This is a genomic window from Bradyrhizobium sp. 31Argb (assembly GCF_043638955.1).
Taxonomy (GTDB): domain Bacteria; phylum Pseudomonadota; class Alphaproteobacteria; order Rhizobiales; family Xanthobacteraceae; genus Bradyrhizobium.
The window spans coordinates 1-42707 of sequence record NZ_JBEGDB010000045.1 but is presented as its reverse complement, the minus strand read 5'-3'; the positions used below and the strand labels follow the sequence as shown (position 1 = coordinate 42707).

At 61.5% G+C, this 42707-nt stretch carries 41 protein-coding genes and 3 pseudogenes; 25 read left to right on the top strand and 19 right to left on the bottom strand.

What is annotated here, in order from left to right; genetic code table 11:
• Positions 1–70: 70 nt before the first annotated feature.
• The 4 genes and pseudogenes from AAFX91_RS12005 to AAFX91_RS11990 form a co-directional block, all read left to right on the top strand.
• A pseudogene (locus AAFX91_RS12005) lies at positions 71–736 on the top strand (hypothetical protein); the annotation flags it as partial.
• A 59-nt stretch (positions 737–795) separates the two neighbouring features.
• Positions 796–1548 carry an alpha/beta fold hydrolase gene (locus AAFX91_RS12000; protein WP_394566575.1) on the top strand — a complete coding sequence of 251 codons (753 nt, stop codon included), beginning with the start codon at positions 796–798 and terminating at the stop codon, positions 1546–1548.
• Between the two features lie 251 nt (positions 1549–1799).
• A complete protein-coding gene (gene cysE / locus AAFX91_RS11995; protein WP_394566574.1) occupies positions 1800–2627 on the top strand; it encodes a serine O-acetyltransferase in 828 nt (275 codons plus the stop codon).
• 131 nt (positions 2628–2758) lie between these two features.
• Positions 2759–2971 (top strand): DUF3126 family protein, encoded by a 213-nt coding sequence (locus AAFX91_RS11990; protein WP_027583509.1) that lies wholly within the window; start codon positions 2759–2761, stop codon positions 2969–2971.
• Between the two features lie 213 nt (positions 2972–3184).
• Here AAFX91_RS11990 and AAFX91_RS11985 read toward each other — a convergent pair whose 3' ends face one another.
• On the bottom strand, positions 3185–3892 hold the full coding sequence (locus AAFX91_RS11985) for a hypothetical protein (protein ID WP_165421502.1): 708 nt from the start codon (positions 3890–3892) through the stop codon (positions 3185–3187).
• A gap of 220 nt (positions 3893–4112) precedes the next feature.
• On the opposite strand from AAFX91_RS11985, the gene AAFX91_RS11980 reads away from it, so the two are divergent.
• Both AAFX91_RS11980 and AAFX91_RS11975 read left to right on the top strand, forming a co-directional pair.
• The gene (locus AAFX91_RS11980; protein WP_130583542.1) at positions 4113–4442 is read left to right on the top strand and encodes a DUF6949 family protein; all 330 of its coding nucleotides are present in this window, start codon (positions 4113–4115) and stop codon (positions 4440–4442) included.
• Positions 4443–4598: 156 nt separating this feature from the next.
• Positions 4599–5129: a gamma carbonic anhydrase family protein gene (locus tag AAFX91_RS11975; protein WP_130583541.1), complete on the top strand. Its 531-nt coding sequence runs from the start codon at positions 4599–4601 to the stop codon at positions 5127–5129.
• Positions 5130–5145: 16 nt separating this feature from the next.
• Here AAFX91_RS11975 and AAFX91_RS11970 read toward each other — a convergent pair whose 3' ends face one another.
• The gene (locus AAFX91_RS11970; protein ID WP_165421501.1) at positions 5146–5313 is read right to left on the bottom strand and encodes a hypothetical protein; all 168 of its coding nucleotides are present in this window, start codon (positions 5311–5313) and stop codon (positions 5146–5148) included.
• Positions 5310–5552, bottom strand: coding sequence for a hypothetical protein (locus tag AAFX91_RS11965; RefSeq protein WP_130583540.1), 243 nt, complete (start codon positions 5550–5552; stop codon positions 5310–5312). Before AAFX91_RS11965 ends, AAFX91_RS11970 begins: the two co-directional genes overlap by 4 nt.
• Positions 5553–5820: 268 nt before the next feature.
• Between AAFX91_RS11965 and AAFX91_RS11960 the strand changes: the two genes are divergently transcribed.
• Positions 5821–6354 carry a hypothetical protein gene (locus tag AAFX91_RS11960; RefSeq protein ID WP_394566573.1) on the top strand — a complete coding sequence of 178 codons (534 nt, stop codon included), beginning with the start codon at positions 5821–5823 and terminating at the stop codon, positions 6352–6354.
• Positions 6355–6491: 137 nt separating this feature from the next.
• The gene (locus AAFX91_RS11955) at positions 6492–6635 is read left to right on the top strand and encodes a hypothetical protein (RefSeq protein WP_165421210.1); all 144 of its coding nucleotides are present in this window, start codon (positions 6492–6494) and stop codon (positions 6633–6635) included.
• Between the two features lie 100 nt (positions 6636–6735).
• Here AAFX91_RS11955 and AAFX91_RS11950 read toward each other — a convergent pair whose 3' ends face one another.
• Positions 6736–7137, bottom strand: coding sequence for a helix-turn-helix domain-containing protein (locus AAFX91_RS11950; protein ID WP_130580054.1), 402 nt, complete (start codon positions 7135–7137; stop codon positions 6736–6738).
• 66 nt (positions 7138–7203) lie between these two features.
• On the opposite strand from AAFX91_RS11950, the gene AAFX91_RS11945 reads away from it, so the two are divergent.
• Positions 7204–9369 carry a heavy metal translocating P-type ATPase gene (locus tag AAFX91_RS11945; RefSeq protein ID WP_394566572.1) on the top strand — a complete coding sequence of 722 codons (2166 nt, stop codon included), beginning with the start codon at positions 7204–7206 and terminating at the stop codon, positions 9367–9369.
• Here AAFX91_RS11945 and AAFX91_RS11940 read toward each other — a convergent pair.
• From AAFX91_RS11940 to AAFX91_RS11930, 3 genes are all read right to left on the bottom strand, one after another.
• Positions 9344–10153 carry a dienelactone hydrolase family protein gene (locus AAFX91_RS11940; protein WP_394566578.1) on the bottom strand — a complete coding sequence of 270 codons (810 nt, stop codon included), beginning with the start codon at positions 10151–10153 and terminating at the stop codon, positions 9344–9346. The genes AAFX91_RS11945 and AAFX91_RS11940 overlap by 26 nt on opposite strands.
• 468 nt (positions 10154–10621) lie before the next feature.
• Positions 10622–11104: a hypothetical protein gene (locus tag AAFX91_RS11935; protein WP_130580051.1), complete on the bottom strand. Its 483-nt coding sequence runs from the start codon at positions 11102–11104 to the stop codon at positions 10622–10624.
• Positions 11105–11251: 147 nt separating this feature from the next.
• Positions 11252–12139, bottom strand: coding sequence for an alpha/beta hydrolase (locus tag AAFX91_RS11930; RefSeq protein ID WP_130580050.1), 888 nt, complete (start codon positions 12137–12139; stop codon positions 11252–11254).
• Positions 12140–12528: 389 nt separating this feature from the next.
• On the opposite strand from AAFX91_RS11930, the gene AAFX91_RS11925 reads away from it, so the two are divergent.
• The 5 genes from AAFX91_RS11925 (at position 12529) to AAFX91_RS11905 (ending at position 19740) form a co-directional block, all read left to right on the top strand.
• Positions 12529–13131: a hypothetical protein gene (locus AAFX91_RS11925; RefSeq protein ID WP_130580049.1), complete on the top strand. Its 603-nt coding sequence runs from the start codon at positions 12529–12531 to the stop codon at positions 13129–13131.
• A gap of 26 nt (positions 13132–13157) precedes the next feature.
• Positions 13158–13751, top strand: a complete 594-nt coding sequence (locus AAFX91_RS11920) for a hypothetical protein (protein ID WP_130580048.1) — start codon at positions 13158–13160, stop codon at positions 13749–13751.
• A gap of 30 nt (positions 13752–13781) precedes the next feature.
• Positions 13782–15203: a Dyp-type peroxidase gene (locus tag AAFX91_RS11915; protein WP_394566571.1), complete on the top strand. Its 1422-nt coding sequence runs from the start codon at positions 13782–13784 to the stop codon at positions 15201–15203.
• A complete protein-coding gene (locus AAFX91_RS11910) occupies positions 15200–16519 on the top strand; it encodes a catalase (protein ID WP_394566570.1) in 1320 nt (439 codons plus the stop codon). The genes AAFX91_RS11915 and AAFX91_RS11910 overlap by 4 nt, the downstream gene beginning before the upstream one ends.
• Positions 16520–16584: 65 nt before the next feature.
• Complete coding sequence (locus tag AAFX91_RS11905) at positions 16585–19740, top strand: AAA family ATPase (protein ID WP_394566569.1); 3156 nt, start codon at positions 16585–16587, stop codon at positions 19738–19740.
• A gap of 248 nt (positions 19741–19988) precedes the next feature.
• On the opposite strand, the gene AAFX91_RS11900 is transcribed toward AAFX91_RS11905, so the two are convergent.
• Positions 19989–21812, bottom strand: coding sequence for an ATP-binding protein (locus AAFX91_RS11900; protein WP_394566568.1), 1824 nt, complete (start codon positions 21810–21812; stop codon positions 19989–19991).
• 102 nt (positions 21813–21914) lie between these two features.
• Here AAFX91_RS11900 and AAFX91_RS11895 point away from each other — a divergent pair.
• The 8 genes and pseudogenes from AAFX91_RS11895 to AAFX91_RS11860 form a co-directional block, all read left to right on the top strand.
• A pseudogene (locus AAFX91_RS11895) lies at positions 21915–22133 on the top strand (IS5/IS1182 family transposase); the annotation flags it as partial.
• A gap of 161 nt (positions 22134–22294) precedes the next feature.
• Positions 22295–22766 (top strand): annotated as a pseudogene (locus AAFX91_RS11890) (autotransporter domain-containing protein); the annotation flags it as partial.
• A 234-nt stretch (positions 22767–23000) separates the two neighbouring features.
• Positions 23001–23210, top strand: a complete 210-nt coding sequence (locus AAFX91_RS11885) for a cold-shock protein (protein WP_130580042.1) — start codon at positions 23001–23003, stop codon at positions 23208–23210.
• A 309-nt stretch (positions 23211–23519) separates the two neighbouring features.
• Positions 23520–23807, top strand: a complete 288-nt coding sequence (rpsU, locus tag AAFX91_RS11880; RefSeq protein WP_130580041.1) for a 30S ribosomal protein S21 — start codon at positions 23520–23522, stop codon at positions 23805–23807.
• A 141-nt stretch (positions 23808–23948) separates the two neighbouring features.
• Positions 23949–24242 (top strand): hypothetical protein, encoded by a 294-nt coding sequence (locus AAFX91_RS11875; protein ID WP_130580040.1) that lies wholly within the window; start codon positions 23949–23951, stop codon positions 24240–24242.
• Positions 24243–24401: 159 nt separating this feature from the next.
• Positions 24402–24635, top strand: coding sequence for a hypothetical protein (locus tag AAFX91_RS11870; RefSeq protein WP_394566567.1), 234 nt, complete (start codon positions 24402–24404; stop codon positions 24633–24635).
• Positions 24636–24789: 154 nt separating this feature from the next.
• Positions 24790–25047, top strand: a complete 258-nt coding sequence (locus tag AAFX91_RS11865; RefSeq protein ID WP_394566566.1) for a hypothetical protein — start codon at positions 24790–24792, stop codon at positions 25045–25047.
• A gap of 75 nt (positions 25048–25122) precedes the next feature.
• Positions 25123–25383 carry a hypothetical protein gene (locus AAFX91_RS11860; RefSeq protein WP_245476353.1) on the top strand — a complete coding sequence of 87 codons (261 nt, stop codon included), beginning with the start codon at positions 25123–25125 and terminating at the stop codon, positions 25381–25383.
• A 540-nt stretch (positions 25384–25923) separates the two neighbouring features.
• Here the strand turns inward: AAFX91_RS11860 and AAFX91_RS11855 are convergent.
• From AAFX91_RS11855 to AAFX91_RS11830, 6 genes are all read right to left on the bottom strand, one after another.
• Positions 25924–26529 (bottom strand): hypothetical protein, encoded by a 606-nt coding sequence (locus tag AAFX91_RS11855; RefSeq protein WP_245476352.1) that lies wholly within the window; start codon positions 26527–26529, stop codon positions 25924–25926.
• A gap of 25 nt (positions 26530–26554) precedes the next feature.
• On the bottom strand, positions 26555–27184 hold the full coding sequence (locus AAFX91_RS11850) for a hypothetical protein (RefSeq protein WP_394566565.1): 630 nt from the start codon (positions 27182–27184) through the stop codon (positions 26555–26557).
• On the bottom strand, positions 27181–28224 hold the full coding sequence (locus AAFX91_RS11845; protein ID WP_394566564.1) for a TAXI family TRAP transporter solute-binding subunit: 1044 nt from the start codon (positions 28222–28224) through the stop codon (positions 27181–27183). The genes AAFX91_RS11850 and AAFX91_RS11845 overlap by 4 nt, the downstream gene beginning before the upstream one ends.
• 70 nt (positions 28225–28294) lie before the next feature.
• Positions 28295–29848: a hypothetical protein gene (locus AAFX91_RS11840; RefSeq protein ID WP_394566563.1), complete on the bottom strand. Its 1554-nt coding sequence runs from the start codon at positions 29846–29848 to the stop codon at positions 28295–28297.
• 970 nt (positions 29849–30818) lie between these two features.
• Positions 30819–31445, bottom strand: a complete 627-nt coding sequence (locus tag AAFX91_RS11835) for a transglutaminase-like cysteine peptidase (protein ID WP_394566562.1) — start codon at positions 31443–31445, stop codon at positions 30819–30821.
• A 334-nt stretch (positions 31446–31779) separates the two neighbouring features.
• The gene (locus tag AAFX91_RS11830) at positions 31780–32397 is read right to left on the bottom strand and encodes a PilZ domain-containing protein (protein WP_130580033.1); all 618 of its coding nucleotides are present in this window, start codon (positions 32395–32397) and stop codon (positions 31780–31782) included.
• 338 nt (positions 32398–32735) lie between these two features.
• Here AAFX91_RS11830 and AAFX91_RS11825 point away from each other — a divergent pair, with 338 nt between their 5' ends.
• Genes AAFX91_RS11825 through AAFX91_RS11815 form a run of 3 tightly spaced genes read left to right on the top strand, consistent with a single transcriptional unit; the run spans position 32736 to position 36337 of the window.
• Positions 32736–33596 (top strand): FAD binding domain-containing protein, encoded by an 861-nt coding sequence (locus AAFX91_RS11825; RefSeq protein ID WP_394566576.1) that lies wholly within the window; start codon positions 32736–32738, stop codon positions 33594–33596.
• A gap of 3 nt (positions 33597–33599) precedes the next feature.
• Entirely contained in the window at positions 33600–34082 is a 483-nt protein-coding gene (locus tag AAFX91_RS11820) for a (2Fe-2S)-binding protein (RefSeq protein ID WP_394566561.1), read from the top strand.
• Positions 34079–36337, top strand: a complete 2259-nt coding sequence (locus tag AAFX91_RS11815; RefSeq protein ID WP_394566560.1) for a xanthine dehydrogenase family protein molybdopterin-binding subunit — start codon at positions 34079–34081, stop codon at positions 36335–36337. The genes AAFX91_RS11820 and AAFX91_RS11815 overlap by 4 nt, the downstream gene beginning before the upstream one ends.
• A gap of 128 nt (positions 36338–36465) precedes the next feature.
• Here the strand turns inward: AAFX91_RS11815 and AAFX91_RS11810 are convergent, their stop codons facing one another.
• The 5 genes from AAFX91_RS11810 to AAFX91_RS11790 all read right to left on the bottom strand — a co-directional run bounded on the left by AAFX91_RS11810 (position 36466) and on the right by AAFX91_RS11790 (position 42625).
• Positions 36466–36843: a VOC family protein gene (locus tag AAFX91_RS11810; protein ID WP_394566559.1), complete on the bottom strand. Its 378-nt coding sequence runs from the start codon at positions 36841–36843 to the stop codon at positions 36466–36468.
• Between the two features lie 1586 nt (positions 36844–38429).
• Positions 38430–38882: a hypothetical protein gene (locus AAFX91_RS11805; RefSeq protein ID WP_130583524.1), complete on the bottom strand. Its 453-nt coding sequence runs from the start codon at positions 38880–38882 to the stop codon at positions 38430–38432.
• Between the two features lie 209 nt (positions 38883–39091).
• Positions 39092–40579, bottom strand: coding sequence for a hypothetical protein (locus AAFX91_RS11800; RefSeq protein ID WP_282527184.1), 1488 nt, complete (start codon positions 40577–40579; stop codon positions 39092–39094).
• A gap of 7 nt (positions 40580–40586) precedes the next feature.
• Positions 40587–41720: a UvrD-helicase domain-containing protein gene (locus tag AAFX91_RS11795; RefSeq protein ID WP_394566558.1), complete on the bottom strand. Its 1134-nt coding sequence runs from the start codon at positions 41718–41720 to the stop codon at positions 40587–40589.
• Positions 41717–42625 (bottom strand): protein kinase, encoded by a 909-nt coding sequence (locus AAFX91_RS11790; protein ID WP_394566557.1) that lies wholly within the window; start codon positions 42623–42625, stop codon positions 41717–41719. The genes AAFX91_RS11795 and AAFX91_RS11790 overlap by 4 nt, the downstream gene beginning before the upstream one ends.
• Between the last annotated feature and the right edge of the window lie 82 nt (positions 42626–42707).

Genomic DNA, 42707 nt, shown 5'->3' with positions numbered 1-42707 from the left:
CCGCCTCAACGCCAAAGCACGCGAGGCGCGTGCCGCTTACGCCAATGCAACTTGACAATCCAGATAGTCGCTCATCCTTGGCCTCGCCGCCGCCGGTCTTGCGGTGACGGCTGCGACCTATGTCTCCGTCGGCGGTGTCGCGCCGGTGCGCGCCGGGCTGTCGCTGGTCAAGGATGCGCGCAAGGTCGGCCGGATCAGCGAGGGGCTAACGGCCTGGGCCGGCCGCTCGGCGCGCCAAGTCGTGGATGCGCCGATGCTGCAGGAGGCTGTCGCCTCGGCTTCCGCGCTCCGTCCGGGCCAGACGATGACCGCGATCAAGGCCGCGTTCCGCGTGGAAAAGGCCGGGGCGCTGGTCCGCCTTGCCAAGGATGTCGGGCGCATTGGCGAGAAGGCCGGCACCCGCGGCGCGCTGGAGACGCTCAAGATAGCGGAGGGGCCGAAGGACGTCGCGCGTGCCGCGCGGCTGGCGGAAGCGAAGGGCAGCCAGACCCGCGCGATCCTGAAATTGCTCGGCCGCGGCGCGCTGCTGCTCGCTGCCGGCACGTTCAACCTCACGATGTGGTTGTTCGGCGCGCTGCTGACGCTGTTCGGCTTCCTGTCCTCAATCAAGGCGACCACCGAGCGCCTGACGCTGGCATGGCTGCGGCGGAGCAAGGCGCGGCGCCTGCGGAAACAACTCGCGATGGCGGGAGCGCCATCCGAGGTTGCGGTGGCGGGCCCTACCGCCTGCGGCTAAGCTCTGCGATCGTTCGCCGGTCGCCAATCCAAGAAATCCCTCGAACAACGGAAGGCGCGATGCCGAGTTTTCATCACGGCGCTGTTGAGATCGCCTATCTCGACGAAGGCGAGGGCGATCCGATTTTCCTCGTGCACGGCTTTGCCTCAAGCAAGAACGTGAACTGGGTCTATCCCGGCTGGGTCTCGGAACTGCGCAAGGACGGCCGGCGCGTGATCGCGCTCGACAATCGCGGCCATGGCGAGTCCGCCAAGCTCTACGATCCCGCGCAATACGACATCGCCGTCATGGCAAGCGACGTGATCGCGCTGATGGATCATCTCGGCATCCCGCGCGCGGATATCATGGGCTATTCGCTGGGCTCGCGGATGACGGCGGTGCTGGCACACAATGAGCCGCAGCGGCTGCGCTCGGCGATTCTCGGCGGTATCGGCATCGGCCTGATCGAAGGCGGCGGCCCCGGGGAGAATGTCGCTGTCGCGCTGGAGGTGCCGTCGCTCGAGGATGTCACCGATCCGGTCGGCCGCACCTTCCGTGCCTTTGCCGATCAGACCCGCTCCGACCGTCGTGCGCTCGCCGCCTGCCTGCGCGGCTCCAGGCGGCTAATGACACGGCAGGAGGCCGCCGACATCGACGTGCCCGTCCTGATCGCGGTCGGCAGCAATGACGAGATCGCGGGCTCTGCGGAAGCGCTCCGCCGCGTCATCCCGCAGTCGCAAGTGCTTGCGATCCCGAACCGCGATCACATGCGGGCGGTGGGCGACAACGTCTACAAGACCGGCGTGATCGACTTCCTGTCGCAAAGAGAATGATCTTCTACGCCAGGAGAATGTTCTTCTACGGAAATCGGACTTAAGCCTGCTTGATTTCCGGCAAATGCCGACCAATTGGATGTGACGTCTCCGCATAGCGGTTAAGCGAGGCTTGTCCCTCGCCGAACCTCACCGGGACAAGCGTCGTTCAACCGTGCTATAGCGCACACCGAAACTGGGGCATGATCCGGAAAAGTGGGGACCGGTTTTCCAGAAAGATCATGCTCTGCAAAGATCACGCGAGGCCAGCCATGGCAGTGCATCAGGTCAATCCGCAAGGCGGCAAGGTCGCCGCGCTCGATCCGATCTGGGATCGGATCAGGAGCGAGGCCGAGGAGATCCTTCGCCGAGAGCCGGAGCTTGCCACCTTCATCTATTCCGCGGTGCTGCATCACGAGCGCCTGGAAGACTCGATCGTGCATCGGCTGGCCGAGCGGCTCGACCATTCGGCGCTGTCGGGTGATCTGATCCGCCAAACCTATGACGAGGCGTTGCGTGATGAGCCCGACATCGGCAACGCCTTCCGCGCCGATCTCGTCGCGGTCTACGACCGCGATCCCGCGACCTCGCGCTTCATCGATCCCTTGCTCTACTTCAAAGGCTTCCATGCGCTGCAGACGCATCGGCTCGCGCATTGGCTCCATGTGAAGGGCCGCAAGGATTTTGCCGCTTACCTGCAGAGTCGCTCGTCGGAAGTCTTCCAGACCGACATCAATCCGGCCGCCAAGATCGGCCGCGGCGTCTTCCTCGACCACGCCACCGGTTTTGTCTGCGGCGAGACCGCCGTCATCGACGATGACGTTTCGATCCTGCATGGCGTCACCCTCGGCGGCACCGGCAAGGAGAACGAGGATCGCCATCCGAAGATTCGCCATGGCGTGATGATCGGCGCCGGCGCCAAGATCCTCGGCAATATCGAGGTCGGCCATTGCGCGCGCATCGCCGCGGGCTCGGTCGTCGTCAAGCCGGTACCGCACAACGTCACGGTCGCGGGCGTGCCGGCGAAGATCGTGGGCGAAGCCGGCTGCGCCGAGCCGTCGCGCACCATGGACCAGATGCTCAACGCGATCGGGCTTTGATTTCACTCGTGTTTCGCGATCGTTTCGATTGCAAATATTAGATTGGGCCAGAGCCGAAAAGGCTCTGGCGATTGCCGCCGTCCCGTCCTAAAACTCCGTCCCAAAATCATCGATCCGATTGGAGACCGCCCGTGGACGTTCAGGAAGTCAGGAAACTTGACGCATATCTCAAACGCGTCTTCGGTAATCCCAAGATCCGCGTCGTGCCGCGGCCCAAGAAAGACGACTCGGCCGAGGTCTATATCGGCGAGGAGTTCGTCGGTGTCCTCTTCGTCGACGATGAGGACGACGATCGCTCGTTCCAATTCCAGATGGCGATCCTCGAAGAGGATCTGGCCGAGTAGCTTGCGCTGATCTGTAGGGTAGGCAAAGCGAAGCGTGCCCACCATCCACGGCGGTGCAAGACAAGGTGGGCACGCTGCGCTTTGCCCACCCTACGAAATAGCTGGCTGAGTAGGCTCGTCGGTTAAGACCGTCATTGCGAGCGAAGCGAAGCAATCCACGCCTCAGCGAGTGGCACTATGGATTGCTTCGCTTCGCTCGCAATGACGTTGGAATTACCCCTTCGGGCCGCGCAATTGCGTCGTCAGGCGGTCCATGGCGCCGGCAACGTCGCGCCATTGTGAGAGCCAGCTTCGCGGAAAGCGATAGGTGAAGTCGGCGCCGTCGATGCGGCGTTCGCTCAGGCACATGCCGGGCGTCGGCGCGTCGCGCGTGCAGCGGGCGCTGAGGGTGGGCGACGTCGCCGTGAACAAATCCTCACCGCCATAGGGCGAGCCGTCGCGGAACGCGCGCACCGTCAGGCCGTCGTCGGTGCTTGCCGCCTGATCGAGATAGCGCGGATAGATCGTGCGCACGCGGGTGTCGGGGGCAAGCTGATCATGATGCGCCGCGATCGAGAGGAAGATCCTGTCGATCGGCTGCACCTTGTCCTCCACCGTCTCGGCGGTGACATGCTTCGGCGCCGGCGGTTCGAGCGAGGGATAGGCAAAGCTGAGGTCAACGCGCTCCTGCGCGCCCGAATGGCGCTGGATCTTCATGCGCACCGCCGCCGGCGGCACGTTGAATAGCGTGCCGCCGACGCTGACCGGCAGCCTCGACGGATCGCTCAAGGGTACGGTGGTCCAGGTCGGCCACAACAGGTAGGTGACCAGCGCGATCGCGCTGCCGGCGAGGGCGGCTGCGATCAGGATCGGCAGGATGTGCGCGCGCGGATTCCTGCGCGTGTCGCGCGCAAGATGCTGGGCCGTCGAGAGCAATGTCATCGAACGAGAATGGATGGGTTCGCGTGATGCCGAATCATCCCGCGAATATGCCACGCGGCGGCCAATTTCCGTATGATTTCAGAGAATCCGGCAAGCGATGAGCCATGCGCAAACGCGGCGGCGTCGGGCGCATGTTAACCCTTTCTTAAGGATGATGTAGCGGCGGAGCGGCAATTTTGCCAAAGGAAGCGCGCGGTCTGTTGAGTAGCGGAAGTTTGCCATGTCGCCCGATGCGCTGAACTCGTTCTTCGCCCTTTGCCTCGGCTTCGCGCTCGCCGGTGCGCTCGCCAGCGGCTATCAGGCGATGGCGCAGCGGCCGGCCGGCTTCGGCCTGTTGCAGGAAGGCGCGGCGCCGAGGACGTTCGCGGCGGTCCCGTTCCTGGTGTTCGCCGCGCCCTTCATCATCATGCGCAACACGCTGCGCGGCGCCCGGATCGAAAGTCGCCGCTTCGAATTCGTGATGATGGCGACCATCATCGCCGGCTTCTGGAGCCTGATGTCCGGCACCTTCTTCCTGATGACGCTGCGCGCCGCCGGCGTTTTGGTCTGAAGGCTGCTTTCGCCACAGTTCCTGAAGCTCCAGATTCTTGTTTTGACGCGTTTTCTTCACGCGAACCGGCGTCCACTTCGCTTGAAAACGCTTTGGCCGCTCGCTTGAAAAGCCTTTGACCGCTGTGCCAATGTCGCCGCGAAAGAGGAGACATCCATGGCGATCTATGAACTGGACGGGCAGGGGCCCGATCTACCGGCCGACGGCAACTATTTCATCGCGGAAACTGCAACCGTGATCGGCAAGGTGCGCCTGTTGAGCGGGGCCAGCGTGTGGTTTGGCGCGGTGCTGCGCGGCGACAATGAGTGGATCGAGGTCGGCGAGGGCTCCAACGTCCAGGACAATTCCACCTGCCACACCGACCTCGGCTTTCCGCTCGTGATCGGCAAGAACGTCACCGTCGGCCATAATGTGATCCTGCACGGCTGCACGCTGGAAGACGGCGCCTTGGTGGGTATGGGCTCGACCGTGATGAACGGCGCACGCATCGGCCGCGAGAGCATCGTCGGCGCGGGCTCTGTCATCACCGAGGGCAAGGAGTTTCCGCCACACTCGCTGATCATCGGCTCGCCCGCGCGCGTGATCCGGACACTGGATCCTGCGCAGGTCGCCAAGATGGGAAGTGCGGCGAAGTTCTATCAGCTCAACGGGCCGCGCTTCAAAAAGGGCCTCCGCAAGATCGGTTGAAGGGCCCGAGCGGCCGTCACGTATCTTCGGATTCATCTGCCTCCGTCGCGGAGGCCACCTGCTCGTGGCCTGCGGCCCACAGCGCATGTTGTTCGCTGCCGTCCGGATAGGGATTGGCCTCGGCTGGAATGTTTTCGCGCGCCGCTTGCTGCCCCTGCTCAAACGGATCCGGGTCTGTCGTCATGCGTGACGTCCTTTCCTTGCCTTGGGCCTTGGCGAATTACTTGGCGACTTGGCGGTATCTGTCTTCGACTGCGCGGCGCTCTTGCGTAACGCGTCGCGCAGATCGATCGGAATGCCATGCTTCTTGAGCAGGTCTGCGAACGCTTCATCGGCCAGTTCCTGAAACGTCGCCATCCTGTCGCGCCCGAGTTGCTTGAGTTTGTCGAACGTATCCTCGTCGAAAGCGATCAGTTTGCGCATCCTCGCACCTTGCACGGCGTAAGGCCAAATGGCTCCCGGAGCTTTTGGTTCCGGAAGGGAGCGGCCTGCTTCGCCCTGCGCCAAGACCGGTTCTGCGGTCGGCCGGCAGAGCGAAGCTTCTTGCCCGATTCTGCCCGACTTCCCGGTCGCGTAGAAGTGAGCGCATCGTCAAGGCGCATGGCCGGAACTCGCTCTAGACTGCGGGCAGAGCTTGCGGTGGCTGGCGCAGGCCGCGCCGGTATTGGCAGGCCGTGATGGAGGAGCAGTGATGTTGCGTAAAACGATGGTTGCCTTGCTGGCGGTAGCCTCGCTTGGAATTTTGACGATAGATACGGCGTCCGCCCGCGGCGGGTTTGGTGGCGGCGGTTTTCATGGAGGCGGCTTTGGCGGCGGCGGTTTTCGTGGGGGCGGCCTTGGCGGCGGAGGCTTTCGTGGAGGCGGCTTCGGTGGTTTCCGCGGCGGCGGTTTTAGTGGCGGTGGCTCCCGCGGAGCGGCGTTCAGCGGAGGCGGCTTCCGCTCGGCCGCGATCGGCGCCGGCGGCTTCCGTTCGGCCGCATTTCGTGGCGGCTTCTACCGTCCCGGCTTCGGGCGTTTTCGTCGTGGATTTCCGTTCGCCGCCGCGGCGGTCGGTGTTGGCCTCGGCTATGGGCTCTACGGCGACTGGCCCTATGGCGATTACGACTATGGCGATCCCTACTACGGCTACTACGACAATTCCGGCTACGGCGGCTGCTACGTTGCCCAGCAGCGCGTCTTGACGTCATATGGCTGGCGCATCAGGTCGGTTGATGTCTGCGACTGATCTCAACCGATACTGCTGCGAACCTGGCGCGCTGCAGCGAAAATTATCGGGAAGATGGATGGAGCCTCGGTGTTTTCAGCATCGAGGTTGCATCGTTTCTGCACAGGGCCTGGTACGTCGATTGCAGCGATTTCGAAATGCTGAGCACACTCACCACCGCCGCCTTCACCTTCGTCTTCCTGGGCATCGTCATCAGCCTGGGCGCGGCCTTTGTGCTGATGTTTTGGGAAGTCGAACGGCAATTGGCAAAGCCGCATCGCAATCGCGATCGTCTCGGCTAGAGCTTCGGTTCTGATTCAATCAGAACCGAAGCTCTTGATTCTTGTTTGACGCGTTTTCTTCACGCGAACCGGTGTCCACTTCGCTCAAAAAGGCTAATACTCAGGGCGAAAGGGCCTCAATGATCCGGCAGTCGGCAACGGTGCCGCATTGGCATTGATCGATCATGCTGCTGAGCTCGCGCCGGAGCGCCTGCAAATCCCCGATCTTGCGGTCGACCTCCGACAGATGTTCCCTCGCGATTGCATCGACGGCCCCGCAGGGGCGATCTCGATCGTCGGACAGGTCGAGAAGCGCCCGAACCTGATCGAGCGAGAAGCCAAGGTCCCGCGAGCGGCGGATGAAACTCAGACGGTTCAGGTGTTCGGGCGCGTAGGCGCGGTAGTTGCCGGCCGTCCGCATTGGCGCCTCAAGGAGCCTAATCCGCTCATAGTACCTGACGGTCTCGACCTTGGTCCCGGTCAGTCGTGCGAGCTCGCCTATCGTCAAACTGCCGCAGCTCATGCCTTGACCCTGTAGTTGCTACAGGGTCCATATAGGTGGCTACATCGAACTCGTCGAGGTGACGTTGTGGCGACCGCCAATTGCTACAGGCTGCATATCGAGGGCATGGATTGCGCGGCTTGCGCGCTCAAGATCGAGAACGCGATGCGGCGGCTGCCTGGAGTCACCGACATAGAGGTCAGCTTTACGACCGGAACGCTCGCCTTCCGGCTCGACCAGGACCGCACTGCGCCGCGCCTCATCGAGGAGAAGGTGAGGGCGTTGGGCTACAAGCCGGCCGGCATGCCGTCAGCGTCGGGAGGGAAGGCGCCGCGGAAGCAGGAACGGCACCCTCTGTGGCAGGGAGCCAAGGGCAGACTCGTCCTCGGCACAGGCGTCCTGTTTGCAGTGGCGTTCGTGCTTGCCAGCCTGTTCCCGGGGCTGGAGCGTTGGCTCTATTCGGCAGCGGCGGTTGTCAGTGTCCTGCCTTTTGCACGGCGCGCGCTTGCCGGCGCCCTGTCCGGCTCGCCCTTTACCATCGAGACCCTCATGACAACAGCGGCACTCGGCGCGGTTGCCATCGGCGAGGCCGAGGAGGCGGCTGTTGTCGTCTTCCTGTTCGCGGTAGGCGAACTGCTCGAGACGGTCGCCGCCCGTCGCGCACGGGCCGGGATCGAGGCATTGATCGACCTTGTGCCGCGCAATGCCAGACGTCAGCGCGGGGCATCTCTCGATATCGAGGAGGTTTCTGTCGATGATCTCGCGGTCGGCGATGTCGTGGTGGTTCGCCCCGGCGACCGCGTGCCCTCGGACGGCACCGTGATCGACGGCTCGTCGGAGGTCGACGAGTCACCGGTGACCGGCGAGTCCGTTCCCGTTCTCAAGGAAATCGGCGCGAAGGTGTATGCTGGCAGCATCAATGCCAATGGCGTGCTGCGCGTCGAGATCGCGCATGTCGCTGCCGACAACACCATCGCCCGCATCATCCACATGGTGGAAGAAGCGCAGGAGTCGAAGGCGCCGACGGCGCGCATGATCGACCGTTTCAGCCGGTGGTACACGCCCGCCGCCATGCTGGTCGCGCTGCTTGTCGTCCTGATCCCGCCGCTCCTCTTCGGTGGCGACTGGATGACCTGGATCTACCGTGGCCTCGCTGCGCTGCTGATCGCCTGTCCCTGCGCATTGGTGATCTCCACCCCGGCCGCGATCGCGTCCGGCCTCGCCTCCGGCGCCCGGCAGGGATTGTTGATCAAGGGCGGAGCGGCGCTCGAGACGCTGGGTAAGGTCAGGACGATCGCCTTCGACAAGACGGGCACGCTCACGCGCGGTCGTCCGCAGGTGACGGATGTCGTCTCGATCGGTGAGAACGAGGACACGGTCCTGGCCAAGGCGGCGGCGGTCGAACGCAGCACCAGCCATCCGCTCGGGCGCGCCATCATCGAGGAAGCCGAGAGGCGCGGGCTCGAGCTTCCCGCGACCTTCGGCGGCGGCGTCGCGACGCCTGGCAAAGCGGTGACGGCACGTCTGAGAAGCGGCTTCGCCTCGGTCGGTTCGCCCCGCTTCGCGAGCGAGCAGGCGAGCGTCGATCCCGGCGTCGTCGAAAAGATCAGTGCGCTCGAAGGCGAGGGCAAGACGGTGGTGGTCCTGCTGTCCGGCAAGACGGTCGAGGGATTGATCGCGCTTCGCGACGAGCCGCGGGAGGATGCGCATGAAGGCGTCAAACGGCTGACGGACCGTGGTCTCCGCGCGATCATGCTGACCGGCGACAATGCCCGCACCGCCGATGCGATCGCCGGTCAGCTTGGGCTTGAGGCGCATGCCGGGCTTCTGCCCGACGCCAAGCTCGCGGAGATCGGGCGGCTCAAGCAAGCCGGTCCGGTTGCGATGGTCGGCGACGGCATCAACGATGCGCCGGCACTCGCTGCGGCGTCCGTCGGCATCGCCATGGGCGGCGGAACGGACGTGGCGCTGGAGACCGCGGACGCGGCCTTGCTCAAGAACCGTGTTGGCGGCGTTGCCGAGCTGATCGCCCTCTCGCAAGCGACGCTCGGCAACATCTGGCAGAACATCACGATCGCGCTCGGCTTCAAGGCGGTGTTCCTTGCCACCACGCTGTTCGGCGTGACCACCTTGTGGATGGCCATCCTCGCCGACACCGGCGCCACCGTGCTCGTCACCGCCAACGCGCTGCGCCTGCTGGCGCACCGCTTCGCAGATGGCGCGAGCCTCAGCTCAGCACGCCGTATTTCTTGAACCAGGCCTGCATCTGCGCCCACGCGTCTTCGGCGGCTTCCTTGCGATAGCTCGTGCGATAATCGGCATGGAAGCCGTGCGGGGCCCCCGGATAGATCTTGAATTCCGCGGTCTTCTTGTTTTCGGCGAGCGCCGCCTTGAAGGCTTCGACCTGCGAGACTGGGATGCCGGTGTCGGCTTCGCCATAGAAGCCGATCACCGGCGCTTTCATCTCGGGTGCAAGCTGCATCGGGCTCTTCGGCCAGGCCGGATTCTGCGGATCGACCGGCGGACCATAGAAGGCGGCGCCGGCCTTCAGCGCGGTGTTGTGGGCGGCATATTCCCAGACCGTGCGTCCGCCGCGGCAGAAGCCGACGATGCCGAGGCGGGAGGTGTCGCCGCCTTGCGATTTCGCCCAGGCCACGGTGGCGTCGAGATCGGACAGGAGCTCGGCATCCGGCTTCGCGTTCACGATCGGCAGGATCTGCTGAATGTCGGTGATCTTAGTGAGATCGCCCTTGCGGAAATAGTAGTCGGGCGCCACCGCAAACGCGCCGAGCTTGGCGAGCCGGCGCGTCACGTCCTTGATGTATTCGTGCAGGCCGAAAATCTCCATCGCCACCAGGATGACCGGCGGATTGCTGACACCGGCCGGCCGCGCGAAATACGCAGGCATCTCGCCGCCGGCGACCCCGATCTTGGCCTCGCCCGCGGTGAGGCCGGCGGTACCGGTCTTGATCACGTCGGCCCGCACGGGACCTGCGGCGAGGGTGTAGCCAGCCGTGATGGCGGCCGAAGCCGTCATGAAACCGCGGCGCGAGAAGGGGGCGGTTTTTGTCAGTCCGACGACGTCCGGGGTGGGCAGGGATTCAGCGCGCATGCGGGGCCTCATTCAAAATGGTTTGCAAACCATCGACCCGATCGAGGGGTGGGCGGGACCGGGTTCAAAAGCGCCGGCATTCAGCAAGCAAAGCCCGCGGATGGCAAGTCACCAGCGTGAGAGGCGGCCAAAGCGGTCGGTGAAAAAGCGCGCCCGCGGCGGAAGCAGGGCCTTTAAAAGAACAAGGCCGTTGACGCAGTATACCGCCAACGACCTTGCCAGCCCCGGATATTGAAATCGGCTCACGCCATCCGGTGGCGTGCACCTTGCCCCGGAATTAGGTTCCCGAATGTGAACTAGTTCACAAAGTCGGCGAAAAAAACCGTATCGAGATTCGGCAGCGACGGTGGATATGTCCTGCCGGTGAGGGGGTTTGCGGTGATTTCGACCGACTCAGCCGCGGCGCTTGCGCCCGCTGCGAAGCGCGTGCGACCGCGATCGTTTACGGACGGGTTCGGCCGCCGGCTCATTGGCCTGGGCGCTGGCAAAGGATTGCCTTAAGCCCTCGACCGCCTCGGTCAGTGCCGTGACCTGCTCGGACAGCTTCTTGGTGTCGGCCTGCTGGGCGGCGAGCATGCGGCGCATGGTCTGCAAGTGGTCCTGCACCATCTGGAGCTGGTCGATGGATTCCTGCTGGGTCGCCTCCAACCCCTTGGTTTTCTCGACGAGCTGTTCGGACACCTGCGCGGTGCGGGCCTGCAATTGCCGGCTGGCGACGACCCGATCGGACTCCGGCGACGCGCCGGTATAGACCCGGTACAGCGCGATCGCGCCGATCCCGAACAGGACGAGAAACAGCCCGACGGCGGTGACCGCAATCGGCTGCACACCAATGCGCAGGGCGCTGGTGGAATTCCCGGGGGTGAGGTCCATCATTCGACACCAAACCGGACTAATTCTAAAGGTTCCGAATACCACAACCTCAGCGGGCCTAAAACCCCGTGATTTGTCCCGTGTTGGTACGCATTGGCTCTAAAAACCTGCGAAATCGAGGTTTTTTGGCTCAAGCGGCTACCAGGCGCACTATGCCAAACGGGCACGGATGAATTGCCCCGCCCTGGAAAGCGCGTGGCGACCGGCACCAAGCTTCGCATTCCATAGCGGCCACGCGTGGATCATGTGGGGCCAGATCTCCAGCGTCACCTCGACATCGGCAGCGCCGGCCGCCTCGGCGAGCCGCGTGGCATCCGCGAGCAGCGTCTCCGCCGATCCGACCTGGATCAGCATCGGGGGATAGCCGGTGAAATCGCCAAACAAGGGCGAGATGAGCGGTGAACTGCGATCGATGGTGTCAGGCACATAGGCGTCCGCAAGCTCTTCCAGATAGGTCTTGTGGATGATCGGATCGACTGCGTCCTTGGTGCCAAGGGTTGTGCCAGACATCGTGAGATCGGTCCATGGCGAGAGCAGCCAGGCACAGCCGGGCAAGTCCTCGCCGTCTCTCAGCAACCGGCCGATTAGCTCGAGCGTAAGATTGCCGCCGGCACTGTCGCCGCCGACGGCGATGCAGTGCGCCGGAATGCCCTGCCTGTGCAGGAAGCGCCAAGCCTTCATCGCATCCTCATGCGCGGCGGGATAAGGGTGCTCGGGCGCACGGCGGTAATCGATGGCGAGCGTTCGAACGCGCGCGGCGCGCCCGGCTTCGCTGACCAATCTGCGGTGGCTCAGAATCGATCCGGAGCAGTAGCCGCCGCCATGGAAATAGAGCAGCACGCGTGATGGCTCGCTGCCCGGCGCCAGCGACCATTCGCCTGCCACGCCGTCGCAATCGACTGTTTCGAGCTTCACGTCATCGGCCACCGGCCAGACCGAACCCACTTCATCGAGACGTTCGCGCCGCTCGGTCCATCCGATCGGCCGCGGTTTTGACGAAAGCAGCGCGCGAATGGCGTCGATTTCATTGGTTGCCACGGCTTGTTTCCTGATGATTGCGCCGACCACGTCTATGGTTGGTCACGCCAGCGCCGGAAAGGTTGCTCACCGGAGCGGCATCGCGCAATCGCTGGCGGGATTGCTCACGTGATCGAAGCCGTTGGCACGCTGTCGCTGAACTGCGCGATCACATGGATCGTCACGCTGTATGACAGAGCTGTGATGCTGGCCGGCATTAGCAATCCATGACGGATGTGCGAGAGTCAGTTGTGCACGACAACATTCATTGCACTGGACGGAGCAGCGACTTTCGATAATAGTAGTAACGTTATTACCTGACGTTGTACTATCCTCCAAGGTATTATTATACAGGTGGGCCGAGCGTGCGTGTCTCGCCGAGTTCACCATGATTCATGGCGAGACGTTGCATGGCCGATCGCGCACGTAATCAGTATGGATTAGGCAAAGCCGTTACTTTCAATGTGATAACGCCGATGACGCGCTTCGGCACCCTTGTCGTCGGAGTGCTGCTGTCTATCTTCGATCGCTTCAAATCGACCCAAGTCACGGCGAAGGAGCTGGCGTTTCTGCCCTTTGTTCACTGGGTTGTCGTCAAGCGCGACAGCTTTCCGCGGGTGAGCGATAGCCAGCCGGCGGAAAATTTGCACTACGATTATTTGTTCTTTCTGAGCACGTTCAACGGTCCCTGGGGACCTTACATCGAAGCCTTTGCCGACGTGCTCTACAAACCGCTCGACCTTGTCTGGTTCTGGAGCGTCGGATACCCGTTCGCCCGTCCGGTCGGGCCGCTCAAGGCCTATATCCAGCGCAACCAGATCGAGTCGGACCATTCCTATAGCGCGTATCCGGGTGCGTCCGTGCGCGATGTGCGCTCGGCACTCGAGCTGCGCAACGAAGTCGAGAAGCTTTTTCAGAATTCGAGCGGACTGTCTCCCGAACGGTTTGCGGTCGAGTTCGATCGCTTGCTGATCAGCGTGCAGAACAAGCTCGGTACATTTGGACCAGTGTAGCAGGCCGGTCGAACGGAGTTGGCGACGTGGCTAATCAAAACGGTGAGAAGTACGGCTTCACAGGCCTGTTTCCGATTGCAACCAATCAATCTGACGATCTGCGTGGGTTTCTGCGCACGCTGGATGACCCGCGAACCTATCCGCGCGGCTCGCCTTTGAGCCATGTGCCGATCATCCACATGGCGCGAATGTTCATTGTCGACCGCCTCGCCTATCAAGGCACGCCGGCGAAGTTCGATGCGCTCAAGTCGGATTATCTGGTGTTCATGTGCGAATTCGATGGCGGGAGCGTCGATCCTTTGGTCCAGGCCCTGGCCAGCAATATCCCGAACGAAGTCGCGACCATTTGGGGACGCTGTCTTGGCTTCCCGGGTATCCATCGGCGCGATCTGCTCTCCGGATATTTCGAGCGGTGTCAACTCAAGACCACGCTGTTTCTGGCGGACCAGCCTGAGGCGAGCGTAGGCGAGATTCTCATGGCGCTGCTGTGCCGACGCCGCCTCGGCGAGTTCGTCAAGCTTGTTCAAACCAATCCACGGCCTCCCGAAGTGCTCCAACGAGAGTTCAGGCAAATGTGGGAGGGTCTCCAAAACGAGAGGCCGTCCCCGGGAGATTTGTGAGTACGCAACGATCAGAGCAGGGGTCTGGCGATGCTCAACCTTACCAATATTCAAGGCAATATTCTTCGCGGTTACGCCTCGTTTCCGCACGCGCAGTTCTTGTTCTTCGAGATACAAAACGCTGATGATGCCAGGGCGTTCATCCAGCGGCTGCTCGAGACCAACGCCGTCACGCCGGCACTGTGGCGCGCAAAGCCGGACGCCACTCTCAACATCGCCTTCACCTTTGAAGGCCTCCGCGCCCTTGGCCTGCCTACGGAAAGTCTTGCCACGTTTCCTTGCGAGTTTCAGGAGGGCATGAAACCTCGTGCGAACGAACTCGGTGACATCGATGAAAGTTCGCCGGAGCACTGGGACGATCCCTGGAAGACGCATCGCGTTCATATGCTGATCTCGATCTACGGCCGGACAGAGCCGGCGCTCGCGGCGCACTGTCAACAGCTCAGGGATCTGCTGCCGAATGGCGTGCAGGAATTGAAGGACAGTCAGCCGGCGGGGCTGCTGCACATCAACGGCGAACAGACTCGCAAGGAGCACTTCGGTTTCCTCGACGGCTTGAGCAATCCCGCGATCGAGGGAGTGCCCGACGACGGTGGCAGGGACCGTCAGGACGTTGGCAATCCGGATGAGAAAGGGCGATTTCGCAAGATTCCGCTTGGCGAGTTTCTTCTCGGCCACCCAGGCGAGGGGGGCGAGATGGCTCCCATGCCGCTGCCGCATCTTCTCGCGCACGATGGCACCTATCTCGTGTACCGCAAGCTGGAACAGGACGTCGTTCGTTTCCGTCGCTACCTTGATGATCAGGCGGACGCATTTGCCCGAACCATTCCCGGTCCTCTGCCGGATGGCGTCAGCGCGAAGAAGTTTCTTGCCGCCAAGATGATGGGGCGATGGCAGGATGGATCCTCGCTGATCGAACACCCCGACGCCCCTCGTGAGGACACGCGCAATACATTCGGCTACGCCGGCGATCCTGCAGGCGCACGCTGTCCGCTTGGTGCGCATGTGCGGCGTGCCAACCCGCGCGATGCGTTTGGCTTCGGCGGCAAGACGATGAGCCGACACCGGTTGATCCGGCGCGGAATCGCCTATGGCAAATTCCTGCCACTGGGCAAGGAGGAGGAAGCCGAGAGCCAGGAAAAGCGCGGCATCATTTTCATTGCGCTCAATTCCGGCTTCGACCAGTTCGAGTTCGTGCAGCAGAAATGGATGAATTTCGGCGACGATTTCGAGCAGGGCAACGACACCGATCCGATCGCCGGCAATCGTCCAACCATCGGCGGTCGTCAAAGCGCGCAAATGATGATCCCGGGTGACGAAGCCACGGGACGACGACCGTTCATCTGCTTCGACATCCCGCGCTTCGTCACGACCAAAGGCGGCGACTATTTCTTCGTTCCGAGTCTGGCCGCGCTCGGTCTTTTGGCGTCCGGCGGAGTTGACGTCGCATGAATCGGGACACGATCCAACAATGGCTGCGCGGCCGTCGAAGCGGCGCGGTTTCTTTCGCGCAGGCGCAGCGGGAAGATCTGATCGTTCAGTCGTTCCGCGTGTTCCGGGACTTCCAGCGATTCTGGCAAATGGCCCGCGGCTCCGCGCAATCCGCTTCGGCACCGGCGCGGAGTTCAGAGGCGACGCCGGCAAGATATGAAGAACTCGCGAACGCGCTGGAGCTGCAGGACCGGCCGATGCCGCTCACGAAATTCGAGCGCGCCGTGCCTGGCGAGGCAACGCTGATCGCCAACATGGCGCGTATTGCCGCAAACCTGGTCGTCAAGAACTACTGTGAGATGAAGGCCTCGGACCGTTCTGCCTGTGCGATGCGCGACCAGCACGCCAAGGCCCATGGATGCGTCGATGCGGAGTTCATCGTCCGCGACGATCTTCCGGCAGAGTTCTCGACACCGCTGTTTCGGCCGGGGGCCCGCTATCGGACCATCGTCCGGCTCTCCAACGGACAGGGACAGCCACAGAGCGACCGCAAGCCTGACGGTCGCGGCATGTCGATCAAGCTTTACGACGTCGCGGGCGAATCCATTCTGCGTGGCCTCGAGCCCGGCAGAACGCCGGCCGGCGAGCACGACTTCTTGCTGAGCAGCTTCCCGGTGTTCTTCTGCAAGGATGTGGTCGACTATTCCGAGTTGATGGAAGCCGTTGCGGCGCCGAGTGGGACCTGGCGCGAAAAGTTTAAGCGGCTCCTTAAATGGATCGTGTTTGCCGTTCGCAATCCGCGCCAGTTCTACACGTTTGGTCGCACCGCTCTCGTCAGGATCGGCAATCCGCTGACTGCGACCTATCATAGCATGTCACCCTATTTGTTAGGTGAGGAGCATGTGGTGCGCTACCTCGTCAGTCCCGTGCCGGCTCTGAACGATGTCCCATCGTGGTGGAATTTCTTTTTCGGATCGCGACCCGACAATTTCCTCCAGGAGGCGATGCTTCGCGATCTCAATCCGACTCCACCTGGAGATGATATCGTGTTCGATTTCGCGGTGCGGGTGCGCCATTCGGCCAAACCGGAAGAGGTCGAGAACGCTCTCCTGCAGTGGACCCGTCCCCAGGATCGGACCGTGTCGATCGGAGAAATCAGGATTCCAAGGCAGAATTTCCTAACGCCGGATCGGGATTTCGATGGCGAACGCATGATGTTCAGCCCGTGGAACTGCTTGCAGCAGCACCGACCTCTCGGTAGCATCAACCGGATGCGGCTTGCCGTGTACCTTGCGTCCCTGCAGGTACGGCGGAAGCTCAACATGGTTGGACCTTGAGCGGGCAGGCGAAACCGGACCAATTTGATGGACCTCGGCTGGTTGCGGCGCTGCCAAACGCAGAGATGGCAGGGCTGCAGGCTGAGCGCCGACAGCTTACCGTCGTGTTCGTCGATCTCATCGGCTCGACGCCGCTGGGCGAGCGGATCGATCCCGAGGAGTTCTTCGCGGTCATCCGGACCTATCGCGATCTCTGCAACGAGCAGATTTGCCGCTATGGCGGTCACATCGCCAGAATGATCGGCGACGGACTGCTCGCCTATTTCGGCGTCCCGCAGGCGCACGAAAACGATCCCGAGCGCGCGGTGCGCGCCTCGCTCGCCATCACCGCCGCCATCAAGGAGCGGGAATTCCAGATGTCGGATGGCAGCTTCCTCCGGCTGCGGGTGAGGATCGGGGTCAACACCGGTCCGGTGGTCGTCGGCAGCGTGCCGGGCGAGCCCTCCGAGCGGCGGGAAGTGTTCGGCAGCTCGGTGCATGTCGCGGCCCGGCTTCAAGGTCTCGCCGGCGAGAACGCGGTGGTCATCGGTTCAGGCACCTATGAGTTGATCCGCGGCATGTTCGATTGCGAGCCGCTGGGCAAGCGCCGGCTGAAGGGCGTCGAGGAGCCGGCCGAGTCTTGGCGCGTGAACGGCGTTTCGCCGGGCGAGAGCAGGTTCGACCGCGCGCGAACCTTGCCGCTGCCGCCGATGATCAACCGATACGATGAACGCGCGCTGCTGGCCGAGCTGTGGGAGCAGAGCCTTGGCGGAGCAGGGCGCGTCGGCGTCATCTCCGGCGAGCCCGGCATCGGCAAGTCGCGCCTGATCCGCGAGTTCAGAAGCTCGCTCGACCGATCCGCGGTTGATGTTCTCTCCGTTCAGTGCTCGCCGTTTCACGTCAATTCGCCACTTGCGCCGGAAATCGAGCGGCTGAAGCGCGCAACGGGCATCCACGAAACCGACGACCCGCGGCTATCGCTGGCGAAATTGCGTCATCTGCTGGGGAGAGCCGGTTTCGATGTCGGGCAGGCGCTTCCCTATTACGGGTCACTGCTGTCGATACCGGCGTGCGAAGGATACGAGCCTGCCGATCTCCGTTCTCCTTCCGAGCGTGCGCGTGCCTTCCAGGTGATAATCGAGGTTCTCGTTGCGGCGTCACGAAGGAAGCCCGTCCTGTTCATCGTCGAGGATGTCCAGTGGATCGATCCGACGAGCGTCGACGTTCTCTCGCGGGTGATCGCCCGCTGCGCGCGCGAGCGCGTCCTGTATCTGGTCACGCACCGCGACGACTACGAGGCTGGCTGGCTATCGGGTCCGACCATCAAGCGCATCACTCTGCAAAAGCTTGCAGCAGACGAGTGCGAGCGGATGGTTGCCGCCGTTGCCGGCATCGAGTTTCTTCCGCGGATCACCAGCCAGATTGTCGAGAGGACCGACGGCGTGCCGCTCTTCATCGAGGAGTTCACGCGAGCGGTGGTGGATTCCGGGGCGATCGAGAGCGCCACCGACCACGGCAAATTGCCGGGGCCGCTGGTGCCGGCAAGTGTCCACGATTCCCTGATGGAGCGTCTTGACCGGCTGGGGACCGCCAAGCGCGTGGCCCAGATCGCCTCCGTATTCGGTCGGCAGTTCGACTATCGCGGCATTTTCAGCCTGCTTCCGGATCAGGACGAGTCGCTGATATCAGCGCTTGAGGCTCTGGAGCGGGCCGGGATCGTGTATCGCATCAACGAAGAGGAAGGCACGTTGTACGCTTTCAAACACGCGATGATTCAGGAAGCGGCGTATTCCTCGCTACTGAAGGAGGATCGGCGCAAGCTGCACGCACGCGCAGCGTCCTGGCTGCGTCAGCAGGCCGACATCGGGGAGAGCAGCGATCCCGCCGTGCTGGGCTATCACTACGCGCAGGCGGAAAACATTCCGGAGGCCATCGACGCCTGGCTGCAGGCGGGCAAGTCCGCGCTCAGCCGATCGGCCACCAAGGAGGCGGTGGCGCATCTGCGCGAGGGCCTCTCTTTGCTGTCGAGGCTATCAGCTTCGTCGCGCCGCTACGAGGCCGAGATCGCGCTGCAATCCAACCTTGCGATGGCATACACCGCGATTGCGGGCTGGTCCGATCCGAACGTCTACGAGCCCTATCATCGGGCGCTGAAGCTCTCCGGCAGCCATGGCACGATCCGCGAGAAGACCGCCGTTCTTTGGGGTGTTGCGGTGGCCGAGCTGGTCAATTGCGAACTCACCAAAGTGCTCGAGCATTCGCAGGATTTCCTCCGGCGAGCCGAGGAGTGGCGCGACGATGAGGCCATCCTGATGGCGTCCACCGCGGCGCTGATCGTCAATTTCTTCACCGGCCGTCTGAATGAAGCGCGCGAATTGGCTGTCGCGATTGAAGCGCGCTACAATCCGCGTGAGCACGGCAAGCTGGTTCAAACCTATCAGCACGATCCTCTGGTCGTTGCGCTCGTCTATTCCGGACACATCGAATGGCTGCTCGGCCGTCCCAACCGGGCCAGGGAGTGCTGTGAATCTGCAAGGCGGCTGGCGAACGAGATCGGCCATCCCTTCATGATCGCGCTCGCCCACATCCTTGGCGTCGGCGATCACTGGTATGACGGAGACCTTGCAGCCAATCTGGCCTGCGTCGAGCACGGGATGAAGGTCGCCGCCGACTACGGCTATCCGATGTACCAGGTCATCGGTCCGCTATGGGCCACCTCGGCGCTGGCGGCGCGCGGCCCCGCGCCGGTCGTGCTTGAGAAGCTCTCCGGCCTGATCGGCAGACTGCCGGCGGAGAATCGATGTATTCAGATGCCGCTCTACAAGGCTCTGCTCGCCACCGAGTTCGGACGGATCGGGCAGAAGGACAGGGCGCTCGCATTGGTGACTTCGGCCGAGTCCCTGATCAAGCAGACCGGCGAACGCTGGCTGGCCCCGGAGATCTACCGGATCCACGGTTCGCTGCTGCACGCCGAACCGCATCGCGACGACGCTGCCGCCATCCGCCTGTTCAGGCGCTCGCTTGCCTATGCGAGAAAGCTCGAAGCCGTCGGCTGGGAATTGCGCACCGCAATCGACCTCGCGCGCCTTCTCATGAACAGGAACAAGAGCCGGCGTAGCCTGACCGAGGCACGAGACGTGCTCGCATCAGCGCGAGCGAAATTCTCCTCCGCCGAGCCATCGGCCGATCTGCGGCAGGCGGATGATCTGCTGCAGCAACTGAGTTCGGGCGTGAACTCGTAAATTCAGAGTGCCGGCGGATGTCCGCTGTGGTGTCCGTTTCGGACCCTGGCCAGGCATCGCCTGGAGCCCGAAAGGGCCAGGCGCTGCCGTGACCAATCGCGGCAAAATTGTTCGTTGTTCGATCACCTCGTTGGCGCCGGCAAGTAGCGAGGCCCGACAGTCAAGCCGAGCGCCTTGGCTGCTTTGAGATTGATTGATGAACTCAAGCTGTGGAGTCCAGGATCGGCAGATCAGCAGGCTTCTCGCCCTTAAGCACGCAGCCTGTGTTCCTGTCCCACGCCGGGCACAGTGAACTGAAATACGGCGCCGCGAGGTTCATTCGCTTCTGCCCATAGCCGGCCGCCATGAGCCTCAATGATGGACCGGCAGATTGACAGTCCCATCCCCGTTCCATTGGACTTCGTGGTGTAGAAGGCCTCGAAAACGCGCTCGAGATGGTGAGGATCGATGCCCGGTCCGGAATCGCGTACGGCCACGACGACCCCGGTGTGGTCTTGCTCGGTGCTGATCGACAGCTCTCGCGCCCCCGCCTCAACCGAGCCCATTGCTTCAACCGCGTTCAGGATCAGGTTCAGGAAGACTTGTCGCAATTGAACACGATCCCCATGAACAGGAAGCAAGCCTTCCGCAAGGCGCGTCTGAACCGAGACACCATTCCTGATGGTTGCGCTTCGCGCCAACACGATCACCTCATTGATTGCCGCATTGAGATCGAATCGCTCTTTTCGCGGAGGCGTTTTCTTGATCTGCTCACGGATGCGGCCGACGATGTCTCTAGCGCGATCGGAATCGCGCACGATACAGCCCAACGCCTGCCTGGCTTCACTCAGATCTGGCGGCTGTTTGCCCAAAAAATTCAGGGCGGCACAGGCGTTGATGTGTGCCGCGGCGATCGGTTGCGTGATCTCGTGAGACAGTGAGGCAGCCAATTCTCCCATCATGCTCACGCGGTTCATGTGGGCGAAATCCGATTGCATCTGCTGCATTCGTTCCAGCGCTCGTGTGCGATCCTCGATGTCCACCAGCAGGATGAACCAGCGCACGATGAGTCCGGACTCATCGCGAATTGGGACACCGCGGTTTTCAAACCACCGATATTCTCCGTCGAACCGCCGCAGACGTAGCTCGTAATGGAACGGAGCACCGGCGGCGATTGATCTCTTAAAGAGCTCAAGGATGCGGGGAAGGTCTTCAGGATGTACGGCATCGCTTGTTTCCCAGGTCGTCAGCTCCTCCTGCGAGCGGCCGAAATACTCGATGATTTGGCGATTGACCGTTTCGAGTTCACCATTGGGGGCCATGATCGCAACGAGACCGGCTATTCCGTCAATGGCTGACCGATACTTCGCCTCGCTCTCCCGCAAATTGCGGTTCGCGTGGCCAAGCGCCAGCGTGCGTTGCTTCTCGGCTTCGAACAGGCGCACGTTTTCGATCGCGATCACCGCTTGTTCGGCGAAGGTCTCCAGAAGCGCGATCTGGTTGTCGGAGAATGGTCGGACCTCCCATCGCCGGAACAGAATGACTCCAATGGGGGTCCGCTCGCGCAGCAACGGTGTTCCGAGCGTGGTGCGATGGCCCTGGCGTTTTGCGTCACTGCTGCCCGACGGGTACTCGCTATCCTCGGCGGCGAGATCGTGGACATGAACCGACCGCCGATCACATACGGCTCGTCCTATCACCCTGTCGCGATTTGCGGGAAATCCCTCACGGGCTTGAATATGCACCGGAAGTTCCCCGTATGAAGCCACCAAGCGAAGAACGTTGTTGTCCAGGCGGTAGATCTCGGCATTGTTCGAGTCGCACAGGCGTGCGGCATGTTCGGCCACCGCGTCCAGCACCGACTGAAGCGGCGAATCCGAGATGATGCGCAGCATCTCGGAGGTGGCAGTTTGCTGCTTCGTAGCCTCGATCAGGCGCTCCCGCACGTTGGCGGTCTCCCGTTTGCATGCTTCAAGCTGTCGTTCGAGATCGGCGCGGATCTGGCGAACTCGACCAAACCGCGCCTTCGTTTTGGTCAGGTGAAGCTTGCAACCTCGCGTTCGACTCTTCGTCCATTTGCGAGACAAGGTCATCTCCATCGCCCGAGAAGCCCCAATACCGATCGTCACAACCGGTGACGTGGCCTGGGGGAGAATAGCACGCAGCCCAGAGCGCGCGTCAGCACATGCGCCAGGGCCATCGCCGCCAAAGGCGCGCTCGCCGTCATCCCCAACAACCCATCACGCGCGCTCAAATATCCGCTCGACAAGCATCTCTATGCCGAGCGGCATCTCGTGGAGTGCTGCTTCTCAAAACTCAAGCAATTCCGTCGCGTCGCAACCCGTTTCGAAAAGACTGCCCGAAATTACCCCGCCGTCGTCACCATCGCAGCCATCGTCTTATTGATGCGATAAGTGTCCACAGGACCCAGGGCGTGAATCCATAAATTCAGAGCGTGCGGGCGGGCGCCTGCTTTGGTGTGCATTTCGGACGCTGGTCGGACAATGGCTCGCAGTCCGAAAGGTGCCATTTGCTGACGTATGCGCCGCAACAAAGTGCGGCGCACTGCAGCACATCCGGGGCCTTCGAAGGCGGCTACCGGTTCGCGACACCTCTGATCGGCATCACGCCCTACGCCGCGGTCCAGGTGATCAGCCTTGATCTGCCGGCCTATGCCGAGCGGAGCCTCGTCGGCGGCGGGCCGTTCGCGCTGAACTATGCCGGCGAGACCACGACCGACACCCGCACCGAGCTCGGCCTGCGCACCGACAAATCGCTCGCTATGGCGGATGGCGTGCTGACGCTGCGCGGCCGGCTGGCGTGGGCGCTACAATCCCGACCGCGCGGTGAGTGCGATCTTCCAGTCGCTGCCGGGCACAAGCTTTGTCGTGAACGGCGCGCGGCCGGATCCCGATTCCGCGCTCGTCAGCGCCAGCGCCGAGCAGAAGTGGCTGAACGGCTTCTCGCTCGCCGCAACATTCGAAGGCGAGTTTTCCGGCAACGTCACCAGCTACGCCGGCAAGGGCGTCGTCAAATATAGCTGGTGAGGTAGGCGCCGGGCAGCGATCACGTCAACGCAAGCGCGACCTCGCGCGGCCGAAAAAAGAACCCTTGAAGGAACCCTTGTGTTCTCGAAGAAAGTGTATACGTTGCTGTTATTCGATTAGCCGTTGTGCCTTGTTGAATGGTCCAGGCGGCCCTTTTCCAGAGACATCGTCGGATTGAGTTTGGGGATCGTGCGAATCCACGCGAGGCGCGCGTTTGCGCTTTGGAGAAATGTTATGGCGACAGGTACGGTGAAGTGGTTCAACGGGCAAAAGGGTTTTGGATTTATTCAGCCGAATGATGGCGGAACCGATGTGTTCGTCCACATAAGCGCGGTCGAGCGGGCCGGGCTTCATGGACTCGCTGAGGGGCAGCGAGTGAACTTCGAAGTCAAGACCGACCCGAAGCGTGGCAAGGTCAGCGCCGAGAACCTCTCGCTGGCGTAAGCAGCTTTCGTCATTCCACGGATGTACTGGGATGACTGTGCGACCCGCTCGATCTTGGGATTGAGCGGGCTTTTGCGCGCGAAGGGCAATCTATCCCTTCAATTTAGATCGCTAGAGCATGATCCGGAAAAGTGTGAAGCGGTTTTCCGAAAAGATCATGCTCAAACAATAACCTAAAGCGCGATGATGATTCATCCTCATCTCATCGCGCTTTAGACGGGCGGGATTTACTTCGAAGGAGTCGTTGTAACGCTTCGGCTGCCGCGACTTCAGCCAACCTGGCGCTGCAACTCTGATGGAGCAACAACCGTGCAAGTAATCGTTCGCGACAACAACGTCGACCAAGCGCTTCGAGTTCTAAAGAAGAAGATGCAGCGCGAGGGCGTGTTCAGGGAAATGAAACGTCGTCGTTCTTACGAAAAGCCCTCGGAAAAAAAGACCAGGGAGAAATCTGACGCCGTGCGCCGTGCCCGCAAGCTTGCTCGGAAACAGGCCATCCGCGACGGGCTCATCGCCGCGCCACCCAAAAAGGAAAGAGTCTTGAGCAAGCGTCCGCAAGTGCTGCCCGCCGTTACTAGCGGCACGCGAGGGACCTAACAAGCGTGCGAGGCGGATCGTCGTCCGCTGGCGCCGTATTCGCCGCGGCTCCGTGTAACGCAGACGCCTGGTGAGGTCGTGAGCTATGGACGAGGAGGGGCAGACGACGCGCACTTAGGCGCTAAAGATCAGGGATAGGCCATGAAGTTAAACCAAGCCCAGATAACCAAAACGCTGTCTCAGTTTCGAGCGCAGGTGCTTGCTGAGGATCATCCAGCAGTGGCACAATTTTGCGAATTGTTCGGACAGCATACCTTCTTTCTCGACCCCAAGGGGCTGCATGTGCTCGAGTTGCTCGAAGTTCCTGGGATGGAAGCTGAGGAAGGAGAGGTAATAAGTCTTGCGGATTGGAGCGACGCGGACTTTACAAAGTTGACGACGCATCAGCCCGAACCGACGGGCGTCGTCGTTCGCTTGAAAGACGTTCGACACTGAGATCGCTTCTAGAGCATGATCCGGAAAAGTGGGCACCGGTTTTCCGAAAAGATCATGCTCAAACAAAGAGCTAAAGCGGGATGACGATTCGAAGAAAAGTCATCCTGCTTTAGGACCAATTTCCAGCGCTGCGCGATCAGCTTACCCGATTGCCGAGTTGTGGCCGTTTCGGAAATCGATGCGGCGCAGAAAATGCAGGGCGGCCTGCCTTCGAATGCACTCGCCCGGCATTTGCGGGTGTGGCAATTGCAGACCAATCTTTTGGCCAAGGTTGAGCAATGTCGGCGTTTAGCAAGGGAGATTACGGACCCGCTAACCTCCAACCGGCTCCTGGAGCTTGCCGACGAGTACATTTGGCAGATCAAGAATGGCTCCGCGGGCCATCGCGATTGAGGGCGACTTCCAGTTCCGCCAGTGTTTCCTCGGCAGATGCCACGACGTCGGCGCACGCTCGGCCAAATTGGAACCGTCATGGCCGTCAGGAGTCGGATCTTTGTCCCCGGCAACTTGCCCCTCCGGTCGGGAGCCAGGGCCGAAGGAGGAGGAAATGACTTATACCCACGAATCGAAGAAGCCTACCGCAGCTCAGCAAGCGGCCCAAAAGGCCTTCAGGGAAGCGGATACCAAGGTTGCGATGTCCGAGTATGAACGTAATCAAGAAGCCTTTCATGCAAATCGAGAGCGATTGAAGGCGGAGCGATTGGCTCGGGAAGCGGCGGCGACTGGTAACATCGCGGACAAGAAAAAGCGCTCAGCCGGCGAGGCCAACCGCGATTTTGCGAGCAGATCGAGGCGCAGCAAGTAAGCTGTGCCCGCTGAAGCATCGCTCATGCGCCGGCGAATAGCGCTTTCCGAGTGTCAGTTCTAAGAGCTGTTCCCGTTGGCTCTGTTCGAAGGAGCAACCAACCCTATGCCCGAGAGAAGAGAGCTGTACCGCAGTCCAAACGGCGATGCATGGTTCCTTGCGCGCGAACCGACGACCGGCAATGCTTTCATCCTCCATCAGCCGAATGCGCCTTCCGGTGGTCGGCTGTCGCCCATTGAGTTGGGCGAGTTCTTGCGGAGCAACGTGAATGGACCCGAGCACCAAGCCCTGTTGCGTTTGATTGGGACGCTGGTCGAGGTGCCGCCCTATGCCTGAAACGCCGCGACGCTCTTCGTAGCGCAAGCGGCGTCTCTTCCTTGTCGGCTCCGAGGGCAACGATCTTGAGCTGATCGTCTGCCGACCGCCATTTTCGGCGTTCGGCTCGGCCGAAGTACGAGACCTGCTCGCATCGCGAAAATGCGCGTCCGGCGAGACGTCGGCTTTGGTCGGCGTTGAGACGCCGCCGCCGATCACGTCAGCGCAAGCACCACGAGGCTTGAGCACAACAGGACGATCCCGGCAATGGTGACGGCGAGAAAGCTGTAAGAGGCAAATTCTTCACGCATGGCGCACCTCAAAAAAGCGTCCCCGCAATACCTTTTGATAGTCGTTCTCCAGCACCCGACACGAAGATAGTGGGCGCCCGTTTCCGCAGAATTTCGACAAGCCGGAAAACGGTTTCGTTTTCGGAAAACCGGTATCCACTTTTCCGGATCATGCTCTGGGGAGCGGCGCGGACCATGGCCCTCGTCCAGACCTCTCGGGACGGCTACATCCTGCTCAGCGGCCTTTGCCTCCATGGCCTGGAGCAGTGCCTCACAGTTTGACGTAGCTCCAGCCCTGTTCCTGCAGCTCCAAGACGCGGACGACGCCGGATTTCACGATCGTCGCCTGTGGAACGAGGTTGATATCCTTGTTCTCCGCCTTACGCATGTTTTCCTGGGTATTGCCGCAGGCTTTGAAGGAGATTTCCGGGTTGCTCATTGCGAGCCCCTCGATGCGCGCCTTCACCGGAGAGGTGTCATCGCGCAGCATGTGAAGGCCAGGGCCAAACGTGACAACCTCAATCGACACTTCTTCACCGAGATTGCGGTAGTATTGCGCGACGTTGGTCGCATTGTTAAGTGCGAGATTCATCATCGCGGGATCGTTGGAATTGACCTGCAGCAGGAGCTGATGCGGCTTCCTGGGGAGCTCGGTGGGTTTTGTCACCAGTACCAGTTTCTGCTTGCTCGCCTGGTCGTGCTTGCTCGTCTGATCGTCCTTCTGCCTGCTCGGCTGCTTCTGCGTGCTCACCCGGTGCTGCTTACTCGCTTGCGGCCTCATCTGATCGTCTGGCTGCGCTTGCGCGGTCGGCGCGATCAGGAGCGACATCGCTAGGCCGGCAATGGCTGCTATCGCCAGATTTCCAATTCTGATCATCTTGCTTCTCCCTGTCCCATGACCATCAGTCGCCTGGTCTGGCGACGGCATGTGGCCATTTGCACGCCGCCGCCAGTTTTTCGCGCACGGTCTTCAATCCGCCGAGCAGGAAATGCGCCTCCTGAGCCGCGCCGCTGCGGGTGGAAAGACGGACAGCGATGCCGCCCTCTTCGGGTAACGATTGCAGCAGACGCACGACGTCACCCCGGAAAGCGGCACCGGGCCCGAATGACGGCGAGGCGGCCGCAAGCTGCACCGGCGGATTCGCATTGATGCGGTAGAAGATGGTGTATTCCTCGGCACGGCTTGATACCGCCGGTCCTGCGAGCACGAGCTCGGTGCGGCCTTTGCGGCAGTGGATTGCGAGTTGCATCGCGGTGCCATCCGAGTCACCGCGAGCGGATGTGGTGGCGGTGACGATGGGCGAATAGTCCACCGGCGATGTGGTCTCGCTGAGCAGCCAGTTGTCGTACGGCGCCGGGCGACCAGGCGGCGCTATCTTACGTGATAGATCGTCCAGACATTGTAGCCGGGCCGGTCCCTCCATCACCGAGCACGCCCGAAGATTTGTCATCGGATCGTTCGTGCCTTGAGCGTAGGCGATGCCGCAAGCCATTTTTAACGTGACAGCGAGGGGAAAAGCAGCAGCCTTCATGGCGGCGCCTGTGCGCTGCGCGCCTTGTGATCCAGCCATTCCTGCGCGGCCGGGAAGCGGGTTAGTCCGGGGACGGTCGCTGCGAGATTGATCGACTGCCATTTCGGGTCAAACCCTTGTGCCTGCAGGCGGTCGATTCGCGAGAACAGGTAGTCGACGAAGCGCGCGACGCGTTGATAATGGTTCGACCGCGGCGGCCAATTGAACGCGACAAGCGCGGTCGGCACTGCGATGGTCGACACCCTCTCGCCCTGCTTGATCAGATTGGGATACTCATTTGTCTCCAGTGTCGCGGGCAGATAGTAGTCCTCGAACTTGCTGTCGTATTGGACCGGGAGAAACTTGAATCCCGCCTCCCAGCGGCCGCGCACGAAGGCGTCGACCGGTTTCGACGTGATGAACACCACCGCCGCCATCTCACCTTTGCGCATCTGTTCCAGGGCGACTTGATGGGGAATGAACGTCTTCTCGACCTCGATGCCGAGACGGCTGAAGATCAGCGGTCCCGAATAGGCGGCTGCGGTGCCCTTGGTGTTGAAGTTCACTTTCTTGCCTGCGAGATCCTGCAGGCTTGTGATTTCCGGTCGGACGAAAATATGCAATTCGGACGGGAAGAGATTGAGCAGGTAAGTGATGCGGGCTCGGATCTGCGGCACTTGAATCTTGTACTCTTCGAGAGCATCGGAATTGATGATCGCCGTATCGACGCCGCGCAGATAGAGCAGCGAGTTCAGATTCTCGGTGGCGCCCCGGGTGACGATCGGTAGCAGATGCATGTTTGCTCCGTCATCGACGACGCGGGCCATTTCCGCAGCCAGGCGAATTGGCGCTCCCTCCAGCAAGCCGCCAGCGAGCCCGACGGTCCAAGCGTTCATGCGGTCTTTTTCGGTTCCCTGCGGCAAGGGCCGTCGAACCACTTGTGCATTGCCCTTGGAGGGTTGCGCGGTCTGCGCGTGCAGGTCAGGCGGTTGAAGCATCGTGGCGACCAGCACCAGCACGGCGAGCAAGAGCAACGAGCGTGGCCTTGGCAGTGTGTTCATGTCAGTCCCCCTCTTGATCACCAACTGCTGCAGCCAGCGTCATCATGTGGAACGCAACAATCTCATCCTCTCACCGGGGCAATGCGTCGAGCCGGTCCTTGGCTTCGCGAATACCGCCACTGTGTGCCTTAGCGTAGAGCTCTCGCGCCTTAGCCGCTTCGCCGCGCGTTCCATAGGTGCCCCAGGCGGATAAAACGGCGGGATCGTATGTCTCCGCGAGCATAAAACTTGCCCGCGCATTGTCGTTCTCGGCGGCACGCTCGAGCACTGTCCTCGCCGCGCCGATATTGCCCTGGCCGAGCAACGCGCTGGCGCGCGCGATCAATCGGGCCGCCTCCGCCTTGTCCTGGTCTGCGGCTGTTGGCGGCTCCGATACGGCGGCTGCCACGGTCTGTGTCACCGGCATCATCGGGCCTTCAATTGCGCGGCCCACGGTCACGCGTTCATCGACGGGGCGCCGCGCCGATGCAAGATCCCGTGCCATGGCTTCGGTTCTGCTTCGCTCCTGCTGCAGCGACTGCCGCAGTTCCGCGATGGTGGCCTCCGCCGTCTGCTTCTGCTGGACGGCTTCATCAACTGCCTTCTGCGACTGCGCGGCCTGGGTCTCGATCTCGCTGCTCGTTCCGGCAAGTTCACTCGCGAGTGCCGCGGCACGCATCTGCGCCTCGTCGAGCGCGCGGCGTTGCTGCTCGGCACTCGCTGTCATCGCCTGGCGCGCCGCGCCGACCTCCTGGGTGAGGGCGGCGGTCTTTTCCTGCTCCTGCTGCAGCGACTGCCGCAGTTCCGCGATCTCGCGCTCGGTCGTCTGTCTCTGTTGCGCGGTCGCATCGTCAGGGTTGCGCGACTGTATATCCCGGGTCTCGGTCTCGCGGCGCGTTCCGGCAAGTTCGTTCGCGAGCGCCGCAGCGTGGGCCTGTTCCTGTTGAAGGGACTGCCGCAGTTCCTCTGCTGCAATTTCCGCAGCCTCCCAGCGCTGTATCGCGTCGTCCTGAAACTTGCTCGATAGCGCCAGCATCGTCTCCAAGTCGCCGCGGACTTTCGCGAGTTCGGCCGTCAGTGCGGCGGATTTTTCGCGTTCCTGGTAAAGCGACTGCTGTAATTCCGCGGACGTGGCCGCCGCCGGTGCGTCCCTGTGCGAAGTCTCTTCGTCGAGCGCTTGGCGACGCTGCACTGTGTCCGCCAACAGAATCTTTCGTGAAAGGTCGGTGTCCTGCATGAGGACTGCTGTCGTTCCGCGCTGAACGAGCGTTTGCCACCCGGCGACCTCAGGCTTCAGATTGAGCCCGACGGCGCGCCCAGCTTCGATCGTCTTCGAAACCTCGGGTCCGCTGGATTGGTCGAACACACCGATCAGCGCAGCCGCAACGAGGATTGCGGCGATCAAAGAACCCGCTAACCATTGGCCCGCACGACCGACCTGGAGCCGACCGCTCGATTCGTCTTCTTGAAACACATCCTCGGTTATTGGGTACCAATGCGTCGGCGCGATCCTGATGGGATGCCCATTTTTCCAAACCCATTCGCCCGCCTCACGTGACCAATGAGCGATATCAAAGGCTCCGGTCGCACTCTCGACCCAGATATCCTGTCCGTCCCTTGGTGCAGTATCAATTGGCCGGCGCATGTATGACGCCTTCGCATGTCTTCGTATTCAATCAGACCATGTGCAATCGGACTGACGCCGCAGCAATTCGGTTGGTCGCGGCACCCTAATGTCGCAAGAAGAAAAACATCATTTAAATATGATTTAAAGTCAAATTAAATCACGTGTGTCTCGACGGAAGCGGTTGCACCGCGCTTCCGTCAATCGGGCCTGGCCGCGGTTTTCAGGCTTGAGGCCGCCGAATGAGCCTTGGAATTCCGGTGGAAAGGCGCGCCGCCAGGAACATTGCGGTGAAACCAAGTTCCCTGCGGTTTAGTATCTATTATTATAAAAATATCATTTAATTATTTAATTAGAAGAAAGAGGGCAATAAAATATTGCCAATCCGAGGATTGTTCTTGTTGGATGGGCGGTGTCAGGGATTGCGACCACCAGCCTTCGCCGATAAGCGGTCATTTTCTGCAATCATGGCGCCTCAGCTAGGCGCTATCGTGCGCAAGCGCGCCGAGCCGCCTGGGCCCTTGAGTCCGGCAGCATCGAAGCACTGGTTGGCACGGCGATGGTTCACCCAGCAGGGGCGACGCATCCGGCTGGCGCCATCGACCCCCGACCCAGGGCTCGCCGGCGTCGATCACGTCAGCGCAAGCGCGACGAGGCCTGAGCACAACAGGACGATCCCGGCAATGGTGACGGCGAGAAAGCTGTAAGAGGCAAATTCTTCACGCATGGCGCACCTCAAAAAGCAGTCCCCGCAATACCTTCGGATCGTCGTTCTCCAGCACCCGACGCGAAAATAGTCCGCGCCCGTTTCCGCAGAATTTCGACCGAGCCGGAAAACGGTTTCGTCACCCGCACCGATTGTTTCGTGACCGTTACACACGTGTGGGCCAAAAAAGTTGCGGCCAGCCATTGGGGGATGGCTGGCCGCGCGCGAACCGGTCTGGGACGGGGAGGGGTGGGGATGTGACCGGGTCGCGTGTTCGATGTTCCCTTATTGCCGAGAGCTGGCGGTGGCGACCGCCGGGCGGTTGTCGCCAAGCGAGACCCAGACGTTAGGATCGCTCTGCGACTGCCGTTTGACGAAGCGGTAGCCGGTTACGGTCCAGGCGACGACGTCCTCGTTCTGGTTGTCGAGGATGAACTCGCCCTTGTCGGTCTTCACCGTCAGCACCGCGTGGCCTTCGCCCTTCTTGTCGCGCACAACAGTGATCAACAGCGCCTCGCGCGGCCATCCGGCGTCGATCAGCATCTTGCGCTTCAGGAGCACGTAGTCCTCGCAGTCGCCGTAGCCGTCCGTCGGCAACGACCATTTCTCGATCACGCCCCAATGATCCATGTCGGTCATCGGCTTGATGGTCTCGTTGACCCATTTGTTGACCCGCAACAGATCGCGCCATGCCGTCTGCGACAGCACGATGTCGCGCGGTTGCGTCGCGCCGCCGCGGCAATCGCCCGGGTTGTCGGCGCAGAATTCGACCCAGCCGATCGGCGAACGCGTGGTGTCGCCGAGGCTGGCATAGACCACGTCGCCTGCTTTCGCCGCGACGCTTGTAGTGACGCTCAACCCGAACAGGATGGCGGCAACCGCCCATCCTTTCCCCTGTCCCCTGAAAACCATCGTGGCCCCCGTTTTTCTTGTTGGGACCACGTTTCGCACAAAGGTTTTGCGGTGCGGCTAAGTCAGCAAAGGTAATTTGACGTGAATGCAAGTAAAGCTGGTGGCAAATTCGATCTATACTTGAGGCGAACTCGACTAAAATTCGAGACAACTGCAATTGATTCAAATTTTACGCATTAACGACCTTGACGCCGTACCAGCAGGTCTTTCTCGCCGCCAAATCCGCCCGCGTTAACCGCGTGCGGAGGACGCCAGACAAGGCAAAGGCGGCGTCCGCCATCGCGGATGCCGCCTCATTCGGGCTGAAAATCAGGGGATTTGAGCGTCGCGGGCTTTACCGCGCGGTAACCGCGTCTTCGAGCGTCTCGGCGGCCTGCTCGTGCACGAACTCCAGCGCGAAGCCGTCGTCGAGGTTTCGCACCACGCGCGATTGCACCCGGCCGAGCATGACCAGCGACTTCAGCGGCGGCCGGTTCTCGGCGGCGATCGCCGCGCCCGACAGCGAGAGGTCGATGATGCGGCAGGTCATCTTGCTGCCGTCCTCAAGCGTGAGCAGCGCGATCGGGTTGCGCGGCACGATGCGGTCGTGGCGGCGGTCTTCCGGCAGATTGAGGATGTCGCGGTTGGCGAGCCAGGTGAGCTGTGCGGCGAGCTTGTCGCGCTTGCGCGGCGTCGAGACGATCGTCATCGCAAAGCCGTTGTCGATGATGCGGGTGATCCTGCCCTCGACGCGGCCGATATGGTCGAGATAGGCGATCACGCGGTCGCCGACATTGCCGATGCCGGGCGCCAGCAGCGCGAGCCCGCCCGGGGACATATTAATAATCTGGCAAGGAAACTCGCGGCGGTCGGGCAGCATGTAGCGGCCGAGCAGGTGCACCTTGACGCGCTGGAAGCGCCGCCGTTCCTCCTGTGCCGGGAAGACCGTAGGTTTCTTTTGTGCAAACGACATCACCGCCACCCGACAACCGGCCTTCCGGCGCGGCAAGACCCTACGGCTGACAGGGTTAATGAGCGGTTAGCCGCGGTTGCATCAAGTATGGGCACGCACGCGACCGATGGGCGCAATCCGCGCCGCCGGCGAACGCCCGCGACCGCGCGGATCATGACCGTTTTGTGTGAAGGCGGCGGCTTGTTCATGTGCGAATTCCCTTTGCGCATGGGAGGGCGCCACTTCGTCCGGGCTCGGAGACTGTTCCGATGGTGTGCCGGCGTGTAGTCTTCTCACGAGGCCTCGTAGAGGGCAGGCAACAAGGAACGAGGGAGGCATCGGACACGAGCATGACCGATATCCGATACGTCGCGCCGCAGACGCTTGATGAAGCGGTCGGCGCTTATGCAGCGGCGGGCAGCGCCGCGCGCATCCTGGCCGGCGGCACGGATCTCCTGGTGCAGATGCGTTCGGGCGCGGTGCAACCGGGCCTGATCGTCGACATCAAGAAAGTTGCGGAACTCACTGCCGTCGAAGAGCTTTCCGATGGCGGCTTCCGCATCGGCGCCGCGGTCCCGGGCGCCGTGCTGGCCGAGCATGCGCGCTTCAAGCAGGTCTGGCCCGGCGTGCTGGAAGCGGTGAACCTGATCGGCTCCACGCAAGTGCAGGGCCGCGCCTCCGCCGGCGGCAATCTCTGCAACGCCTCGCCGGCCGGCGACAGCGTGCCCGCGATGATCGCGGCCGGCGCCGTCGTCACCGTGCAGGGCCCGGACGGCCGCCGCGAATTGAAGGTCGAGGACGTCCCCGCCGGCCCCGGCCGCACCAACTTAAAACCCGGCGAGATCCTGGTCTCCTTCACGCTGCCGCCGCGCCCAGCGGGCTCGAGCGGCGCCTATCTGCGCATGATCCCGCGCACCGAGATGGATATCGCGGTGGTCGGCTGCGGCGTCAGTCTCACGCTGAAGGACGGCGTCTGCACCCACGCCCGCATCGGCTTGGGCGCAGTGGCGCCGACCGCGCTGCTGGTCGAGCCGGCCGCGCAGGCGCTGATCGGCTCGCGCCTCGATGACGCCGCGCTCACCGCCGCCGCCAATGCCTGCCGCGCCGCCTGCCGTCCGATCGACGACAAGCGCGGCACCATCGCCTACCGCACCCAAATCGCCGGCGTGCTGCTCAAGCGCACCACGAAGATCGCCGCAGAACGCGCGCAAGGGAAATGACAAATGGCAAAGCTGCACGTCTCCACCACCGTCAACGGCGAGCCGCTGGAATTCCTCTGCGAGCCCTATGAGACCATGCTGGATGCGCTGCGCAACCAGCTCGCGCTCACCGGCTCCAAGGAGGGCTGCGCCTCCGGCGATTGCGGCGCCTGCTCGATCACGCTCGATGACCGGCTGGTCTGCTCCTGCCTGATGCTCGCCGCCGAAGCGGAAGGGCACGAGATCAGGACCATCGAGGGCATGGCACGCGGCGGCCGGCTGCATCCGCTGCAGGAGAAGTTTCTGGAGCAGGCCGCGTTGCAATGCGGCATCTGCACCTCGGGCATGCTGGTCGCCTCCGAGGCGCTGCTGGCCAAGAACCCGGAACCGAGCGAGGAGCAAATCCGCTTCTGGCTCGCCGGCAATCTCTGCCGCTGCACCGGCTACGACAAGATCGTCCGCGCCGTGCTGGAGACAGCCGCTGAAATCCGGGAGGCCGCGCAATGAACATCGTCGTCAACAACAAGTGGATCGGCCAGCGCACCATCCGTCCCGATGGCGTCGACAAGGTTACGGGCCGCGCCGCCTTCGCCGCCGACACCGCCATGCCCGGCATGATCTGGGGCAAGGTCCTGCGCAGCCCGCACCCGCATGCGCGCATCCGCTCGATCGACACCTCCAAGGCGGAGCGGCTACCGGGCGTGAAGGCCGTCGTCACCTCGCGCGACGTCGTCGATTTCCCGCTGGATAAATCCGTGATGCTCGGCATCCAGGACATGCGCTGGATGTGCCGCAACGTGATGGCGCGCGACAAGGCGCTGTTCCCCGGCCACCCGGTCGCGGCGGTGGCCGCCACCACGGAAGCGATCGCCGCCAAAGCCTGCGAACTGATCGAGGTCGATTACGAGGTCTTGCCCTGGTCGATCGAGATCGAGGACGCGATCAAGCCTGACGCCCCGATCCTGCACGAGTTCAACAAGTTCGAAGGCAAGCCGTCGAACATCGTGGGCCAACTCGAGCACAAGAAGGGCGATATCGCGCAGGGTTTTGCCCAGGCCGATGTCATCATCGAGCGCACCTTCACCACCCGCCCGGTGCACCAGGGCTATATCGAGCCGCACGCCTGCCTGATCTCGGTCACAGCCGACGGCAAGACCACGATCTGGAGCTCGAGCCAGGGCCAGTTCATGGTCCGCGCGATGACATCGATGCTGACAGGCATCCCGCAGAGCGACATCCGCGCCATCCCCGCCGAGATCGGCGGCGGCTTCGGCGGCAAGACCATCGTCTATCTCGAACCGCTGGCGACGCTGCTCGCGAAGAAATCCGGCCGCCCGGTCAAGATGGTGATGACGCGCGAGGAGGTGATGCGCGCCACCGGCCCCACCTCTGGCTCGAAGAGCACGGTGAAGATCGGCGCCAAGAGGGACGGCACCATCGTCGCCGCGCAAGGCACGTTCTATCTGCAGGCCGGCGCCTTCCCGGGCTCGCCGATCCGCGGCGCCGCTGGCTGCAGCTTCGCGCCCTACGACATCGCGAACGTGCTGTCGGTCGGCTACGACGTCTGCTCCAACCGCTCCAAGGTCGCAGCCTATCGCGCGCCCGGCGCGCCGATCGGCGCCTATGCGGTGGAATGCGTGCTCGACGAGGTCGCAGAAGCGCTCAAGATGGACCCGCTCGACTTCCGCCTGAAGAACGCGGCCAAGCAGGGCACGAAAGCGGCGCATGGCCCGGTCTTCCCCCGCATCGGCTATATCGAGACGCTGGAAGCCGCGAAGAACTCGCCGCACTACAGCACGCCAACAGACAAATTGCAGGGCAGGGGCGTCGCCTCCGGCTTCTGGTTCAACGCCGGCGGTGAATCCTCGGCGCAAGTCAACATCACCGAGGACGGCAATGTCGTCGTCACCACCGGTCACCCAGATATCGGCGGCTCGCGCGCCGGCATCGCCAATGTCTGCGCCGAACTGCTCGGCATCGACTACCGCCGCGTCTCCGTCATCATCGGCGACACCCAGACCGTCGGCTTCTCCAATCTCACCGGCGGCAGCCGCGTGCTGTTTGCTTCCAGCATGGTGGTCACGCAAGCGACCGAGAAGGTGATCAACACCCTGCGCGAGCGCGCCGCCAAGATCTGGGAGATCGATCCCGAGGCGGTGAAATGGGAGAACGGCGCCGCGCATCCGGCATCCCCCAACGCCGGCCAGTTCGAGCCGCTGACGCTGGAGGATCTCGCCGAGAAAGCCCCTCAGCAGGGCGGCCCGATCGGCGCCGGCGTGCAGCTCAACACCCAAGGCGCGGACGGCGGCTTCGGCACCCACATCTGCGACGTCGAGGTCGACATCGAGCTCGGCATCGCGCGCGTCATCAGATACACGGCGGTCCAGGACGTCGGCCGCGCCGTCCACCCCGGCTATGTCGAAGGCCAGCTCCAGGGCGGCGTCGCCCAGGGCATCGGCTGGGCGCTGAACGAGGAATACATCTACCGCAGCGACGGCAAGGTCGATAACCCCGGCTTCCTCGACTACCGCATGCCGGTCTGCTCCGACCTGCCGATGCTCGACACCATCCTGGTCGAAGTCCCGAACCCGAAACACCCGCAAGGCGTCAAGGGCGTCGGCGAAGTGCCATTGGTGCCGGTGATGGCCGCCGTGGCGAATGCGATCTACCGCGCGACAGGCAAGCGCTTCTACGCCCTGCCGATGTCGCCGCCGAAGGTGCTGGAGGGGTTGCAGGAGCCGGTGCAGCAGGCGGCGGAGTAGGTGCTAGGGCGGATTAGCGACTTGTCCGCCGTAGCTCGAAGAGCGAAGGCGGAAGCGTAGTCCGCCGAACCACGCGAGAAGCGGCGGGTTACGCTAACGCTAACCCGCCGTACGAACTGCCCCCGCGCTCAAGCCATCCGATGCACGGCGCAAAGCTTGTTGCCGTCGAGATCGCGCAAGTAGGCGATATAAAGCTTCATCTCGCCCATGTCGCGGATTCCAGGCGGATCCTCGCAGGTCTTGCCTCCGCTCGCGATGCCGCTCGCATGGAAGGCATCGACCTCCTCCTTCGACGCCGCATTGAAGCCGATCGTGCCGCCATTGGCAAAGGTCGCCGCCTTGCCGTCGATCGGCTTCGACACCGAGAACGTCCCCGTCTTCGTGCGCCAGAACACCCGATGGCGGTCGACAAATCCCGGCCTCACGCCGAGCGTGCCGAGCAGCGCGTCATAAAACGCCTTGGACTTGTCGAGGTCGTTGGTCCCGATCATCACATGCGAGAACATTCTACCTGCCCCTCCCGTTGCGCGACGTTCATTCCGCTGCGACGCTGCTTCGCAGAAGATGTTCCTAGCAGAAGGTTGGGCGGGGATGGAAGTCCGGGAAGGCGTAGGGCGCCGCAATCGATGCGTCCGCCGGGCGGAATAAACTTCTGCGCTCGCCTGACAAGCGAAGGCGAGGGGCTCCATCCGCGGGCGCGAGACTGCGGATTGCGCCAGAGCGTGATGAGATCAGGTCGAGTTGGCGCCACGCTGGAAGTGTTTCACCTCTCCCCGATGGGGTGAGGTCGGCACTGCGGTTACGGCGCGTCCTGCTTTGAGAAGACTCGGGCTCAGCGCGACATGTTTGGACAGCACTGCTGCCTCAATATCCATCCCGCTCTCCTCCGACCGGTGGCGCCTCAAGAAAAGCCGCGCGCGAAAGGAACCGGATGGGCAAGCCCGCACTTCTAGGCCTGCAGGCACACTTGGTACGTCAAGTTGACCCTTGCAAAACAACTTACAAAGGGTGCGAAAATGCCACGGGTGAAGCAAGCTACAAAGCAGGCGCGCGCGACGAAAGCCGCCGCCGTTACGGCACTCGGCACGGCGGGACTGGGTCTTTCGCTGGCGGGGAGCGCGTCCGCGTCCGCGATACCCACCGCTGATATCCCGCAGTCTGATGACATCTCGCCCAATCAGCGCCTGGTCCTCGGTGATGAGGAAATGGCCGACGTCAGTCTCGCCACGTTCTATCTCTTCGATAAGGAAAACGCTGCCAGCGGCCTGCAACTCGCCGCCGTTGTCGTTCGCGGCTGCCGAGGCTGCGGTGGTTGTCGCGGTTGCCGCGCCTGCCGTGGCTGCGGAGCAGCCTGGCGCGGCTGTGGTGGCTGCGGAGGTTGCGGCGGCTGCTGCGCCCGCTGGGGCCGGTGCCGCTGGTGCTAGGTTCACGACCTCACGGCTAAACGACAAAGCATGACGAGCTGCCGCGCGGCGCCGTCCGCCGCGCAAGGCGGCGTGTCGCCGATCGGCAGTGCGTAGGGCGGATTAGCGCAGCGTAATCCGCCGTTCACGTCGACAAAGCGGCGGATTACGCCTTCGGCTAATCCGCCCTACGAGCTACGTGCTCACTCGAACGACAGCCGCCTCGCCGATCCACCGCCCCTCCCAGAGATAAAAGCGATCCGTTGATCCGAGCGCTTGAGCCGCCTCTTCGCGACACAAGAACACGAAACCCAGACGCCTCCGTTCGCCCGGCATCATGGCGCGTTCGAGCAGCGGATAGCCATCCCAGCCCTCGTCAACACTTCTGTCCCTGGTGCATGGACAGCCCCAGCCAAGACGGACCGGCCCAGTCCTGCCACCTGCCTCGACCGGATAAAGATAAAGGTCCACAACCAAGTCAGGCGTTACGGAGTGCAAGGCTTCACGGAATGAGGTCTCGCGTGTCACAGCCACACCTCAACGCGTAGGGCGGATCAGCCACCGGGTCCGCGCTTCGCGCGGCCCGATGACAGGCTCCGCGTAATCCGCCATTCACGTACCACCAAGCGGCGGATCACGCCTTCGGGTAATCCGCCCTACGAGCCGCGACGCCGCTTCGCAGGAAGGTCTTAGTTCTTGGCGGGGCACTTAGCCCGAATCTCTCTGAGAAGCTTTCGCATATTCTCAAAGTAAATTTCGTCGAGAGTCGGGGGCATGTCTTCGCAGATGTATTGGCGATGGTATTTGATCTCTTCATCAAAGCTTTTGCGCCATTCGGGCTTGTCGTATGCTTCCAGCATCTCGTCGTACGCAAACAGTAGATGCGCGACGTAATTTTTGTATTGGGCGAGTTTCTTTCGGTCTGCCTTGATCTCCAACAGATCAGGCTCAGCGTACTCCGGGTGCCGCAACGCAGATTCGCTGTATGACATGTAGACTTGGCGGGCAGCTACTTCTTTGAAGTTCTTGCTGATGAAGTAGACTTGAGCAACGACGATGACGAAGGCGAAGCCAGCAATGACCGCGGATGCGATTTGCGCCCAGTTCGACTTCGGCCGATTGTTCTCGGATTGAGCGGACATGTTCAGACCAAGGGGGAGTGGATAGGTGGTGAGTGAAGCTAGCCTCCGCGTAGTCCGCGGATTGGCGGGGGGAGGAAAGGGCAGTCCGTAGGGCGGATTAGTTAGCGCAGCGTAATCCGCCGTTCACGTACCACAAAGCGGCGGATTACGCCTTCGGCTGATCCGCCCTACGAGGTGCGCCCCGAATCCTCTCGCTCGCTCGAAGCAGCCTATTTTTTCTTGGAAGGCTTAGAAACTTCGTCCGGCCGCTGCAGTCTGCTCAATAGGTCATGCTGTTGGTTCTCAGAAGCAATCTTCCGTTTCAACTCCACTTCGGACGCGACGTATCGTTCTAGGCCATCTACACGTCTGGTAAGGACGTCTAACGAACGTGCCAGAAAGGCTACTTGTGCTGAGCTACTGGATCCTCTTGCTCTTTGAGATTCCACAAATGCTTGGGATTGCTCCTCCCTTCGTTGTGGTGCTGTGCTTGTTTCTGATTTAGCGGTGTCGCTTCGGCCAACTGCAAATGGGCAAGTGACTCCCAAGGAAATTTCTATATTCAAGGATCGCGAAGCCATTCCACGCAGAGGAAGCTTGGAAGGCGTCACGCCATCCAGCCATCGAGAAATTTCGTCGTAGGAGATGTCGCACTGGGGCTTCTCGCTCAAATCGCTTTCTGACAGGAGCGCCTTTGCGATCAGCCGGCCTAGGCCGCCGTGATCCGTGAGCGTTCGGCTGGAGGACCAACATCCTGCAAATGCTCCAAGCCAGATCGGTGCCAAAGGAAACCGTCCCGAGTATTTGCGCAACAGCTCGGGCAATATAGCCATTCCAGGGTCAATTAAGCTGGCAGCAAATCCAACCAGCGCATCGTTCGAGAACGTATTGCTGTCTCTCGCTACGTCTTGAATCAGTTGGTCAAGAGCACGAACGCGGTCGGACTGAGGTCCGCGTGAGCAGTCCGCAATCTGGGGAATGCGGAAGTGATCTGCCGCGGTGGCTACCACGTCCGCGATACCATCGGCACTTATGCTGCTTTGCCGTAGGATCCGATCGAACAGGGCCACGAACGGAGCGAGGGCTCGCCGTCTATCTGGATTCTTGTCAAGAGCGTCGACGTAGCCATTTAGCGTAAGCCAGATTGGCAAAAGCTGCGTAGCAGAGAGTGGGCGGTGTCCGTCTCGGAGCTTTGCACTCAGGTGATCGTGTCGTATTCCAATTTCCTTTAGATCGCATCGATCCCCCCAGACAGCTATGCCACGCGCGGCTGCGAAGGTTGAGCTTGTGAGCGCGGCTATACCCGAGAGTTCCTTTAGGTTGACGTTCTGACCGCCTTGCACGCTGCATTCGGCAAGAATGGCCCCGATCCAGCCACCCATCCGCCCGTCGAGCGCCGGTCTCTCGCTCGAAGCTGCGAGGTTCGCAAGGTCGGATTGCGGCATAATTCGGCACCACTGTGAAATTGGAGAAAGCGACGAAAAGAATGCGGCCAGCCAAGCGTGTGTATCAGAAAGATCCCTGTCCCTTACGACCAAAATGTCTGGGAAAGGATCGGCGTCCCTTCGCCATTTACCCACGATCGCGCCGCGCTCCGGGACCCGTAGCTCCGCCAAATCGGATACGCGCGTCTCCTGAAGGTCGGTTCGCCCAGCGTTCACAAATCCGCTAGTCAGTCCCTCCCTCGTTAAGACCTTTGAGTGAATGATCGTGGACATAAGGACCTCAAAAAACGTCGTCTATTGTTGGCAGCTTCCCGCTCGGAGGATTCATATGTCCATGCATTGACTTTGTGTGGTGAAGGATAACCTCTGTTTTCGCTCTTGTTACTGCAGTAAATGCAAGCTCCCGCGAGCTGGGTCTATAGTTCTCAGCTTCCAAGAGATGAACAGCCCGAAACTCTGATCCCTTGGCAGAGGCTACTGTCATTATGCGCACAGCGCTGTCCGGACCAAAGGGCTGATACTCTTCCTGGCGCTGTCGAATACAAATGCCCGCCAACTCCCCCCGTTGCATCAGCCGATCCCAAAACTGATCGCGAGTATCCGAGTTGATTGTCAAGACCCCGATGGGTTCGTCCGTTATGTAACGCCATTGCTCTTTGATTTGGTCGATACATTCATCGAACTGTGCTTCCTGATCGACCGAATAGATTGGAAATACTGACGAAGGGCGGGCCTCCTCATCGTAATTGCATCCCTCTGAAAGAGGGGCGTCGCCCGCTTTAGGTGGCAGTATTTGATCGGCGAAATCGCAAATTTTGATCCCAATCCGATAGTGCTGTTCCAGTGTCACTAGACGATCGACCATTCCCGTAGTCGTGGGCAGTCCCTCGCGGGGTTTAAATATTCGTTGTCGTGAGTCACCCGCGGCATTTATGCGGTGCGCCAATCTGCGGATGATCTGAAGTTCGAGTTCTAGAAAATCCTGAACCTCGTCTACGAAGATCACGTCGTATAACTTGCCGAGGTTCTGAGTGCTGATAACCTCCAGAACGGTTTCTGCGATTGCAATTCGATGGGCCTCGAAATCGCTCGTCGATTCAGGAATGTCAGCTCCATTATCGCGTATGATCTGTCGCGCCCAGGCCATGAAAGTCTTAATTTCGTCGCTTCGAATTTGATCGCCTCGACCAATGTTTGGTCCCGATTTTAAGAACTCGCTCAGAGTGCGAGTGAAGGTAAGCAGCAAAATTCTGGGCGCAACTGACCTTACGTAGTTGGCACGAAGTACTAAGAGATTGGTCTTGCCCGAACCGGGGGGGCCGACAATGAGCAGCTGAGTCTCCGGTTTCTCGAGTAGAATCGCCTTCTGGGAGTCGTCTAGCTGGCTTGGATTTAGCCACCATGTCTCGTTCATGATATCTTGCCTGCATCCATCACAGAACAAAGGTCTAGCAAATACAAAATATTGCTCGAGGGCTGTTGTATTACCTCCACCGTTTCAATCTGTGGTCCGGTTTCAAAAATTTCTAACACCGGTATCGTGAGTTCTTCCGGCAGGCCGGCTGATAGCGAAAGAACGAGGTGAGAATTGTCGAGGGATGGTGCCAGAGCGACAAGCAGTTCGCTGTCACTTAACGAGAAGGACAACGTCCATGCTAGGCCATTCTTGCAATTCTTGGCTTTAAGTTTGTGCGGCCCTAATGTCGTCTTCTCCTTCATTGCCGCATCTCGCAACCAATTGCGAACATGCGTTTGCCAAATCATGACAGAAGGCGCGCTACGATTCTCAATCTTCGCGCGGGAAATAGTCAGCCTCTTCCTTATGTCCTCTGTGCTGTCGCTACGTGTCGCGAGCTGTGCAAGCGATGCGCGTCGGATGCGATCCTTGGGATCCTTCGAGAGCGCGGCCTTGCAGAGCGAAATTAGTCTCGGGGGTAGATTGGGATTGACGATCAAGGGTTGTTTCGACGTGATTGCCTTATAGAGGATGTACTTATTTGAAGTGGCTGCCTCTTCGCGAAAGATCGATGTTTTCATAATCAGATCGTGCAATACAGCGCCCACTTGGTATATGTTGAGGGCTTCAAATCCTTCGGCACCCGGGAGTTCGTCGCGCGTGAGGTATTCGGGTGGGCTGTACTGAGCGGTTGCGACGAATCTCCTTGTCTCAATCTGATCGGTGCCGTTGCCTTCCGTGTGCTCAATTCGCCTTAGCACTCCCAAATCCAGAAGCTTTAGATGGGAGAAGGTTGCATTAACTGCGATGTTCGCGGGCTTGATGTCTCGATGAACGAGGCCTTTGCCCTGCAAAAATTGCACCGCATCGACTAGGCCGTGTGGACTCTTGGGATTCTCAAATCAGATTGAACGTGATTCAAGGCTTTCTTTTAGGAGGAAGCCT

Coding starts and splice junctions, on each gene's coding strand:
- AAFX91_RS11835 (WP_394566562.1), bottom strand. CDS start 31,445: ATGGTTTTCAGGGGACAGGGGAAAGGATGGGCGGTTGCCGCCATCCTG.
- AAFX91_RS11960 (WP_394566573.1), top strand. CDS start 5,821: ATGTTGCGTAAAACGATGGTTGCCTTGCTGGCGGTAGCCTCGCTTGGA.
- cysE (WP_394566574.1), top strand. CDS start 1,800: ATGGCAGTGCATCAGGTCAATCCGCAAGGCGGCAAGGTCGCCGCGCTC.
- AAFX91_RS11910 (WP_394566570.1), top strand. CDS start 15,200: ATGAATCGGGACACGATCCAACAATGGCTGCGCGGCCGTCGAAGCGGC.
- AAFX91_RS11885 (WP_130580042.1), top strand. CDS start 23,001: ATGGCGACAGGTACGGTGAAGTGGTTCAACGGGCAAAAGGGTTTTGGA.
- AAFX91_RS11840 (WP_394566563.1), bottom strand. CDS start 29,848: ATGCGCCGGCCAATTGATACTGCACCAAGGGACGGACAGGATATCTGG.
- AAFX91_RS11985 (WP_165421502.1), bottom strand. CDS start 3,892: ATGACATTGCTCTCGACGGCCCAGCATCTTGCGCGCGACACGCGCAGG.
- AAFX91_RS12000 (WP_394566575.1), top strand. CDS start 796: ATGCCGAGTTTTCATCACGGCGCTGTTGAGATCGCCTATCTCGACGAA.
- AAFX91_RS11810 (WP_394566559.1), bottom strand. CDS start 36,843: ATGTTCTCGCATGTGATGATCGGGACCAACGACCTCGACAAGTCCAAG.
- AAFX91_RS11795 (WP_394566558.1), bottom strand. CDS start 41,720: ATGAACGAGACATGGTGGCTAAATCCAAGCCAGCTAGACGACTCCCAG.
- AAFX91_RS11925 (WP_130580049.1), top strand. CDS start 12,529: ATGGCCGATCGCGCACGTAATCAGTATGGATTAGGCAAAGCCGTTACT.
- AAFX91_RS11965 (WP_130583540.1), bottom strand. CDS start 5,552: ATGCGCAAACTGATCGCTTTCGACGAGGATACGTTCGACAAACTCAAG.
- AAFX91_RS11855 (WP_245476352.1), bottom strand. CDS start 26,529: ATGATCAGAATTGGAAATCTGGCGATAGCAGCCATTGCCGGCCTAGCG.
- AAFX91_RS11805 (WP_130583524.1), bottom strand. CDS start 38,882: ATGTCCGCTCAATCCGAGAACAATCGGCCGAAGTCGAACTGGGCGCAA.
- AAFX91_RS11875 (WP_130580040.1), top strand. CDS start 23,949: ATGAAGTTAAACCAAGCCCAGATAACCAAAACGCTGTCTCAGTTTCGA.
- AAFX91_RS11970 (WP_165421501.1), bottom strand. CDS start 5,313: ATGACGACAGACCCGGATCCGTTTGAGCAGGGGCAGCAAGCGGCGCGC.
- AAFX91_RS11830 (WP_130580033.1), bottom strand. CDS start 32,397: ATGTCGTTTGCACAAAAGAAACCTACGGTCTTCCCGGCACAGGAGGAA.
- AAFX91_RS11955 (WP_165421210.1), top strand. CDS start 6,492: ATGCTGAGCACACTCACCACCGCCGCCTTCACCTTCGTCTTCCTGGGC.
- AAFX91_RS11975 (WP_130583541.1), top strand. CDS start 4,599: ATGGCGATCTATGAACTGGACGGGCAGGGGCCCGATCTACCGGCCGAC.
- AAFX91_RS11940 (WP_394566578.1), bottom strand. CDS start 10,153: ATGACGGCTTCGGCCGCCATCACGGCTGGCTACACCCTCGCCGCAGGT.
- AAFX91_RS11820 (WP_394566561.1), top strand. CDS start 33,600: ATGGCAAAGCTGCACGTCTCCACCACCGTCAACGGCGAGCCGCTGGAA.
- AAFX91_RS11950 (WP_130580054.1), bottom strand. CDS start 7,137: ATGAGCTGCGGCAGTTTGACGATAGGCGAGCTCGCACGACTGACCGGG.
- AAFX91_RS11935 (WP_130580051.1), bottom strand. CDS start 11,104: ATGATGGACCTCACCCCCGGGAATTCCACCAGCGCCCTGCGCATTGGT.
- AAFX91_RS11845 (WP_394566564.1), bottom strand. CDS start 28,224: ATGAACACACTGCCAAGGCCACGCTCGTTGCTCTTGCTCGCCGTGCTG.
- AAFX91_RS11980 (WP_130583542.1), top strand. CDS start 4,113: ATGTCGCCCGATGCGCTGAACTCGTTCTTCGCCCTTTGCCTCGGCTTC.
- AAFX91_RS11905 (WP_394566569.1), top strand. CDS start 16,585: ATGGCAGGGCTGCAGGCTGAGCGCCGACAGCTTACCGTCGTGTTCGTC.
- AAFX91_RS11800 (WP_282527184.1), bottom strand. CDS start 40,579: ATGTCCACGATCATTCACTCAAAGGTCTTAACGAGGGAGGGACTGACT.
- AAFX91_RS11865 (WP_394566566.1), top strand. CDS start 24,790: ATGACTTATACCCACGAATCGAAGAAGCCTACCGCAGCTCAGCAAGCG.
- AAFX91_RS11900 (WP_394566568.1), bottom strand. CDS start 21,812: ATGACCTTGTCTCGCAAATGGACGAAGAGTCGAACGCGAGGTTGCAAG.
- AAFX91_RS11850 (WP_394566565.1), bottom strand. CDS start 27,184: ATGAAGGCTGCTGCTTTTCCCCTCGCTGTCACGTTAAAAATGGCTTGC.
- AAFX91_RS11815 (WP_394566560.1), top strand. CDS start 34,079: ATGAACATCGTCGTCAACAACAAGTGGATCGGCCAGCGCACCATCCGT.
- AAFX91_RS11915 (WP_394566571.1), top strand. CDS start 13,782: ATGCTCAACCTTACCAATATTCAAGGCAATATTCTTCGCGGTTACGCC.